This is a genomic window from Kiloniella sp. (assembly GCF_048270245.1).
In the GTDB taxonomy this organism is placed as follows: domain Bacteria; phylum Pseudomonadota; class Alphaproteobacteria; order Kiloniellales; family Kiloniellaceae; genus Kiloniella.
This window is the reverse complement of the sequence record NZ_JBLWTH010000007.1, coordinates 115,344-173,014: the sequence shown is the minus strand read 5'-3', so window position 1 is coordinate 173,014 and position 57,671 is coordinate 115,344. Positions and strand designations below refer to the sequence as shown.

Sequence of the window (57,671 nt, the reverse complement as noted above, 5' to 3'; positions counted from 1 at the left end):
GCCTGAGCCTGAGCCGAGAGGCCGCCCACAGTCGCCGACGGGTTGTCCATGCCAATGGAGATTCGACGGGCCGGGAAGTCATGCGCGTTCTGCAGATCCGGGTAAAAGAGGCCACTCACATTACCGTTCTTGAAAATGCGGAAGCAGTAGATTTACTTTCTCATAACGAGAGTGATCAGGGCCGGCATAATAGCGTCCAGAACATTCCGATTTGCGGCGCAACCCTTCTGAAAGACAATGAACTACAGGCGGTCAATGCTCATGCTACGATTATTGCGACAGGCGGTATCGGGCAGATCTACAGCGCAACCACCAATCCCTTTGCTGCGTGTGGGGACGGGCTTGCCATGGCCGCCCGCGCTGGTGCCAGATTAAAAGATCTCGAATTTGTTCAATTCCACCCTACATCCATAGATGTAGAGGCCACACCTCGCCCTTTAGCAACAGAAGCTCTACGCGGCGATGGTGCTTGGTTGGTGAATGAAACCGGTAACCGCTTTATGCTCGATGAACATCCCCTCGCCGAATTGGCACCACGGGATGTCGTCGCCAGAGGTATATGGCAGCAGATACAAAAGGGGCATCGCTGTTACCTAGATTGTCGCAGATCTATTGGCGATGCCTTTCCCAAGCACTTTCCCACCGTCTATGCCCACTGTGAAAATCACGATATTGATCCGACAAAAGATCTGATCCCCGTTGTCCCGGCAGCGCACTATCATATGGGGGGCATTGAAACCGACAATCGCGGACGAACTAATCTTAACGGCCTCTGGGCTTGTGGCGAAGCTGCTTGTACTGGCCTACACGGCGCAAACAGACTCGCCAGTAACTCCCTGCTCGAAGCTTTAGTGTTTGCACCTCTTGTCAGTAACGATGTCTGTGATTTCCTCAGCAACAAAACAATAAGCGCGTCCGCCAAAGTTAAAACTTCAGAACAATCGCAAACCCTAACCAGCGTCGTAAAAGATCAGGATGTCATAGGTGAACTACAAACTTTGAACTATCGCTATATCGGACTTTGCCGGGATGAAGCAGGGCTAACGACACTTTTGAAAGAACTGGATCGTATCGAGACAAACAATCCACATGCATCAACCCGACTAAGAAATATCATGACCACCAGTCGTTTGATTGCAACCATGGCACTTGAACGGAAAGAAAGCAGAGGTGGGCATTATCGCCTTGATTATCCCAATAGCGACCCACGATACCAGCGCCACAGCATTGTAGAACTGAGCCACCTCAAAAAAGACATCGTCAACGATACGATCAAACTGGCTTCATAGATTGCCTCGAAAACATATAGACGACAAAAAGTATAGATGATGAAAATAACGCCCCTGCCATCCCCCCTGATCAAACAGGCCGTACAGGCCGCGCTTATGGAAGATCTTGGATCAACCGGAGACCTCACCAGCCAGTCAATGATTCCGGAAGATGCCCAGCTCACAGCATCAATTGTAAGCAGACAGAGTGGCACTCTCTCGGGTACCGGATTTCTGCAAGCTGCAATGGCAGAGCTATCGGAACAGGTGGACGTCAAAATTTTACTCGGGGATGGAACGCGCCTCTCTCCCGGATCTATCGTTGCCACAATAACAGGTCCAGCTCGCGCGATCCTGAGCGGGGAGCGTGTTGGCCTGAACTACATGGGGCATCTATCTGGAATTGCCACCGCGACCCGTAATATCGTTGATCTGGTTGATGATCTGCCTGTGCGCGTTACCTGCACCAGAAAGACCACCCCAGGCTTGCGCGCCTTTGAAAAATACGCGGTGCGCTGCGGCGGCGGTCACAATCATCGCTTTGGTCTTTATGATGGCGTCATGATCAAGGACAATCACATTGCTGCAGTTGGCGGTGATATAGGGAAAGCCATTGCTACCGCCCGATCCCAAATCGGACACATGGTAAAAATCGAAGTCGAAGTTGATCGGCTTGATCAACTTCAACAAGCGCTCCCCCATAAGCCCGATATCATCCTGCTGGATAATATGGACTTACCAACCTTACGTGAAGCCGTTGCCATGATTGATGGAAAGGCCATCGCAGAAGCATCCGGTAGCATCACCCATAAAACGGCACGCGCCATTGCAGAAACCGGGATCGATGTAATTTCGATGGGATGGCTAACCCACAGCGCTCCTTGCCTTGATTTGGGGTTGGATATTCTCTAACCAATTACTCTGGAAAAATATTTCGGGCAAAACCTCATGACAATCCGAGCCAAGCACGTATAGCATAACCAACAACACCCAATGCGCAAACACCGCCAAACCACAACCCAGCAAACCAAGTTAGTCGGCACCTGAGGCTCTTTGCCTCTGGTTGGTTCGACATCTTATCTGCAAGGCTCTCCCTAGCCATCAATGGTACCCCTCTTCCGGGTCAACTTTTCCTCGGAAGACCCAATAGGCATAAGCTGTATAACCTAGGATTAAAGGCACGAGCACTGCGGTGCCAACAAGCAAAAACTCTAGGCTTACATCCGGCGCCGCCACTTGCCAGATTGTCAGGCTCGGGGGCACCATGTAAGGAAAAAAGCTGATCCCCAAACCAATATAAGTCAGAATAAATAAACCCAAACTGGCAAAGAAAGGCCAAACGTCATTCTTTTGCTTAAGACCACGCAGCAAGACCAGCGCCGAGGTCAAGACAAGAAGCGGAACCGGGGCCGTATAGATAATCTGTGGCATGGTAAACCAGCGTGCTAGAAACTCTGGATTAAGAAACGGCGTCCAAATACTGACAACCCCGATTAAACTCAGGAGTCCAAACAACGCAGGTTTCGCATAACGATAAGCTTTCTCTTGAACTGGTCCGACAGTCTTTAGAATCAGCCATGTCGACCCCAATAGAATATAACCGACAACAACAGCAACACCTGTGAGCAGTGAGAAGGGCGTCAACCAATTCCACCATCCCCCCGCATAGGCGCGATCAACCACGTCGATGCCCTGGACCAAAGCCCCTAAGGCAATCCCCTGGCAAAAGGCTGCGGCAAGTGAACCGCCAAAAAAGGCGAGATCCCAAAACCCTTGAGAGTTCACACTTCGCCATCTGTATTCAAAGGCAACACCCCGAAAAATCAGTCCTAACAACATAATGGTCAAAGGCGCATAAAGTGCAGGCAAGACAACAGAATAAGCCAGGGGAAAAACAGCAAAGAGCCCACCCCCACCGAGAACGAGCCAGGTCTCATTTCCATCCCATACCGGGGCAATCGTGTTCATGGCATAGTCACGTTCACTTCCCCTGTTAAAGAGAAGAAACAAAATACCAATCCCCAAATCGAAACCATCCAGCAAAACATACGCAAGAACAGCAAAAGCAATCAGCAAAGACCAAATAAGTGCGAGATCAATTTCCATTTGTCTTACTTCCTGTTTCTTGCGTTAAAGCCTGATCATCTGAAGAAAGTGTTTTGGTCGGAAACATACTCGTCGCACGTGTTGGAACGCCATCAGGCCTGTAATCATCGGGTATATCCGTGTCGGGCGTTCGCTTCATCAGACGAAGGATATAAACCACCCCCACACCAAACACAGCAAAGTACACAATCACAAAAGCAAGTAGAGATAATGCGACAGCAGGTGCATCAATTGGTGAGATGGAATCAGATGTACGTAGCAAACCATAAACCGTATAGGGCTGCCTTCCGACCTCTGTCGTGATCCAACCAGCCAAAAGGGCGACAAAACCGGATGGCGCCATCCATGTTGCAAACTGTAGCATTAAAGGCGTTTCATACAGCTTTTTCTGCATGCGCCGAAGAAAACTCCACGCCCCCAAACCAGCCATCAGGAATCCCAAACCGACCATGATGCGAAATGACCAAAAAACAATGGGAACATTCGGCCTGTCTTCCGGGGCCCATTCTTTCAAGCCTTTGATTTCGCCATTAAGATCGTGAGTTAAAATCAAGCTGCCCAACTTCGGAATTTCCAGCGCATAATACACGGTCTCATCCTGCATGGACGGTAAACCAAAGAGAATAAGTGGCGCCCCTTTTTTTGTATCAAAGTGTCCTTCCATTGCCGCAATTTTAGCTGGCTGATGTTCCAATGTGTTTAAGCCATGGAAATCACCAGCGATAATTTGGATCGGCGCAACAATAACGGCCATCCACATCGCCATTGAGAACATGATTTGTGCAGATTGATTGGTTTTGTCGCGTAGCAGATGCCATGCCGCAACACCACCGACAACAAACGCCGTCGTCAGATAGGCCGCCAAAACCATGTGAACCAACCGATAGGGGAATGAAGGATTGAAAACCGCTGCCCACCAATCTACGGGGATAAACTGCCCAACGTCGTTCACACCGTAGCCTGCTGGCGTCTGCATCCAGGAATTTACCGACAGTATCCAAAAAGCAGAGAAAAGAGTGCCAATCGCCACCATTAGCGTGGCAAAGAAATGTAACCTTTTTCCAACCTTGTTCATGCCAAAAAGCATGACACCCAAAAACCCAGCTTCTAGAAAAAAGGCAGACAGGACTTCATAGCCCATCAGCGGACCAAGTATTGGACCCGTTTTGTCAGAAAATACACTCCAGTTCGTCCCAAACTGATAGCTCATGACAATACCGGAAACCACGCCCATCCCGAAGACAACGGCAAAGATCTTTATCCAGTATTTGAAAATACGCAAAAAAACATCACGCCCAGTCCAGAGCCAAAGACCTTCGAGAACAGCGAGGTAACTCGCTAACCCGATAGAAAAGGCCGGAAAGACGATGTGAAACGAAATCGTAAAGGCAAATTGTACACGCGCGAGAAACGCAGCATCCAGAAACTCAACCATATCCAATCGCACTCAGATCAGAGCGCCCTCAGTTGTTGATCTGAATCTATAGTCACGCCAAATGAGTCCGAACGCAAGACACCCGATACGTGCGTATTGTCTCACACAAAAAGTAAGGTTTTAGCTCATACTCTAGTCACAAAACAAAAAGAGGGTACATCTGTTAAAACGTACCCTCTGATATCCATCTCGTAATCAGGATCTTTACCCGTACTGTACCTATTAACTGTTAGCAACCGCCGAATAATCATTCCAGCTGGAAACAGGAACTGTAGCCTCACGCGGAGAGACATTCGGGCGCGTGACCGGACGATAACCATCTGCAGCTTTTTTACGCAAAGCCTGATCAAGTTGTGCGGTTTCTCCTGGAGAACGGCCACCGTGCACAAGGATTTTTTGACCAACCTGATGCACAGGGAATCCAGCCTTGATTGTATCGCCATTTTCAACATAGCAAACACCATCTACCAAATCACCGACAGTATCATCGGTAAAATCGAGATCTTCGGAATAATCCAGAAGCAATGGCACAGAAGATCCCAGCTCTAAAAGAGCCTGTCTAGCAGATGCCAACTGTGCACGTGCCTGTTCCAAATCAGACACAGGCTTGAACGTCAGCGCATCAACGCCGCCAGACACAAGTCCTTGCACCTGAATATAAGCGCCGTAGCGTAGCTCATTGTCAGTACCTGTTGCATTGGATTGGTCAGCAACACCAAGCACAAATCTACGACGATCACCACCCGGCAATGAATCAACAGCCAAGCAAGCCGCTTCAGCAGCCAGGTGATTTATAATAAAGGCTTCGTCCTGCATATTGAACTTCGCCAAAGCATCCAAAGAGGCTTCTTTTGTATGGGTTCGAATAACATCGGCCCCTGCCTCTAAAAAGTCTTTATGAGCCGCCGTTACCAAATCCGGACGGGAAATATTCAAAGCGGCGAGGCAGTCTTCGTTTCCAAAGGTAGCGCGCTTGAGATCAATTGCAGCTTCACGCAGGGCGGGTTTCAAATCACCATCAGTTAATAAAACACGACTGTTTAGCGCATCAATAAAGTTTCTCATTATGCAGCTTCCTTCTCTTCAGCTTGAATAGATAGAAGCCGGCACACAGCTTCTGTTAACGGCGAGCGGTTTAGAGTGTAGAAATGGAACGCGTCAACACCGCCATCTATCAAATCACGGCAAAGATCCAGACAAAGCGAAACAGCAACAGCTGCTGCCGTTTCAGGATTATCTTCCAATCCCTCAAAAGCATTACTGACCCAATCCGGAATTGTCGCGCCGCAACGATCGGCAAAACGCTGTAATTGAGCGATATTATTGATTGGTAAAATCCCAGGAATAATCGGAATTGTAATACCTGCTTTCCTCGCTTCCTCAACAAAACGAAAATAGCTCTCCGCTTCAAAGAAAAATTGCGTGATCGCTGTTGTCGCACCCGCGTCCTGTTTTTGCTTTAAGAAAGCCAGATCATCAGCCAGTGACTTGCTATCAGGATGGGGATCTGGGTAGGCCGCAACCGCAATATCAAAATCACCAAGCTCTCTCAGACTTGCAATAAACTCGACAGAATCCTGAAAGCCATCTTCATGAGGTTCAAAGGCCGCACCGGGTTCTTCTGCATCGCCACGCAGGACAACCAAACGGGTCACACCCAGGTCACGCCAAGCTTTGACTGTTTTCAGGATATCTGTTTTTGACGCCCCTGCCATCGTAATATGGGCTGCAAGCGTCAGGTCTTTATCCTGCGAAAGCTTATTCAGTAAATCTTTTGACTTTTGCTGCCCAGAACCACCCGCTCCGTAGGTAATAGAGTAGTACTTTGGCTCAAAAGCTTTCAACCGCGTTACGGTCTTTGTTAGATTATCAAGACCGTTTGCCGAAGCAGGCGGAAACAGTTCAAAACTGATATCTGGTCTTTTCATTCCTATTACTCCGTATTGGGATCGCGACGTGCTGTCCAAATGCAGACCGTCAGCGGATCGCCAGGAAGATGTTCAGGATCAGAAAGGGTTAACCCCGCATCATCGCAGAACTCTTCAATTTGTTTATCATCAAAACCCAACCAATGGTGCGCATGATCATCACGTAGGCTGTCCATACGGTGGGGCGCGAAATCCACCAAAATCAATCGACCTCCGGGCTTGAGAACCCTTGCGGCCTCGCGCAAACACATTCGTGGATCGAGCGCATAATGGAGCACCATGTTCAAACACACAGCATCAAAGCGGGCATTTGCAAATGGAACTTGGTACATATCACCTTGGCGTACCTGGCAGTTCGTTAACCCCGCACGATCAATGTTATTTCTGGCAATCGCCAGCATCTCACGGGAAATATCCAACCCGACAATCGAGCCAACTTCGCCTGAAACTAGCTCTAGAACACGCCCTGTCCCTGTACCGATATCCAGCAATTCCTTTACGGGTTCCTTTAGCAAGCTTTCCTGAAATGCTGCTTCTATAGAAGCGGTATCGATGTGAAGGGATCTTATTTCATGCCAGTCGGATGCATTTTTGCTGAAATATTCATGCGCTTTGCGGGCTCGCTCTGCTTTGATATCTTCTAGGCGTTGAAAATCCAAAGCAAGTTTGGGATCCTCCGCCGGGATCAAATCAATAATTAATCGAGCCAACTCTGAACAAGGTTGATTATCGGACAACCTGAAATAAGCCCAGTTACCTTCTTGATGACGTTCCAGAAGACCTGCTTCCATCAACAGCTTTAAATGCCTGGAAACGCGCGGTTGGCTTTGCCCAAGAATTTGAACAAGCTCGCTAACAGTCAATTCCGCATGAGCACAAAGACCCAAAACACGTAACCGTGTTGGCTCGGCAATAGACTGTAATCCTTTTAGTAGTACTTCCACGTAACGTCTCCTTAAGGCGTAAGCTCTGCGCCACAATCAATATAACAATATCTTTATATCGTAATTTATCAAGAAAAAAAATAACCCAATAGCGATCATTTTTTATTTTTATGCGACACACTTTTATTTATCTATTTGTTTTCACTCCGTTTTGTATGAAAAATCATACGCCTTTACAAAGAAATGAAGAATCCTTGGCTTTGAAATAAATCACCGTTTTGCCACATTTAGGGCTAAGTCCCTTCAAAATTGGGTCCTACATTCAAGACCGTAGAGAGCTTCCCCTCTCTACTAGAGATCCTGAAGATCTCCATATTACCCCAAAGCTGGACTCTAGCGGCTGCCGGATACCCGACTGGCAGCCGCATCCCGTTTTAAGACTCCCGGTCCCCTTCCGTCATAAGGAAACACCTTATTGGCGAGAGGGGATTTTTTTTGCTATACGCTTTTTAGTTATACGCAAGAGAGGCGATCAGGCATGATCGATCTTTCGCATCTTAGTTCCGATAAAAAATAAGGGTTTAGATATTGGGCAGCAGCCTTTTTCAAGGGGAAGACCTTACCTGTATACGAGGCGGGCGCACTGTCTTTCTTGGATTGAACTTCAATCTTGCACAGGGACAAGCCCTTATTCTCAAAGGACCTAACGGTAGTGGAAAATCAAGCCTGATACGCATGTTATCCGGCCTTGTGCGACCAAAGTTTGGAAAACTCGTCTGGCAGGATCAGGACGCGACGAGAGAGCCTGAAGTTTTCCAACGACATATTCACTACATCGGGCACCGAAACGCGATTAAACCTGTTTTGACGGTTTTGGAAAATTTGGCCTATTGGTCAGGCAAGACAAAAGACGATTCAAGCTTGGATGACGCTTTAGATCATTTCAGAATGCTTCCCCTCAAACATACGCCAGCGAATCTACTCTCATCCGGACAAAGCAGACGCCTGACCCTGTCACGTTTACTAGCCTCAGAGCGATCTGTTTGGCTATTAGATGAACCCTCTGTCGGTCTGGACGTTGCGTCGGTGGCGCTACTTGAAGACGTCATAAAAACACATCGATCAAATGGTGGGGCCGTTATTTTTGCAACACACAGCCCCATTAATGTCGAGAACCCGAACAAACTTAATCTGCAAGATTACAGCCCGTTATATAACAAGGAACTTCTGGCGGTTGAAAACGAAGAGGATTCCTGGATATGAAGACTTTCCTCAATATCGTTTCCAGAGACTTGCGTCTGGCATTCCGCCAAAAATCAGATTTAACCATGGCTGTTCTGTTTTTTATTCTCACCGCCATGCTGTTCCCTTTTGGACTGGGTCCCGAACCAAACTTGCTGGCCCGTATTGCCCCCGGTATTATTTGGGTCACAGCTCTTTTAGCCGTTCTGCTCTCCCTTGAGCGCCTGTTTCTGGCTGATTACGAAGACGGCAGTCTGGAGCAACTTATTCTGTCATCAACATCGTTAGAAGTTGCCGTTCTCGCCAAGGTCTTTGCCCACTGGTTAACAACAGGTCTTCCCCTAATTCTCGCCGCGCCCTTAATCGCATTGCTGTTTAATATGGATTCTGATGCCATGACGATTCTTCTTATCGCCATGATATTAGGGACACCAAGCCTCAGCTTAATCGGGGCCATCGCAGCAACACTAACCCTTGGCGCAAGGCGCGGGGGCGTCTTGATTCCCCTGCTTGTTCTCCCACTTTATATACCAACACTGATTTTTGGTGTCGGGGCTATTGATGCGGCTATGAACAGTCTGGAAGCTGGCGCGGTTATCGCTAATGCGCGACCTCACCTTTTGTTGCTTGGCGCGATATTGCTTGTTTCGTTATTAATAACCCCGCTAGCCGGGGCCGCTGCCTTACGGCAATCAGTAGAATAGAATACGTCGAATAGAACGTTCAAAATATGAGAAGTTGAGTACGGCCAGATTGAAGGATATCGCTGAATCCGTTGAAATCCCAAAATTGATTGATATCAAGGCAGGGTATATACCTTTGTTCTAGTGTCTGCTCACCGTTAAATGAACCTGTGCCTGATGCACAAGAATGTTAATTGAAGGGATAAGGACAATGTCGGTCTTTCACCGATTTGCCAATCCAAACAGATTTTTGAAGCTGACCAATCAGGTGCTTCCATGGGTTTCCGGCCTGACAGTACTTTCACTGGCCGCCGGCCTCTATATGTCATTTTTCACATCACCCCCTGATTATCAACAAGGTGAAAGTGTCCGGATTATGTACATCCATGTGCCATCAGCCTGGATGGCCATGTTCGTGTACACATCAATCGCTATTGCGTCCGTCTGCTCTTTGATCTGGCGTCACCCCCTTGCCGATCTTGCCGCCAAAGCCTCTGCACCTATCGGGGCCGGCTTTACCTTCTTGGCACTTGCAACAGGATCGCTATGGGGTAAGCCAATGTGGGGGGCTTGGTGGGTTTGGGATGCACGTCTGACATCTGTGCTGATCCTCTTCTTCCTTTACCTAGGGCACATGGCCTTGATGCACGCATTTGAAGAACAGGAACGCGGCAACAAGGCTGCGGCCGTTCTTGCCATTGTCGGCTTTGTGAATATTCCAATCATCAAGTTCTCCGTCGATTGGTGGAATACCCTTCATCAACCCGCTTCTGTCATGCGTGCTGATGGCCCGTCAATTGATCCATCGATGCTCTGGCCGCTCATGATTATGGGGATTGCCTTCAAGCTTTTTTATATTGTTATTTTATTGATACGAATCAAAAGCGAACTCATAGAGGCCAAACTACGCAAATATCGCCGCGCTGTTGTCGATAAAGCTCATTAAGGTCAAGGTTAAAAAATGTAGATAAACCAGCAAGAGATCAACAAATATTGATCATGATGTGAATCAAAGTCTTAGGATTTTAGTGTGACATAATGCGCTAGTGTTTAAACGATAGAATTATGTCTATCTACAGAATAAGAGAAGAAGCCGGGAAGGTATTATAATTAATCCCGGCACAACTCAGGTTACGCAGGACAGTATGGAACAGATTACGAACTTTCTCTCTATGGGAAACTATGGTGCCTACATCTGGACGGCCTATCTTTTGACGGCTGCTGTGATGTCAGGATTACTTGTCACGACCTTACAACGCCTGCGAAAAAATAAGACTGAGTTGGAAGAATTCCAAAGCCTTCAAAATTCAACCGAACAGTCTGGTCAAAAGGAAGAGGCAACCCGCCCATGACACGGAAAAGCCGTAGAATGTATGTACTCGTGGTCGCCATTGCTTTACTGGCCTCTGCAACAGCGCTCGTGTTAACTGCTCTGGACGATAATATTACCTATTTTTACAGCCCCTCTGACCTCAAAACCAAACAGGTCACTGTTGGCCGGGCGATTAGGCTGGGAGGTCTTGTCGAAGATGGTACATTCGAAAAGCTAGGCGGAGGCCTCAAGGTTCAGTTTTCAATTACGGATGGCGCAGAAACTGTCTCGGTAACCTACGAAGGCATTCTTCCTGATCTCTTTCGCGAAGGGCAAGGTGTTATCACCGAAGGTAGCCTGAATGAAAAGGGTGAGTTTATTGCCCATGAAGTACTGGCAAAACACGATGAGAATTACATGCCTGCCGAAGTTACCGAAGCTTTAAAAGCGGCTGGCGAATGGCGCGGAGATGAGGAGCAAGCAACAGAATGATTGCTGAACTTGGACAGTTTGCCATTATCATGGCCCTACTTGCCGCGATTGCTCAATCAATCTTGCCGCTGATCGGCGCGGAACGGCTTGATAGTCGTTTGATGGCGTTTGGTAGTCAGGCATCATTGGTTCAATTGCTTTTTGTTATTCTTGCTTTTGGCTGTCTGACCCAAGCTTATATCGTTTCAGATTTTACACTTGTGAATGTTGCTGAGAACTCTCATTCAACAAAGCCATTGCTTTATAAGATCAGCGGTGTTTGGGGAAATCACGAAGGATCCATGTTACTATGGATCCTTATTCTCGCCGTTTTTGGTGCAGCTGTTGCGGCTTTCGGGCGTAACTTGCCCGTAACGCTCAAGGCCCGGGTATTGGCGGTTCAAGCCATGATAGGCGTTGGCTTTCTGACCTTCCTGATCTTTACATCAAATCCCTTCACACGCCTTTTGGTACCGCCGGAAAATGGTCGCGATCTCAACCCGCTATTACAAGATCCGGGCTTGGCCTTTCATCCTCCGATGCTTTATGTCGGATATGTCGGTTTTTCCGTAGCCTTTTCCTTTGCGATCGCCGCCCTTATCGAAGGCAAGGTTGATGCAGCATGGGCACGCTGGGTTCGCCCCTGGACACTGACCGCATGGACCTTCCTCACTGGTGGTATCGCATTGGGTAGCTGGTGGGCTTATTATGAGCTTGGCTGGGGTGGCTGGTGGTTTTGGGACCCCGTTGAAAATGTTTCCTTTATGCCATGGCTGATGGGAACTGCGTTGTTGCATTCCGCTATTGTTGTAGAGAAAAGAAACTCTCTCAAAGTCTGGACCATTCTTCTTGCAATCCTGACGTTCTCTCTCTCCCTTATCGGAACCTTTATTGTACGTTCAGGACTGCTGACGTCGGTTCACGCTTTTGCTGTTAACCCAGAACGCGGTATTTTTATCCTCTTCCTTCTGGCAATTGCTATTGGCGGATCGCTGGCGCTTTTTGCTTTCCGCGCTCCATCCCTCAAAGCTGGTGGTATTTTCTCACCAATCAGTCGCGAAGGCGGGCTATTGTTAAATAACCTTTTGCTCAGCACAGCATGTGCCACTGTTTTTCTTGGCACACTCTATCCCCTGTTTATGGAAGCATTGGGCGGCGGCCGTGTTTCGATCGGCCCCCCTTTCTATAACAATACCTTTGTTCCTGTTATGGTTCCCTTGCTTTTACTTGTTTGTGTCGGGCCACTTCTTCCATGGAAGCGGGCTGATTTGATCGGCGTCTTAGGTCGTTTGAAGTACGCAGGCCTCGCAACCATTCTGGCGATTCTACTTGCTTGGTATGTCACAGAAGGCGGACCTCTTCTGGCAATTCTAGGCCTTGGAATGGCCGCTTGGCTTCTATTAGGTACCCTTAGCGAATGGGCAGATAAAATAAAACTATTCCGCGCACCTCTCGCCACAAGCTGGCAACGCATGATCAAGCTACCCGGCTCTGCCTGGGGCATGACACTTGCCCATGGCGGTCTAGCCATTGCCGTGGCGGGTATGATTTCCACATCCGCATGGAAGGTCGAAGACGTTGCCGTTCTCAAGCCGGGCGAAACCATTACAGTTGCCGGAACAAATTATCGCTTTGATGGTGTTCGCGAACTGGTTGGCCCGAACTATCAGGCTGTAGAAGGCACCTTCACGGTCAGCCAAAACGGTGAGTTCATGGCAACATTGAAGCCGGAAAAACGTCTCTATAACGTCCAAAAAATGCCAACAACAGAGGCCGCGATCCACTCCACTTTTGTCGGTGACTACTATGCCGTTATCGGGGATCAGGTTGAAGACGGCGGCTGGACTGTTCGCATTTACCGCGAACCGATGGTCACGTGGATATGGTTCGGCTGTACTTTAATGGTATTGGCCGGGTTGCTCTCACTGGCAGACCGACGCTTGAGAGTTGGTGCACCTGCCGGAAAACGTAAACAAGAAAAACGAGAACAAAAATCTCAGCGGAATGCCGCAGCATGAACAAGAAAATACTCTTTACCCTTCCGCTTCTGATTACGTTGGTTCTGTTTGGTTATTTTTTCTGGGCACTGACCAAACCCGGAAGAGATCCTAAAATTTTACCCTCAGTATTAATCGACAAACCCGCACCAGAATTCAACCTGACGGCATTGGACAATCTTGGCGTACCCGGCTTTTCCAGAACGGATCTGACGACCAATGGCAAGGTTTCTGTTGTAAACATTTTTGCCTCTTGGTGTGTCCCCTGTCTTGCCGAGCATCCTGACATGGTCAAACTTGGCAAACGCAACGATATCAATCTTTACGGCATTAATTACCGTGACAAACCAGACGATGCTCTTAATTGGCTAAAGCGTAACGGAAACCCCTATCACAGAGTTGGTAGAGATCCCAAAAGCAGAACGGGGATTGATTGGGGCGTTTATGGTGTCCCGGAAACCTTTATCGTCGATGCTACAGGCACTATACGTTATAAACATGTCGGCCCTTTAAACCCGGGTGATCTCGAAAACAAGATTTTACCGATTATCGACAATCTTCAGACACAAAAATAGTCTGATATTCGTTTTTATATCTGGCTTTATATCTGGGAAAATATTTACCTATGCGTGGCTTACTTCTTTTTACAGCCGTCCTCTTCCTCTTCACAGTCAACAGTGACCCTGTGCAAGCTTTCGAGCCTGACGAAGTTCTTGATGATCCGGCATTAGAGGCTCGTGCCCGCGAGATCTCAAAAGAGGTCAGGTGCTTAGTGTGTCAGAATGAACCCATCGATTCTTCAAATGCAGATCTGGCAAAAGAACTACGGATTGTTGTCAGGGAAAGGCTGGTTGCCGGGGATAGTGATGACGACGTGAAAAGCTATCTTTCGGATCGCTATGGCGATTTCGTTTTGTTTCGCCCGCCTTTCAACACAGCCACCTTTTTACTTTGGTTCGGGCCTCTACTTGTTTTTGGTATCGGCGGCATCGGCCTGATCCTTTTTTACAGAGGAAGCAAAAATCTAAAAGTTGCTAAGCCGCTCAGCGAAGAAGAAGAAGCACGATTAAATGAGCTTCTGGACAATGAAAACAAGACTAAAAGCTCAAATTCAGGAGAAGCCTCATGATTTTTTGGGCAATCATCGGAGCACTGACAGCACTTTCTCTTGTCGTTCTCATCAAGCCTCTGGCCAGAAAAGCAGATTCTGCGCCTGCCGATACGGCTGAATCAGACCTAGCCGTTTATAAAGACCAACTGAACGAAATAGACAAAGACCTCAAAGCAGGAAATATCGTCGAAGCGCAGGCTGAAATTGCGCGCATTGAAATTCAGCGCCGCATCCTGAACACCGGACAAGAACAGTCTGGATCAACCAAAGGGCACCCCTTATCACCAAAGGCAATGAAAGGATTACTAGGAAGTCTGATCATTACATTCCCAATCGCGGCGTTAGCACTATACATGTATCTCGGACAACCCGGCGTTTCAGGGATGCCCCTTGCCGAGCGTGACATCGCCGCTGAACGCATGGCAATTGCTCAACAACAAAACAATGAACGCAATACAGAAATGATGGGGCTTGCGGAAAAGCTCCAGGCACGTCTCGAAAATGAACCTAAAAACTTAGAAGGCTGGATGTTACTAGGTAGCACCTATGCAGAAATAGGGGATTTTCCTCTTGCAGAGAGAGCCTTTCGCCATGCAATGGAAAATAACCCGCCGAACCCGATGATATATGGCGCGGTTGGCGAAATGCTAGTCGCACAAGCCGAAGGGCAAGTTTCATCTGATGCGCTTGAACTCTTTAGAAAAACACTTGAACTCAACCCTCGTGATCCTCGTGGTTTGTTCTATAGTGGCTTGGCTTTAACACAAGCTGACGCGAACGAAGATGCCCTTAAAATCTGGCTAACGTTACGCACCTATACGTCTGCTGCAGACCCTTGGTTACCAATACTGGATGCACAAATTGTCGAACTCGCCAATCTGGAAAAGATGAACCCGGAAAAGCTACTCGCATCTTATCCTGCAGAAGAACCAGAAGAAACGGCAGAGCAACAGGGCGATGATCAATCAGGACCTTCAGCTGAAGACATGGCCGCCGCGGCAGAGTTAAGTGCAGAAGAAAGAACCGAGATGATCAACGGCATGGTCGAAAGGCTTGCAGATCGTTTGATAGAAACACCAGATGATCTTCAAGGCTGGGTACAATTGGCAAGATCCTACCATACACTTGGTAGATCATCAGATGTACTCGAAGCGATAAAAGGGGCTGAAATGGCTGCCGAAAACCAACCAGATGCTGAAGAAGCCCAAGAACAAATTCAAAAACTAAAGCAAGAACTTGGGCTTTAAAGTAAGGCCAGAAGAGCAATCTCGAGAGTTGTATATATTTTTTTTGCTTTTCATTATGAAAAAACCACACTAATTTCATTAGGAAGTAAAAGTACAAGACATTTAAACAATGGGGACATAACCTATGGCGTCAAACGCCGCGGCTATGGTGGATAGAACACCTGCTCTTGTCTGTGAAGACATTCATAAATCATTCGGTAATATCGAGGTTTTAAAAGGTGTTTCGTTAACTGCACACGAAGGTGATGTTATCTCGATGCTCGGTTCCAGTGGTTCCGGGAAGAGTACATTTCTACGATGCATCAATCTTTTAGAAACCCCGAATTCAGGTAAAGTAACCGTTGGCGGTGAGCTCATTAACATGAAAGCCACCAAGTCAGGTGAACCTGTACCCGCAGACAACAAGCAAATCGAACGCATTCGTTCCAAGTTGTCCATGGTGTTCCAAGGTTTTAATCTTTGGTCTCATATGACAACACTGGAAAACATCATCGAAGCCCCAATCCACGTTCTTGGCCTCAGCAAAGCAGAAGCTACCGAACGTGCGAACGAAATGATGGATAAAGTCGGCATCTACGAACGCAAAGATTATTATCCTGCACATATGTCCGGCGGGCAGCAACAGCGCGTAGCAATTGCCCGTGCACTAGCAATGAACCCATCCGTTATGTTATTCGATGAGCCAACGTCAGCTTTGGACCCAGAGCTCGTCGGTGAAGTGTTGAAAGTTATCCGCGATCTTGCCGAAGAAGGCCGTACAATGATTGTGGTAACCCACGAAATGGGCTTTGCCCGGGAAGTATCAAATCAAACACTTTTCCTTCACAAGGGTCATATTCTGGAACAGGGAAATCCAAAAGAGATTTTCGCCAATCCACAATCAGAGCGTTTCAAACAGTTTATCGCTGGAAATCTAAAATAATAAAACAAACACAAGTATAACAATTAAATTTAGGGAGCCATTAAATGAAAAAATTTCTTGTAACTGCTGTAGCCGCAGCAATGACATTCACAGTTGGCACCGTCGCAGCGGAAGATCTGCGTATCGGTGTAGAGGGCGCTTACCCTCCGTTCAGTAGCATCGACACCAATGGTAATGTTGTTGGTTTCGACATCGACATCGCCAATGCGCTTTGTGAAGAAATGAAAGTAAAATGTACTCTGGTCGTTCAAGACTGGGACGGTATCATTCCTGCGCTTAATGCAAAAAAATATGATGCAATCATCGCGTCCATGTCCATCACCGAAGACCGTAAGAAGAAAGTTGATTTCTCTGAGAAATATTACAACTCTCCGGCACGTTTTCTTCGTAAAAAAGGTTCTGGCATCGAAATCTCTGCTGAAGGTATGAAGGGTAAAACTGTTGGTGTACAACGCGGTACAATTCACGACACCTTCCTCACGGCTGAATTTCCAGACACCGAAATCAAACGTTATGGGACACAGGACGAAGCATATCTAGATATCGCAGCCGGTCGTGTTGATATGTTGATCGCAGATTCCATTGCAATGGATGATGGCTTTGTGAAAACTGATGCTGGCAAAGATTATGAACTTTTCGGCCCATCTTACAGTGAGCCTAAATATTTCGGCGACGGTGCAGGTATTGCTGTACGTAAATCAGACACTGAACTACGTGATCGTTTCTCTGCAGCAATCAAAGCTATTCGTGCAAATGGCGTTTACAAAGCAATTAACGACAAATACTTCGACTTTGATATCTACTAAGAACAAAGATGGAATAACCATCTTGTATTCTGGTTAAATAGTAAAACAGCACCCTCAGAACCCAGAACATAGTACTTGGGTTCTGGGGTGCTTTTTTAAAAGCCTTAAAGAACTGGCTTAAAATCGGAAGATTTAAAATGATTAACCTTGATGGCTACGGATATAGTATCCTCGTTAGTGGCGGCATAATTACCGTCTCCATCTCTTTGGCGTCTCTGCTGGTTGCTTGTGTATTAGGGATGTTCGCAGCACTTGCACGCCTGTCAAACAACAAAATCAGCAGCTCAATCGCCTTTGGCTATACGACTATCATCCGCGGCGTACCTGATCTTGTTCTCATGTTGCTGATCTTTTTTGGTGGTCAGGTTTTTGTTAACAACCTGCCAGAAAATCTGCTCAACTTCACAGCATGGTTTGGGGAAGTCATCGGGGCGGGGGATTCCCTGAAAGTAGCTGCTGAACCTTATCTTGATTGGGGTTACATAGATATCAACCCCTTTATCGCAGGTGTTCTAACCATTGGTTTTATCTTTGGCGCCTATATGGGCGAGACATTCCGTGGGGCTATTATGGCTGTGGATAGAGGAATGCTAGAGGCCGGAACAGCCTACGGCATGACTAAATTTCAAATCAACCGACGCATCCTCTTTCCCCAGATGGTACGCCACGCTCTGCCCGGAATTGGAAACAACTGGCTTGTCCTGATGAAAGCCAGCGCGATTACCTCTATCATTGGTCTGGAAGATATGGTTCGAAAAGCTGGACTAGCAGCCGGAGCAACACGCCAACCCTTCAAATTTTACCTTACCGCAGCGATTGCATTCCTTATTCTAACAACGCTGTCGATCTGGATACTCAAAATCATAGAAAAACGCTACTCCGCTGGTGTAAGGAGCGCACTCTGATGGATTTTCAAATAATACAAGATGAGCTGCCTTTATATTTCGAAGGACTGCTCCTTACCATCAAGCTTGTACCGCTTTCACTTTTGATCGGTTTTATTTGTGCGATTCCTTTGGCAGTCATGCGATTGTCCAAAAATCCGCTAATAAATTATCCTGTTTTTACTTTTACTTATGCATTCCGTGGAACACCACTAATTGTACAGCTGTTTATTCTTTACTACGGCGTAGGACAATTCGAAGGCTACAGCGCACTTACCAAGGAATTTGATTTCCTAAAGGGCGCTTACTTCTTTGCTTTACTTGGCTTCACGTTAAACACCGCGGCTTACACAACTGAAATCTTCCGTGGTGCTATGGCACAGACTTCCTTTGGGGAAGTCGAAGCAGCAAAAGCCTGTGGCATGTCTCAATTCTTGATCTTCAGACGAATAATCATCCCCAGTGCTTTAAGGCGTGCCCTGCCAGCATACTCCAACGAAGTGATCTTTATGCTTCACGGCAGTGCATTGGCCAGCACCATTACACTAGTCGACTTAACCGGCGCAGCACGTATTGTGCAATCCCGCTACTACGCCCCATATGAAGCCTTCATTACTGCAGCAGTCTTCTATTTTGTCCTCACCTTCTTGTTTATCTGGCTCTTCCGTCTAGTTGAAAACCATTTCAACAAGCACTTAAAACGGCGGGAAGAAACCATTCAGGTTGTCACCTGATTTCAAGATTTCTTCTTATTAGCAAAGGCCGGATGTTTATTCATTCGGCCTTTTTCACTATAAAAAACTGTTTAAAATACACAAACAGAATATCTGGAATTCCATGTCTTTATGCGAGAAATACGGGCACCCGCAGCCTATAGCAATAAGAGAACCAATGCTTATTACTCATGCGTGAGAAAACCATCAATAATTGGTGATTATACGATAAGTCATACCCTCAATTAAGATATTCTTTACCTAGTACTATGTTAAAATCAGATACTGCTTTTCTGATGTAAAAATTTATCTTCTCGGAATTAAAGGTAAATTTATTTAGTTCGCAGATGATAGGGAACTAGCACTTAATGAAGCTAGAAGACTATGAAATAATAATAGAAAAGGTGAGAACTACGTGGATAGTGAAGGTATCAAGGCACAATTACCAGGCTCAAACATTGATGAGACCAGCTTCCTAGCGACTGATTATTTAAATCATCTCAACGAAGCCGTAATGATGCTTGAAATGGTGCCGGATATGCCAGATCTATTTGAAGAAGTTCAAGCCTGGCAACCCAAAAGTTATCAACAACACTTCCTAGACAGTAGCTTTCAGGCAAAAGAACTCGCCGTTGCAGCTTACGAAGCGGCCCCGAAAGAGTTCCGAGAACCTTTTGATAAAGCGGTTGAACTGGCCGACAAAGGCATCAAGGACAGTAAAGACGCCATCGAACAGGCATTGGCTGCTGGTGATCATGTATCTATTGCTGCACTTGTACCCGATGCGTCCACACATATCCGCCACATGATCGACATCGCCAGTGCCGTCATCCACGGCAATCACAATGTGCTTCCCGCGGACAAGATCATTGAAATAGAAATGGACTGGCAAGCCACGCTATCCGGTAACATGATGGCTGGCGGCATGACGGAAGAAGAAAAAATTGATTTGGAGGCCATGGGGCAAGACGATATCGATGCATTGTTCGACTAAATCAATCCGGCCCCTTGTTCAAAGCAAACTTTTGAAGCTCAAATAACATCTGCTTTCACTCTTGACGACCTCGGCCTCCCTGAGCAAACTCCCCTCGCGCATAAACGAGGAGATATCATGGAAGACTTATCAACTTTCTGGGAAATAACACTGGACGTCTGGAATCAGGGTGTTTTTGGTCTCAGTATTGGTCACATTGTAACATCCATAGTTATTTTCTTTGCCTTTCTCGTTATTCGCGGATTGTTCTCAAGGCTGGTGATCAACCGCCTCAAGGTATTAACGCTCAAAACCAAAAACTCCGTGGATGATCATGCGCTCGAAGCTCTGGAAGGTCCGATAAGGATGATTCCGATTGCCCTTGGCGTGTTCTTCTCGCTCGATCATTTAAACCTTGACGGAGAAGCCGCCGTACTGGGCAATAACCTTGTACGCTCTCTGATTGCCTACACACTTTTTTATGCCGTCTTTAAACTGATAGATCCGCTAGACTTTCTGCTACATCGCTTCACAACGATCCTTACCAGCATCATGGTAGACTGGATCATCAAAGCCCTCAAAATTTGCGTGGTCTTACTCGGCGCAGCCAGTATTCTTGAACTCTGGGGAATCAATGTTGGCGCAATCATCGCAGGTCTTGGCCTATTTGGTGTTGCCGTTGCTCTGGGTGCTCAGGATCTGTTCAAAAATCTGATTGCTGGAATTCTCATCATTGCAGAAAAACGTTTTAGCCGGGGTGACTGGGTCAGGATCGAGGGAATTGTCGAAGGAACAGTCGAAGACATCGGCTTCCGGTCCACCCGGATCAGACGCTTTGATAAAGCACCTGTTTATGTGCCGAATGCTAAGCTGGCAGACAATGCCGTTATCAACTTTTCCAAAATGACCAATCGACGTATTTACTGGAAAATCGGCGTTGAATACGACACAACAAGCGAGCAGCTTCGCAAGATTGTTCAAGAGATCAAAGATCACCTTTATGGCACAGAAGCTTTTGAAACTGATGATGCCCGTGCAACAACCCTCGTCAATGTTGATTCTTTCAACAGCTCATCAATCGACATCATGATCTATTGTTTCACCAAGACAACAAATTGGGGGGATTGGATGAATATTAAAGAAGATTTCGCCCTGAAATTAAAAGAGATTGTCGAAGGTAACGACAGTGCATTTGCCTTCGCGACGTCAACCTTACATGTGGCCAGCCTACCGGAATCATCGGCCCAGATCCAAAGCCTTCCTGGGCTTGAACCAGAGACACCGCTCAATAAGGGTTAAAACGAAAGGGGCTCTTATGGGCCCCTTTCGTTATCAGTACAGGTCTAATTTTTATTACCCTTCATTCCTTTATTACCCTTCATTCCAGGGCATAATCGGTACAGACGTAAGCGAGTTCTTCGGGCTACCCTCGATCACTCTGTCACTATAGACGAGATAAATCAGCACATTACGTTTCTCATCAAAGAAGCGAACCACCTGCATGGTTTTGAATACAAGAGATGTGCGTTTGGTGAAAACTTCTTCGCCATCCTTTAGCTCTTCTCGGAATTTAATAGGCCCAATCTGGCGGCAGGCAATTGATGCATCAGTTGTATCTTCGGCCAATCCGACCGCACCCGATATGCCCCCCGTTTTCGCACGGCTGAGATGACAGGCAACGCCTTCGACCTTTGGGTCGTCAAACGCTTCAATTACAATTTTATGGTTCGGGCCTAACCACTTAAAAACGGTATCAACCTCGCCAATCTCTTCCGCCTTGACAGCCGAAGAGAAAAGCAACAGTCCAGCGCCAAAACATAAAGACATCTGTTTGGTAATATAAGATAAATTCAAATTCATTTTTACAGCTCACTAAGTTCTAGGTGCGTGTTTTTTATAACAAAAGCAGTCAACAGTATGGTCGTTAACCATGCCGCACGCCTGCATAAAAGCGTAACAAATTGTCGGCCCGACAAAACGAAATCCATTTTTTTTCAACAGCTTGGAAAGCTTTTCAGATTCAGCTGTTGAAGCTGGTACCTGTGACAAGTCTTTCCAGGCATTCACATGGGTTTTATTATCAACAACCGACCAGACCAGATCGCGAAAAGACCCTTCACCCGCTTTCATAATTTCCAACCAGGCCTGCGCATTACTGATAACCGAATTAATTTTCAAACGGTTGCGTACCAAGCCTGTATCCTGCATCAATCGTTCAACATCATCCCCATTAAAGTGGGCAACCTTTTGCGGATCAAAACCAGCAAAGGCTTTTCTATAATTCTCTCGCTTTCTCAACACAGTAATCCAAGACAGTCCAGCCTGTGCGCCTTCGAGGATAAGCATCTCAAAGAGTTCGCGATCATCTGTGACCGGAACGCCCCACTCTTTATCATGGTACTCAAGATACAAGGCTTCATCACTGACCCAGCCGCAACGATTCTTGCTCTGATTATTACTCAAGACCATCCCTCACCTTAACTTTCAAACACTTACCTTCCTTTGCGCATCAAAATTTGTAAAGCAGTTGCGAAAATGTTTACAACATATTGATAACGGGATACTCAATCCCCACTTGGGGATACAATTAACGACTATATAGGATGCCAAATGAGCGAAATCAATTCACTGATCAAAGGCTATCATGCTTATCACACAGTAGATTATCGCAGAGATGAAGCACTATTGCAGTCTCTTGCCGAAAAAGGCCAATCCCCCAAAGCAATGGTCATTAGTTGTTGTGATTCCCGTGTGGAACCTTCATCAATACTTGGTACCTTACCCGGTGATCTTTTCATGGTTCGTAATGTCGCTAATCTTGTCCCCCCTTGTGCTGCAGATGACCGCCACCACGGGACATCAGCCGCTCTTGAGTATGCGATAACGCAACTGCACATCCCGAATATCATTATTATGGGCCATGCAATGTGCGGCGGTATCAAAGCCCTTGTTGACGGGATTCTCGACGACTCCAATGACAGCTCATTTATTTCCAACTGGATCGAAATTGCAAAAGACGCAAAAGAAAACGTCAGCTGTTGTGGGAAAGATGGGGAAGAATTACAGCGTGCAGTCGAACAAGCTTCTATCCTTAACTCATTGGAAAATTTGATGACTTTCCCCTTCATTGAGGAACGGGTTGCTGATGGAAGAGTGCAGTTACATGGTTGGTATTTTGACTTTTCGACTGGTGAATTATTTAGCTACGACAAAGAAAAAGGCACCTTTATCAACCTTTAGAGCCTAACTGATTCAAATCGTTAACTTTTAATCAAATGAATCGAGTCACACTACCCTCACAAGGTAAATTTTTGGGGGTAGTGCGCGCCTGCGCATTACAGGGGACATGGCATTGGTTGAGTTTGACGAAAGAACGCCCAACAAAAAAGTACAGGGCAAGAACATTGAAAAAAGTATAGATAGAAAAACTGACTCTTCTGAAGACCCCTTTATCAAGCATTACTTTAGTCGCATTGATCCCGATATTGCCGCCAGTTTCTCTAATGATCAAAAACACGCCATCAAACAGATGTTTGGTGCACGCGGCTATGCTAAACATCCCGTTGAAGTCAGAAGATCTATCCCCTTTGGCAAGCACAGGTTCTATCTAATCTTTTTGCTTGGCCGTGAAAGAAGGGCATATGAACGCTTGAAGTCAGAAGGGCAAGCTGCAGGCTATATTACCTATGCCCTTGCCAGTGCTTTTTGGTTGGCACCGGCCATTATGATTGCCGCACTCGTACATTTTTTCGCATAGCATTACTTCTTTAAAGAGCACTCATTTCAACCAATGAACACCGATTAAAAAACCGTCTTACGATGACTTGCTTTTATCAATTTTTGCGATTGTACTCGTTGTCGAAAAGCCGTCTTTTAGGTCCGCGAGAATGACCTGACCTCCGTTTTGGATCACGATATCTCCACCAACAACTTGATCCAAGGTGTAATCAGCACCTTTGACCAAGACATCTGGAACAATAGCTTCGATCAACTTCAAAGGCGTGTCGTCATCAAACAGGACAACCTGATCTACGATTTCCAAAGCTGCCAATACCGTTGCCCGTGCACTCTGATCCTGAATTGGACGGCTTTCACCTTTGTAGCGTTTTACAGACGCATCCGTGTTTAACCCTACAATCAGGCGGTCGCATGCCGATCTCGATTGCTGTAGCGACGCAATATGGCCGGGATGCAGAAGATCAAAGCTACCGTTGGTAAATCCAATTTTATACCCCGCCTTACGCCATTGATCGACGCGGTGCAGTACCGCATCAAGCTCAGAAACTTTCTCTTGGGACGAATGCCCATTTCTCGCCAACAAAGCCTGTCGGATTTCACTGCCATAAGCAACAGCCGTGCCTGTCTTACCGACCACGATGCCCGCCGCAACATTCGCGAGGCACGATGCCTCCAAAATATTTAAGCCCGAGGCAAGAGCAGCCCCAAGCACAGCAACAACGGTGTCGCCAGCACCTGAAACATCAAAAACTTCCCGTGCCTCTGCCCCAAGGTGCTCAACCACACCATCTGATGTGACCAAGGTCATTCCTTCTTCGCTACGCGTAGCAAGAACGCCCTTAATTCCGCAGGTTTCAATCAAGTGACGACAGGCCGCGACAACCGCTGCATCTCCGTCAACGGACATGCCAGTGGCTTCATGTAGCTCTCTACGATTTGGCGTCACGATGCTCACGCCTTTATAGATGCTATAATCCCGGCCTTTCGGATCGGCAATTATTTGGCAGCCTGCCTTAAGAGCAGAACTAATAATCGTACTCAAAGTCTTTTGATTCAAAACCCCTTTGTCATAGTCTGACAGAATCAGGACAGGGACTGAAGAAAGGTTCTCTTGAACCCGATCTATTATCTGGGCACAGGTCTCGTGCGCGAGAGGGCGATCCATCTCTCGGTCAGCCCGCAAGAGCTGCTGATTACTTGCGACAAAACGTTCTTTAATTGTTGTCTGACGTTTTGGCTCAACAACAAGGTTCAGAGGTTCTGTACCGATTTCCTTTTGCACAAGACCACTAACTTCCTGTCCAACCGCATCATCCCCTATAACCGCAACAAAATTCGTTGAAGCACCAATCGCCGCCAAATTACGAAGGACATTTCCTGATCCGCCCAGCATTGAAACCTGGCGATTGATCTTTAGGACCGGAATTGGCCCTTCGGGGGAGATACGATCTACACTGCCATAGATAAAACGATCGAGCATCAAATCACCCACGGTACGCACACGAGCACCAGCAAGGTCATCAACCCGTGCAACTAAATCCAATAAATCAATAGAAGGAAGAGTTTCCGCAGTCATTCGAATTTGAACCATGTATCCATAAAGTTTCTTGCCTCTCTTTTGCAATCAATTCAAACGACGAGCAAGTTTTTTAAGGGAAAGTCTTATTCCACAACTATATTTTAATTGTAAAAGACATAAATATAGGCCATTCCAGTAAGGTTAACGAACTTTGAAGACTCTCAAGGTTAATAATGTTACACAAGCTGATGCAATCTGGATGTAATGTAGTCTACCCTTATGGATAACTCGACCTCAACTAAACAGCCCGAGGGCCAATTCAGTCAAGAAAAGGTCTTTTTGGATTATGTTAAGCGGATCGGAAAACAAACCGAGAACCGCCGCGCAGTTCATGTACATCTATCGCGTCTGCGCCCCTATCATCAGCGAGACCACCATCTACGCATTGCACAAAATGCCTGTGAAGATCTGGTTGCAAAATTTTCTGGAACTGTTTTCAGGCTACATAATAACGATTTGGTTGTTGTTACTTCTGGTGCATCCGTTGCCCAAATAGACGAAACGATCCTAAGGCTCCGCTATCTTTTTAGTGATGACCCTATGCTTGCCGGTGACTATGACCTTCAGACAGATCAATTCTGTAGTTGGTTTGATCTCGACCACGAATATACTGATCTGATCGCGCTTGCTGTTAAGATGAATGAAGATCTTGATACGCAATTACGCCGAGAAAAAGCAGAAGCAATAGCAGCAATACACGGAAAACCACCAGCAAAGCCCAAAATTCCGCTAATGCCTTCGCATCTAGCTGCAGTGTCAAAAGCAATCAATCAAGCCGATTTATCAAGCCTAATGAAACGGCAATCCATTTTTTTGGTTAACAAAGATAAAAAGCCTGAAGCCCTATTCAAAGAACTTTTCTTTTCCATTGATCAGCTTCAACAGACACTACTACCAACACACGACTTACTATCAAACCGTTGGCTTTTTCAGGACCTAACGCGTTATCTCGATAAGCGAATGTTAGTCATTCTTCGGCAAAATGATGATTCTAGCCTCAGTCGATCCTATAGTTTGAATCTCAATATTTCGACAGCATTATCCGACGAATTCTTGAAGCTGGATCATACCCTAGGCGAATCTGTTCGTCGGTCAATTGTCATAGAATTCCAGCTTCTAGATGTTTTTGCTGATATCGGGAGCTTTACCTTTGCGCGTGATTTTCTAAGAGAGCGCGGCTACAAGATCTGTCTTGACGGTATAACCCATCTTTCTTTGCCAATGATTGACCGCCGAACGATGGGTTTTGACCTAATTAAGTTGCAATGGAATCAAGATCTGACAAAATTCCTGACAACACCACGCGGTGATGAAATCAGAAATACAGTCAAAAAAGTTGATCCCAACAGAATGATCCTCTGTCATTGTGGTGCTGAAGATGCCATCGCAACTTCGCATGAGCTTGGCATTAAACTTATGCAGGGCTTCTACATCGATAAATTTGTCAGAAACTGGGCTGCGTCGAAAAAAGAAGAGTCTAAAAACCTTGCTGACGCCATGGGTCGCCATCGCGCCGAAGCCGATCACGACGCCTAAGCCTTACAGACATAATAAACGATAAATTTAACGTGGCAGTTTTCCCATTACAGCTAACGTCTAAGCGTGCGGGGCATACTTTGCCAGAATACGTTGTAGCGTACGGCGGTGCATCCTCAAACGTCGAGCTGTTTCAGAAACATTACGATCACATTGCTCATAAACCCGTTGAATGTGTTCCCAGCGGACACGATCTGCCGTCATGGGGAGTTCAGGCGGGGGCGGCATATCCCCATCGACACTTGACTGCAGAAGAGTTGCAGCGACCTGGTCAGGGTCTGCAGGCTTTGGCAGATAATCTAATGCACCGACCTTCACAGCAGCCACAGCGGTTGCGATGTTTCCATAGCCCGTGAGAACAACGACACGGGCATCTTTAGATGTTTCGTGAATGGCCTTTACAACATCAAGGCCGGACCCATCCTGAAGTCTTAAATCGACGACAGCATATTCTTGAGCATCAGAATGCGCTAGACGAATGCCATCGGCAACGGAATTGGCAATAACTGATTCAAATCCGCGCCGATCCATCGCTCGCGACAAGCGCTCTGCAAAACGCTCATCATCATCAACAATCAGCAGCTTCTTTTTTTCCGCATCTTGCGACTCTGGCATTACTTGTTACCCCTAGATTAATTCTATTCTTTGTTATCTCTAACCATTCTAAGCTTCCAGATACAGGTGGTCAAAGATGTATTAAGCTCGTCTGTCTTGCAAAATATTCATACGACAAGCTGATCACCAAAATCCAAGAGTATGTCACTTACACTGGCTGAGTCGCAACTTCCAAACGGTTTCTTGGCCAAATAATCTCAACGACGGCACCACCAGCCTCATGATTGGCATAAGTCACCTTCCCCCCCGTATGGGACAGCAAAGTTGTTGCGATAAACACACCCAAGCCCATATGATCTCCGTCCTCTTCCTTACGACTTTCCTGGTTTTTTGGGGCTTGATTTTGTGGGGTTTGGTTTTTTGGGCTTTGATTTTTTTGGGCCTGAGCTTTTTGAGCGTGTTCTCGATTAGAAAGCAAGGGATCTCCTAAGCGCCCCAGAACTTGTGGATCAAAGCCTGGTCCATCATCATGTATTGTCAGGGAAATTGTTCTGTTATCCCAAACCAGCGTTATATCCACTTTCTCTTTTGCGAACTGGATAGCGTTTTGCGCAAAAAGCCCCAAAGAGTGTAAAATTTCAGGACTGCGTTCTACCATTGGATGCTCTAATGAGTGCTCACCATCATCTTCACACGAAGATGCTTGTATAACGGTTTTAATATCCAACTTCTCATAGGGAGCAATGGCAGCTTCAACCAAGGTTTGAACTGGTATAAAATTATATGGATCTCCACCATCTTCTTCCGGCCAAGCAGCAAGATTTTGCAGAATTTCCCGACACCTGAGAATCTCACTAATCAGAAGTTCTACGTCCGGCAGATAAATATCATCAGGCGGTAATTCTTCTTTCATTTCTTTTGCAACAACCAGCATCGTTCCCAAGGGACTGCCCAGTTCATGGGCCGCCGCCGCCGCCAAGCCCCCCAACGCAGACAACTTTTGTTCCCGCGCTAAAGCCATTTGCGACGCCACAAGAGCCATCCCCATCGACCGCGCCTCTTCTGTTAGGGAAGAAACATAAACGGCCAAAAAAATCGCCGTAAATACCAACGCAGCCCACAAGCCATAGAGATAAAGCGAATGAAGGAAAAAGCTACCTTCAGGCCAAGGTAGTGGTAAATAAAAGAAAACATCTGCTGTCACCGCGACAATCGCCAAGATACCTAAACAGATTGTACTCCGTCTGGTAAGAATCGATGCGGACACCGTTACCGGGCCCAAAATCAGGATTGAAAAGGGATTTGTCAGCCCCCCTGTCAGAGACAGCAGCACTGATATTTGAATCAGATCAAACGCCAATGCCATAGTTGCTTCTTTGTTGCGTAACCAGGATGATGCCGGGCGCGTCGCAACCTGTGCTACATTCAAAACACCAGATGTAAGAACGACCAAGAACGCTGCAATCAAAGGAAGTTCTAACCCAAGACCGAAATGAGCGATCAACAACGCAGCTGTTTGGCCACAGATTGCCATCCACCTGATAAAAACCAGTGTCCTCAAACGGACCCGGCCCTGTTCAGGGTGTAACCCTACTTCGGGCTCTAATCGGAATGCACTACTCACTGCCTTGTTCCATTCGCTTATCTTTGCTTTCCCGATAGAAATTTAGGTTGTAGATTAGGAAACTGTTACAATTCATAAGATTTTATAGCGTGATATTCTAGTAGATATCATTCTATTACAAAACAGAACAAGATCCCTTTCCCAATCATGTTATATTAAACCTATGATCCAGCACGCTATTCATGTCGAGAACCTCAACAAAAGTTATGATGATGTTCTTGCCGTCAAATCAATTTCATTTACAGTGAACCCTGGCGAAACCGTCGCGCTTCTGGGTGGGAACGGCGCAGGAAAAACCACAACAATATCTATGCTTCTTGGCATTCTATTGCCATCATCAGGAACGATTCAAGTCCTTGGTGAAGATATGGTCAAAGACCGTTTCAAAGTCATGCACCGCCTGAACTTTTCATCACCCTACGTAGATCTGCCCAGACGGCTGACCGTTCGACAAAACCTTATGTTTTTCAGCAAGCTCTACGGCATTATCAACGCCCGTGAACGTTTGATGCATCTGGCCGAAGAACTTAACCTTCTCGAGTTATTAAACCGTCCAACGGGAAGCTTATCCGCGGGTCAAAAAACCCGAGTTTCAGTCGCCAAAGCCCTCATCAACGAACCTGAAATTCTCTTGTTGGATGAACCAACCGCCTCTCTCGATCCAGACACTGCTGACTGGGTCAGAAGCTATATAAAAGAATATCAAAAAAGAACCAGCGCTGCGATCTTGCTGGCCTCTCATAATATGACAGAGGTAGAGCGAATTTGTGACAACGTTCTGATGATGAAATATGGAAAAATTGTTGATCAGGGTACACCTGCAGATCTACTGCATCGTTATAGTCGGACAAACTTGGAAGAGGTCTTTCTTGATATCGCCCGTGATCGGAAAAACGCTCCAAAGCAAAAAGACACTGGTACATCCGGCGAAAACATCCCCAGAAAGCCGCCTCATGATGATTTAGAGTACGGGGATATTTAAGATGTCAAATTCATCAAGCCAAACACGCCAAACCACATCCCCTATTCCCAAAATAAGGCATAATCCATCCGCCTTGATCCGTATCCAGTCGGTCATGATGCGGCATCTTTATCTGATGCGTGCTTCCTGGCCTCGTATTTTTGAAATGATGTACTGGCCATCAATTCAGATAGTACTTTGGGGCTTCATTACACAGTTTTTGTTAACAAACAGCAGCTATGTCGCTCAAGCAGCAGGGGTTTTGGTTTCTGCAGTACTTCTGTGGGATATTCTTTTTCGTGCACAGCTTGGATTCAGCCTTTCTTTTCTGGAGGAGCTTTGGTCCCGTAACATTGGCAATTTGGCTGTCAGTCCTCTACGTCCCCACGAGTTCCTCACTGCCCTGATGGTCATGAGTATGATCAGAACACTCATCGGCATTCTTCCCGCTACATTCCTCGCCATTCTTTTTTACGAGGTATCCATCTATGATCTGGGGCTTCCCTTATTACTTTTTTTCAGCAACTTGATGATGATGGGATGGACCATTGGCCTTTTAGTCTGTGCTCTCATTCTCAGGGTCGGGCTAGGCGCAGAATCCATGGCCTGGTTGACCATCTTTTTGATTGCGCCAATTTCAGCAGTCTACTACCCCGTAGACATCTTGCCGGAATGGCTACAGGCACTTGCTTGGGCATTGCCAACAGCGCCGGTGTTTGAAGGCATGCGTGCTATTCTTTTTAATCAAGGTTTTCAGCTTAACCTCTTTATCCACTCCCTGCTTTTGAATATCCTCTATTTCTCTATCGCAATCGGGATTTTTTTGTGGGCTTATCACGTTGCACGGAAACGCGGCCTCTTATTACAAATGGGGGAATAGCGTCGCTACTCCCCCAATAAAATTATTTGTGATACCAACCAGAAATCGGAATTAAGCCGGACCACTAACCCCGGCTTCAGCAAATGTTGCCATGCCATTATGGCAAGCACAGGCCGCTTTCAGAATTTGCATTGCAAGAACAGCCCCGGAACCTTCACCCAGACGCATATTGAAATCCAACAAAGGTTCTTTACCAATATTTGTCATTAGAGACTGGTGTCCAGGTTCTACAGACTGATGTCCGACAACACAGTGATCAAGAAGCCTGTCATCAATAGCATACAGAATAGCCGCCGCTGCCGTACAAGTATAACCGTCCAAAACAACAGGTGTACGGGCAAGGCGTGCCGCAATAATAGCCCCGACAATAGCCGCGAGTTCAAAACCGCCAACACAGCGTAGAATCTGAAAAGGATCATCAGCAAAGATTGGCTTATGCAATTCAATCGCTTGATTGATCAGCTTGGTTTTCAGGGCAAGTGTTTCGTCATCAACACCTGTACCACGACCAACCCAATCAGCAGCATCCCCACCATAAAGCGCCAGACAAATCGCAGCCGCTGACGTGGTATTACCAATGCCCATCTCGCCAACAGCCAAAACATCGACGCCTTCTTCAACCGCCATCATTCCATAAGCGATCGCCCTTACGAAGTCTTCTTCTTCCATTGCCGGTTGTTCGCTAAAATCAGCCGTCGGCTCATCAAGGGCGAGTTCATACACACGGAGATCGGAATCGGCCAACCCGCAAAGCTGATTAACTGCCGCACCACCATGGATGAAGTTCGCAACCATTTGCTTGGTAACTTCGGTCGGATAGGCAGAAACCCCCTTTGCTGCAATGCCGTGATTTCCAGCAAAAACAGCGGTAAAGGGCCGTTCGACCTGTGGCTTCTTTTTCCCCTGCCATGCAGCAAGCCAGATTGCCAGTTCTTCTAAGCGCCCTAAAGCCCCCAAGGGTTTTGTAAGCTGTGCCTGCCTTTCCTCAGCAACTTTTGCTGCCTCTCGGCTTGGCCCCGGTAATTCCTTGAGCAGAACATGAATTTCATCCAGCGTCGAAATAGATGCCGCGTCTGACATAGTTTATTATCTCCCTTGCCCCTGATTTAACACAGGATTGCGATGCCTTCAGGCTATCAAATACCTTTACAGAACCGCTTTGGGGCGGCATTTGTTTCTTTGTGCGTTGATAACCCGATTTAATCGGTTTTAAAGCTCTGGCCAAAGCCATACCATAGCAACAAGCCATTGTCTTTACCTCAGAACCACTCACTTTGTCGCATATACACCGGATAAGGCAACATGACAGCTCAACAGAATGACAAACCACACCAATGGCTGAACATGATAAAGCAGTTTGAACCGGATATACGTATTGCTCTTGCCTTTATGACACGCATCCCGGTGCCCTATCCAATGGATAACGAAGGCAACCCGACAAGTCGAAGTCTTGCCGAAGCATCCTGGTCTTTTCCTCTTATTGGCATTCTGGTTGGATTTCTTAGCTCTACCATTCTAGTTTTAAGCTTCTATCTATCGCTTCCGCTTTATGTCTGTGCCCTTCTGGCAATTGTCGCCAGTATTTTAATCACAGGCGCCCTTCACGAAGACGGTCTGGCCGATGTTGCCGATGGCTTCGGCGGCAGTCACGATCCGGAACGCAAGCTTGAGATCATGAAAGATAGCCGCGTTGGGAGTTATGGTGTCCTAGCCCTTGGTATCTCTGTTCTAATGCGCACCCTGTTGTTAGGTAGTCTGCTCTCTTTTGCACAACTAAGCCCAATAAGTGCAGACAACTATCAATGGGCAATCCTGACCCAAATCTTTGCTATTTACATTTCGGCACATATGATTGGGAGAGGCCTTGCCCCCTTGATAATGAGCCACCTTCCCCTAGCGAAAAAAAGCGGAATGGCCGCAACCGCCGCAAAACCTAAATTACGAAGCAGTTATGGCAGTCTGCTTTTGACTTTGTTCTTCCTTTTTATTTTTCTCCCCCCGCTATCCGTCTTGATTGTTCTTGTTTCCAATGTCCTAATGATTCTGTTTTTATCATGGCTAACAATGCGACAAGTTGGCGGGTATACTGGTGATGTCCTTGGCACTGCGGTTCAACTGTGTGAAATCATGACCTATCTTGTCTTATTAAGCTATATCGCCTAGGAGGCACAGGTGACACAAACCAGATGGTGGTGGATCAGGCACGCGCCTGTAACCGAAAACAACGGTACGATATACGGGAATCTGGACCTTAACTGTGACTGCCATGACAAAGAAAGCTTTCACGCACTCGCGGGCATCTTGCCCGATGACGCCATCTGGGTGACAACTCCCCTAAAACGTACGCACCAAACGGCCAACGCTATTCGCGCAGAAATGCAAAAAACAAGTTTTCCGGACTACGATGTAATCGACGATTTTCAGGAACAGTCTTTTGGCGATTGGCATGGTATGACGCATCAAGAACTCGGCGAAATTCGTGGTGATGCATGGCATCGTTTTTGGCATGCGCCTGCATCCGAAGCCCCTCCGGGTGGTGAAAGTTTCGAAGACCTTATTTCTAGAACAGCAAGAACTATTGATGTCCTTAATCAAAAATACAGCGGCAAAGATATTATTGCAGTAACCCATGGCGGAACAATTCGGGCCGCGGTCGCCCATGCGCTGGACCTAAAACCCGAAAAAGCCCTTGGTCTGTCCATTGGAAATTCGTCTTTGACGAAGCTTAATTACTACGCGACCAAAGACGACACCAAATTAGATCAGTCATCTTGGGGAGTTGTTTGTATAAATACAGAACCTCTAAGCTTCAAAAGTAAAAAAGCCCCGGAACCGGAGCTTTTTTCGCAATCCCAGAAAATTAAGTTATAATACAAACGTTATCGCAAAGAAGATTAAAGCAGACAACAATGCTGCGGCGGGAACGGTAATCACCCAAGCTGCTATAATTGTCGTGAAGTGGGACCGACGAACCAGTTTACGCCGCCCAATTTCTTCACGATCAGAAATGGTTCCTTCGTGTTTGCTTTCGGGGTGACGTTCATGCTGTCGAACATACTGACGGCGACGTTTGCTTTTCTTGGTGTAGTATTCACGAAAGAAGCCAACACCAAATACCGCGCCAACAGCAATATGCGTTGAGCTAACGGGTAATCCTAAAGCTGATGCCATGATCACGGTAATAGCAGCAGAAAGTGCCACACAGTAAGCCCGCATCGGGTTCATCTTGGTAATCTGTTCCCCAACCATACGGATGAGTTTGGGGCCATAGAGAAAAAGACCTAGGCTGATGCCAACCGCGCCAATAATCATCACCCAGACAGGAATAGAAACCTTCGCGGCTATGTCACCAGATTCCACAGCGTGTAGAACCGCCGCCAAAGGGCCAACCGCATTAGCCACATCATTCGCACCATGCGCAAAAGACAACAAAGCAGCAGAGAAAATCAGAGGAAGATGAAACAGTTCTCTAAGGGACTGGTTTCTGTTTTCCATACCTTCGGACTGTTTGCGAATAACGGGTTTTAGCAGAGCATAAGAACCAACAAAGATCGCAGCACCAATCATGGCAACAGTTGCATAATCTGGCTTCCAGATCTTCTTCAGCCCCTTCATCATCAAATAGCATGAGAAAGCCGTGGCCATAATCGCAAGTAACATCGGCACCCAACGACGAGCCGCTGCGATTTTGTCATCGCGATAAATGATATTACTTTTGATAAAGGCAAGGAAAAGCGCAGCAATAACCCCACCCAGAACGGGGGAAATTACCCAACTGGCCGCAATTTTACTCATGGTAAACCAGTTTACGGCGCCAAAACCAACGGCCGCAATACCAGCCCCCATAACGCCACCAACAACAGAGTGTGTCGTTGAAACTGGCGCCCCGATGTAAGTTGCAAGGTTCACCCATAGCGCAGACGACAAAAGCGCCGCCATCATTGCCCAAATAAAGGTCTGACTATCAGGAACAAGGGATGGATCAATAATCCCCTTGGAAATCGTGGAGACAACATCACCACCGGCCAACAGCGCCCCGGCACTTTCAAAAACGGCGGCAATAATCAACGCGCCGGTCATGGTCAAAGCCCGCGACCCAACAGCTGGCCCAACATTGTTTGCCACATCATTGGCACCAATGTTCAGCGCCATATAGCCGCCAAGAGTTGCCGCGACGATGATATAAACCGCGTTTGGCTGCGCCCCAATCAAGATACTGGCAAAGCCACCAGCAACAGCCAGGAAGAGAATAGCAAGGCCCGGCGCAAAAAGATGTTGCGAGATAGAGCGCGTGGCCTCTTCCATCGTAACGATTTTGCTTAAGTCTTTATCCAGGGATGGTTTTGCTAACTTCGTTTCGTCTGATGACGATGAATTCGTATTTCCTGACGGATCAGAAGATGCCATTTTTCAAACTTTCATACACCAAGATCGGGGTCATTTCCGATTTGTGATAGTTTCGTTGCAGTTAAATGACAAATTATCGTTTCGTGACTCTAATATGACACTTTGATGACACGCACCATTCCCCAAATAAATCAGTGAAGTACTCACCCTTGAAGATATATTTTTAACTAATAATTTCAGATTTGATTCGTTTGTACCAACTCTATGAGATGCCAGCCTTTGAATTTTTGAACGATACCATCCTGCTGAATACCTTTTTGTAGACAGTATCTCCTCAACTCCGGGAAGATTTAATAAACGCTTTGTTCCCGACCTCTTATCGAATCATAAAAGATGATAAAAAAATCACTCATAAGTCAGATTGATTTAGCTTGAGCAATTTGCCCCAAGAATCATATCACTCGCCTTTTCAGCGATCATAATAGTTGGCGCATTTGTATTGCCAGAGGTAATGGTCGGCATGATTGAGGCATCCGCAACCCGTAATCCCGTGATACCATGTACACGGAGTTCTTCATCAACCACCGCCATTGAATCAGACCCCATTTTACAAGTGCCCACGGGGTGAAAAATTGTTGTGCCAATATCCCCGACAGCTTTGAGGATATCTTCATCTGTTACAATATCAGAACCAGGTAGATACTCCCTCGGTGAGTGGCCCGATAATGCCGGACTCGCGCAGATTTTACGTGTCAGTTTAATCGCATTAATGGCCACCTGCCGATCCCCTTCTGTCGAAAGATAATTCGGAGCAATCCTTGGCATCTCCTCACCTTTGGGATCGTTCAGATACACAGAACCACGAGAGTCAGGTCGCAGGTTACAGACCGAAGCTGTAAAGCCCGGAAACTTGTGAAGCGGATCACCCAGTTTATCCGTTGAAAGCGGTTGTACATGATATTCAAGATCAGGTGTTTCCAGCCCCGGATTACTCTTTGCAAAGCATCCTAACTGGCTAGGCGCCATCGACAAGGGGCCTTTTCGAAACAAAGCATAATCCACCGCCATACCCGCTTTGGCGAAAAGGCTGTGCGACATTTCATTAAGCGTTTTTGTGCCCGAAACCTGAAATACGGTACGAATTTGCAAATGATCCTGCAAGTTTTCGCCAACACCAGCAAGCTCGTGCTGCACTTCAACACCATGCTGCGCCAAAAGCTCTCCCGCGCCGATGCCAGAGCTTTGTAACAATACAGGGGACGCCACGGCGCCCGCAGATAAAATAAGCTCTTTTCGAACCTTCACTTCTGTACGCACGCCCTGAAGATCAAGTTCTAGCCCCTTAACTATTTTATTCTCCAACACTATTTTTCGTGCTTGAGTTTGAGTGAGAATTGTCAGGTTTTTGCGATCTTTAACCGGATGAAGGAAAGCACGAGCTGCGCTGAAACGTACCCCTTTTTTTTGGGTTACTTCAAAATACCCAACTCCTTCATTATTCCCCTGATTGAAGTCTTTTGTAACTGGAATACCAGCTTCTGCTGCAGCTTCTTGGAAGCGATCAAGGATTGGCCAGGACAGGCGTTGTTCTTCAACCCGAAGCTCGCCACCATCACTGTGAAACTCAGAATCTCCTTTGTGGTAATTCTCTCCTCGTTTGAAAAGGGGAAGAACATCGTCCCACGCCCAACCGGTATTTCCCATCTGTCGCCATTGATCATAATCACGGGCCTGACCGCGCATATAGATCATGCCATTTATTGAAGAACAGCCACCCAAGACTTTACCGCGAGGATAACTTAAAGAGCGACCATTCAATCCCTTTTCCTTAACTGTTGAAAAACACCAATCGGTTCGAGGATTATTGATAGTATAGAGATAGCCAACAGGGATATGGATCCAGTGGTAATTATCTTTGCCACCGGCCTCTAGCAAAAGGACAGAATTATTTTGATCTTTTGACAACCGATTTGCCAGTACACAGCCTGCTGTTCCGGCACCGACAATCACATAATCATAAGATCCTAAACTCTGCATACTCAGACTCCCCAAACCAAAGCACTTAAAATGGGCTTGGCTTTTTATTTTGGATTAAAGGAAATTACTGATTTGCGTGACAACCGATAATGAATCAGCCTGTTTTATAAGTATTGTCGTAAAATCCTTTTCATAGAAGACAGTAAATTATGCTAATTGACACAAATTGTCTCTGCCTTTTCTGGTATTTTCCTGCGATACTGCTTTGCAGAATTAACCATATCCGTCCTTAACAACCGCTTTCGAGCGAGGAGAACGACATGATCAAAAGCCTCAGAAAGGCTTTCACTTCTGCCATTTCATCCAAATTGATATTCCTGACCGCCCTTTTTGCAGTATCTTTTTCTTATCAAGTGCAAGCCGCAAGCGATGCCGAAGAGCTGGTTGCAGAATCCCGCTACACTCTGGAAAAAATGCTTAGCAATCCTGACTATTCCAAATTACAGGAATTTGCTAAACAATCCAAAGGGATCATCATCATTCCCCAATTGGTCAAAGGCGGCTTTATTATTGGAGGCGAGGGAGGATCAGGTGTCCTTCTCGTCAGAGGAGCCGATGGCACTTGGAGCAACCCGTCCTTCTATACGCTGGCAGCAGGTAGCATTGGTTTACAGATCGGTGGCGAAGTTTCCGAAGTCGTCTTTACGCTTATGAATCAAGGCGCTGTCGATGCCATTTTGGATAGTGAAATCAAATTTGGTGGTGACCTTTCTCTTGCCGTTGGTCCCTTTGGTGCGGGAGTAGAAGCCTCAACAACAGCTAATCTTGACGTTGATGTTTATGCCTTCTCCAGCTCTGTCGGCCTTTTCGGAGGTGGTGCTTTCGAAGGTGCGAAACTTTTTACCCGGGAAAGTTATAACAGTAGTTACTACGGCGCAGGAGCCACCCCGAAAAAAATTACCATAGAACGCGCCTTCTCAAATCCGCATTCAGATAAACTGCGCGCTGCGATGCCCCAATAAAAACCGCCTAAAATAAATGATAACGACTTCCCCCTGTCAGGGTATGTAACCCTGACAGGGGTTTTAATTTTCCCTGAGTTTTAATTTAACAGGAAGGGGGGGGTTAAAAAGCAAAGCGTACCAAGATTGCACCTGCAATAAGGCCAACGGCCATAATACCCGCAATCAGCACAATCATGTTCCCTCGCTCCAGTTCCTGTCGCCAGTTCGTCGGACTTGGTTGGGACAAATCCAGTTGCAAAGCACCGCCAAGTGCGGCATCTGCCATATGCTTGCCCCGCCAACATCTGATGAATGATTGCGAAAAAGATGTTTTGGGAATGAACAGGGTAGAAACGATAAACATCAGCGCAGCAAGCGCATCAGGCACAACAATAAATATCCGCTCAAGGATAAAATACATCTGACTAAAGTGCTTTTCCTGCGGTGCCTGCAAATAGCGCTGTTTATAAAACAGTGCCCCCTGATAAACGGCTTGCTGCACAAAAAGTCCGGGTAGGCCCAATATGGCATACCAGAAAACGGGGGTAAGGAAACCTTCGACAAATCCACGTGCCATGCCCCCAACACAAGCAGCAGCCAATTGGCTTTCAGATAACTTTTCAAGATCTCTGACACGGAAAAGGGATGAAACTAAAGGATACAATTCGCCACGGACAGTAATATAGCTTTTTAAAGCCAAAGCTTTGCGTACTTTCCGCATTCGAACCTGTTGATTGCGATAATCCAGGCATAAAGCAATCATAAAAACTTCGATCAACCACAGAAAAGGTGCGTTTAAGCTAATCAAAGAAATCCCAAAGCCGACAAGAGCAGCAAGAAAAATCAACACAATGGCACTTAACCCACCGGTCACAACAGCTATGCTGGATGAAGACGTCGAATCATTAAGTAAACGGTCAAAGCGGACAATTATCCCGGCCAATAAACGGCGCGGTTTCGGCAACCATTTTTCAAGGAAAAATACTCCCCCGTACAATGCCTCGATACCCAAAGCAAAAAGTAAAAGAAACAGTGGCTCTGCGGAACCATAGACACCCGGCACGTATTATTCCTCTTGGTGTGTTACAACGAATTTTGTTTGATACGATTGAGCACTGAAATAAGTTTTCCCGCAAGTTCCTTTCGCTCCACAGGGGCAAGAAACCGTCCAAGAGATACAGATCGACCATGTGAGCTCAAAATTAGGGCGTTTTCCTCGTCCTGTTCTTCAAATGACACTTGCATCCAATACGGCTGGAAAGAGAAAGATGTCTTTTGCCCCCAGGGATTAACCCTAGTCACAAGCATCTCATTCTCTGTCATCTCAATCAATTCATACTGCCCACCAGATCGATAACTAAATCGAAAAGCAAAATAGATTAAGGCAACATCCAGTCCCAAAAAACCAAGAACAGGCCATGCCCCCGCAAGAAAGAAACCTAAACCACTAATGAGAATAATGCTCAGAATAAACCCCATCAAAAATCTAAAGCCCTTCTTACTCAGGCTTCGATTAGGGCGTAAAATAGCATTAAAAAGAAGATTTTCTGCGCTGGAAACTGAACCTTCTGAACTCAGCATAAGCCTTTATCCCTGATACAACAAAGCTATAGCCCTTAAAGCTTAATGCTTTTATCAGAAATATCCCACCAAAATTATTTGGTTGGACAAGAGCAGAATATCACTACTGTTTAGACAAAAGCAGCCGACGCAAACATTTACGGTTGGCCATAGGCCTCACCTGTTCATCCCGCGCCTCGACATAGGACGTAACAGAATCATAGAGGACCAAATCCAGAACACAATTTTCTGCATTGTATTGCCAAATCACAGCGGGACTTTCCTTGCGCACCAATGACGGTTTTCCAAGCAAGGCCTCTAACGCTTTTGTATCAATTCCTAATAACTGCTTGGGATCATCGTTGACCTCAGGCTCCAACGGAGCCGCATCATAGCTCAAAGCTGCCAGTTCTTCGGCTTGATCCGCAGTATCACCACGACTTGGTTCAGCGTTCTTTTCTTCAGTATTGCCCGTGTTATCTTGGGAAGACTGCGGTTCCGAGCCAACAATGACCACTTTACGCTTGGCAGCATTACCGCAAGCACTGAGGGTCATTGTCAGAACGACAAGAAGGAGAAATTTTTTATAGTTGCGCATTCTTTTACTATCTACGCAACGTCCCGCCGAATTCGCTCAAACCGATGAAGCATAAAAGCCGTCGCCCAAATTGGCATCGCAATATTCAAAATTGGAACTGTCAGCAAAAATGCAAGAAAGAAACCTGCTATAATGACGCGGCCACTAAACTGCTTACGCAGCAACTTTGCTTCTCTTAAAACCAAGCGACGCTGCGCAACCATTTCAAAATACTCACGCCCAAGTAGGTAGCCGTTGATTAAATAGAAGGCGAAAAGGTTTACAAGCGGAATAAAATACAGTGGCAAAGCGATAATATTTACCAGCAACGTCACACCAACAAACTGTATTGATCCTAAAATCGTTTCGCCCACTGGCGGTTGGCGCCCTTCCTCTAGTTCAGGATAAAATTTAGTCTCAACAGCCTTTGCAATATCTTCCAGAAAAAAAGGAATGATAATCAGCATAACTGAAGGGAAGAGCATGATGCTCAAAAAGGCGACACCTATCCAGGAGATCGCTTCGGCAGCTGTGACTAACACATTGGTTATCCAGCCATCAGATTCAGCCCAACTTGCGATCATCCCATCCAAAAAACTAACGCCATATCCTGCCAAGCCCCAAAGAAGAGCAAAGATTACCAGCGAAATAGCCGTTGAGATAAAAAACACTTTTCTGAAAGCCGGATCACCTGTTTGACCAAATGCTTTTGAAAGATCGCTGAACATAAGTTTAGATTCCGTCGCTTAACCCAATGGAAGAAAATCATAAGCAAAACCCAGCCATAACAAGACTGAACCCTACTTCTGAAAATAGATCTATTTCTTAAGGGGGAAACGTGCCTTTTTCAAGGCGAGAAAGAATTTTGTCGCGACGTAACGCCTACTTTGTCCAACATCATAATTCCATAAATGGGCGCAAATGCCGCAACCTTTCTCTTAATTGTGATCAGATAGGGTTATTGTCTTCCCCTTCTATTCACTTTAAACATAGGGATGATTATTAATCTTCTTCTCGTGAGCCAAATCTGATGCCGAAAAGTTTTATTGCACGTTCAATTTTTATTCTCTGTATTGCCTTGATTGTTGCAGCTGCGGCTTTTATCGGCATGAGAGTTTTCGATCAAAAATCAACTTCTAATCAATCTGGCTCCCTAATTGGTGGACCTTTCAACTTGGTCGACCACACAGGTAAGGCTGTTACAGAAAAAGATTTCCTGGGTAAATATATGCTTATTTACTTCGGGTATACCTATTGCCCTGATGTTTGTCCTACGTCTTTAACTCTACTATCCGGTGCAATGGATATCGTGGAAGAAAAAGACCCCGAACTCGCCAAGCAGATAACCCCGGTTTTTATCACTGTTGATCCTGAACGAGACACAGTGTCTGCAATTCACGATTATGTAGAAAACTTTTACCCCACCATGGTTGGCTTGACAGGAACAACTGAACAGGTTGCCGCAGCGGCGAAAGCCTATCGTGTTTTTTACCAAAAAGCAGAAACGGAAGAATCAAGTGAATACTTGATGGATCATTCATCCATTACCTACCTGATTGGTCCAGATGGTCTTTATGCGAAGCACTATGGTCACGGTACTGAATCAGACAAAATGGCCGCTTCTTTGATTGAAATCCTATCCAAGTAACGACAAGAAATTTGCGGCTTCTGATTTAAACCAAACAGAAGCCGCAGACTAAAAATGCCCCCAAGAGAACGACGATATCTAGGTGCTAATAGGCGCATTGAGTGACTGCTAATGCCGAATTCAATCTTCAAGCTTGCGGCTATTAAAGCTGGCAGATAATCTACGCCAATGATCCAGAAAAATAGTTATCTTGATATTCAGGGACAAAAAATTGAGGTCATTATCCAGCCTCATCCGACCTCTAAAAAATTGTCCCTCCGACTGGTTACAGGCAAGACAGCTGTTAAAGTTGTTTGCCCCCCCAATTACCCTGTTGCAGATATTCTGGATTTTGTTGAGCGGCAAAAGGGATGGATTTCAGACCGCTTAGACAGACAAACTGGCCCGATACCCATTAAAGAGGGAATTGATATACCCATCCTCGGGCTTCCCCATAAAATTGTTAGAATTGCACCCGACACACAAACTCAACGTCAAAAGGGCGCGGCTTGGTTGGAAGCAAACCAGCTTTACATCAAATCACATTCAGAACATTTGCCGCGCAGGGTCCGGGATTTTTTGAAAAAACAAATACGTTTTGAAATTGACTTAAGAGCACAGGAAAAAGCGGCACGGATTAACAAAAAAATTGCCGCGATTCGTATTAAGGACACCACAAGTCGATGGGGAAGCTGTTCAACAAAAGGTAACCTGAACTTTTCCTGGCGTCTGATATTCTCGCCAGAAGAAGTTCTAGATTACGTTGTCGCCCACGAAGTAGCCCATTTAGAACATATGAACCACAGTTCGGAATTTTGGGCGCTTGTCGATCAATTAACCGATACCCGAAAAACTTCTCAACAGTGGCTTAAAATGAATGGTAATCAGCTTCTTTCTTACAACTAAATATATAAGCTAGGGTATCTATTTTTCAGAGTAAATCTCTACCTCGTAAATGCGAAAATCCCCCCCTTGATTACCAAAGATAAGGCCATCAAAATCACCTTTCAAGGTCGTATCATTAGCCTCAATAATAAGTTTATCATCAAGCAAAACATCCATTTCACCCCGCCCATTACGGCGTAGTTCTACATTATGGATATCACCACTTAACGATTGGTCTAAATTAGCCGTTCCCAAGACAACCTGCCCATCCTGAGACGTTCGTGTCAGCTTAATCTCACTTTCCTTTGTACCTGTAATGTAGGCTAGGGAATAACCGTTGATTCGAGAAGACCCTTGATAAACACCAAAGTTCGCCCGCCCATTATTCAACAAGCCATTCAAATTCACTCTCACAGAGAAACTGTTCGTGATATTTGTCGCACTATAAATCTCGGCATAACCTTTATATTGCGTACGCTTTTGAGGCTGATCTTTGTTTTTAAGGAATATATCCGAAAAAATACCAACAATTTCCTGAGCACTATTTTTGTCGTTTTCTTTTGCTTTGATTTCCGCAACGGGGACAGAGCTATATAGGTATTCTCTGTTGACCACATCAAAATCACCTGATTCAACAAACCAACGTGGATTAAGCAAGAAATCACCATCACGGAATGAATCAAATAAAACACGGGTCGACCAAGGACGATCATAATCAGCCAGTATCGCCGAAATTCGTTGTTTATACTGATCACCGGAAAGGGGGGATTTATGTCCCTCGTTATTGAGGTCTCTCAACTGTTTGACCAAGACCTCAGAGCGCGAATCAATCACTGTCTCTAATTCTGTATCCGCAAAGTTCCGAGTTCTTAAATCTTCCAGAATTTCTCGGCTGACCAAACCATCAACGATTAATCCAAAATCAGACTGATAAGACCTGATCGCTCTCAAAGTTCGCTGGCCAGGCAACCCATCGATTGGCCCGGGGTCATACCCGGCATCACGCAACCTTCGCTGTAACTCTCTCTTTTCATCACGGGTAAGATCTATTTCCGGACTTGTTGCCGAGGGATTGGGATCAGACCACGTGATTGACGGCTTATTGTTAGCATCGCCAGTATCAATTTCTTCAGATTGGATCTCTTCCGCACCTTTTTTTGCTTCAGCGGACCCTGGCTGCCAATTTGCAGCTTCTTCTTGTGCCTGTGAGATTTGTTGCGCAGACATAAAAGGGGTCAGCTTGTCCCGTGCTCTACGGGCCTCTCTATCCCCTTGTGAAGCGGCAATGTTAAACCACTTATGGGCCTGTACATAATCTTGGGTTGTTCCATAACCTTTGGAATAAACATATCCCAACATAAATTGAGCATCGCGGTTTCCAGACGTTGCAGCTTTGGAAAAATCACGAAATGCAACAGCATAATCCTGGCGATCAAAAGCCACCATGGCATCATCATATGTGGCCGATACAGCAACCGTGCTCATAGCCAAATTCAATCCCAAAATTCCTGCCCGAATTAACTGCTGAAGCTTCCTCATATCCGCTCTTTCCCGACGACATAGTGATCTGTTGTCCTAACTTAGAGTATAAGCATCGGAATTTGACCAAAATATGCTGCAACTTATGATTGCTCATCAAGGAAGGTTAAAAACAAAATCCGTTAAAAAGATTACTTAAATTTCCCAGTACCATTATTGGACGGCAGGTAATCTAAATCATTCTTATCGCGAGGCTTATTATCTTTTTTGTCATTAGAGTCACTACCGGACTTTAATCGTCCAAAAAGGCTTTCCAAAAAACCGGATGCTTCCTCTACAGTATCTTCCAGCAGTGTCGGAGATTCTTTTGGCAACTCTGCTACCGGTTTATTTTGTTCGATTTCACGAACAAGGCTTCCCCAAACTTTGGCAGGAAGCGTGCCACCAGTGACAGATTTCATCGGACTGCCATTATCGTTCCCAAACCACACACCGGCTACTGTATAGGGAGTGTACCCCACAAAAAGAGCATCTCTTGAATCCTGGGTTGTTCCTGTTTTCCCTGCCGCCGCACGACCTGTTTGCGCCGCTTTCCCGGTTCCCCAGGCAACCGTTGCACTCATCATGTCATTCATCATGGCAACGTCACGTGTTTTCACAACGCGGCCAAGGCCACTTCCTGTTCGCTGATAGAGCTTGTTACCGTTACGATCCTGAATTTCTTTAATACCATACGCAGAAACCGCATTCCCTCCATTAGAAAAAACGGAATAAGCAGCGGTTAGCTCTAATAACGTCACCTCAGACGCGCCCAACGCAATTGAAGGGGATGTATCCAGATCGGTTTCAATACCAAGCCTATGCGCCACTCCTGCCACTTGCTTGCGACCGACTTTTTCCGACACCTGTACAGCAACTGAATTCATAGATCGGGCAAAAGCATCCCGTAGAGTAACGTCGCCATAATACTTGCCCTTATAATTTCCAGGTTTCCATTTACCCACCTTGATGGGCTTATCAACAAACCGACTATCAGGTCGCAAGCCGCTTTCGATGCCCGCAAGAAAAACAAATGGCTTAAAAGCCGATCCAGGCTGGCGCAAAGCCTGCGTCACACGATTGAATTGACTGGCCCGATAGTCACGCCCCCCAACCATTGCCGTTACAGATCCGTAGTTTGACATCACAACAACGGCCGCTTGCTCAACATTATGCTTTTTACGATTGTCTTTCAGTATCTTAAGAAGATTTTTCTCTGCCAAACGTTGATGTCGGGTATTCAAGGTCGTGTGAACCACGATATCACCCCGATAACCACCGATATATTCATCAACCTGCCGTAAGACCCAGTCTGTGAAATATTTACCCTGTCCATTTGTATCCCGCTTTAAGGATGGACGGTTTTTCTTCGCCTTTGCCGCTTCTTCACTGGTGATAAATCTGGCATCAACCATTGCCTGTAGAACAAGATTGGTTCTGTTTTCTGCCTTAGAGGCACTGCTGGTTGGGTTATAGCGTGACGGTGCTTTCAATAGCCCTGCGATAAGAGCTGATTCATACAACCCCACCTTTCGGGCAGACAAGCCAAAATAAATACGGGATGCGGCATCAACACCATAGGTTCCAGCCCCAAAATATACTCTGTTCATATAAAGGGTAAGAATTTGCTTTTTGGTAAACTTTTGCTCTAACCAAATCGCAAGCAGAGCTTCTTGAACTTTTCGTTTTAAACTGCGTTCTGAGCTTAAAAAGAGGTTTTTCGCCAATTGTTGGGTAATTGTTGACCCACCGTGTGCCATACGACCAGCACGAATATTGACGAGCATTGCCCGGGCAATCCCCAATAGATCAATACCAAAATGATCATAAAAGCGACGATCTTCAATTGCGATAATAGCTTGTGACAAATAAGGTGACATCTCATCAACATCGAGAACGTCACCATAGACATCGCCATAACTGGCAAGGCGAATACCATCGTCAGACATCAAAGTAACAGAGGGCCGTCTGGATACCTGATCCAATCCGCCCACGTCGGGCAAATCCCATGCGTAGTATGCAACAAGACCACCTAGGAGTATGGTGCCCCAAATAGCCAAAACTGAACACCATAAAACCATTGTTTTAAGAAATCCACGCTTAACCGATCGTTTCTTGCTGGTCCCTTTGGTTCTTTTTTTTGCCTGTCCAGTCTTACGCGGTTTTGTTGGTCGTTTACTCGCGCTCGTGACTCTTTTTCTCGAATCAGCCTTCAGCCCCTTCGATCCCTTAGAACCAGATCCCTTTTTTGATGTCTTTTTTGTCGTCGCCATAATTTCACTGATAAACTATTCGTATTTGGCAAGCTAGTGGCAGGCCGGTGTCAAGAAGATGACCTCTTAAAAATAAAAGGCCGGAACTCTGAAAGCGCCGGCCTTTTATTGTTACAAACAATGAGCTTTAAACGTCGAGGTTAGCAACTTCCAACGCATTAGTCTGGATAAAGTCACGACGTGGCTCAACCACATCGCCCATAAGGGTCGAGAAAATATCAGAAGCCTCGTCACTGTGACCAACCTTCACTTGTAAAAGGGTTCGTGCGTTTGCATCCAGCGTGGTTTCCCAAAGCTGATCAGGGTTCATTTCCCCCAGACCTTTATAGCGAGACACGTTAATGCCTTTTCGGCCAAGATCAAACACAAGATTTGCCAAAGCATTCGGCCCAGTGATTGTTGTTTCCTTGTCTTTCACGCGATAGGTCGAGCTGGAAGCATAGAATTCCTGCATCTCATCAGCAAGACTATTTAGACGACGCGCTTCGCCAGTCCGGACAAGCGTCAGATCGATCACACGACGTTCAGTCAGGCCGCGTAAGGTACGGGTCAGCGTCATTTCACCGTCCACCGTGTTCGTTTCAGCGGTCCATCCCCGTTGTAATTCAGGCAGATTTTCATTCATCCGCTTAACAATTTTTTCTGCGACAACAGGTGCACGATTTTCATCCAGCAACAATGGTTCGCTTAATGCACCCAGAATTGTTGCCTGTTCAACCAGTTCAACGGACCCAACTTTGCGGATAAGGGGGATCATCAGATTACGGGCAGTGACCGCGTTGGAAACAACCTCAATCAAGTCTTCTCCGGCGACCTGGACACCTTCTTTGGTTTCAAGAAGAGCATCCTTAACACCATTGCTGATCAGATATGATTCCATCATGCTGTCATCTTTAAGATAGCGAATCGAATCGCCTCTTTTTGCCCGATAAAGCGGTGGCTGAGCAATGTAGAGATAGCCGCGTTCAATAATTTCCGGCATCTGGCGATAGAAAAACGTCAGCAACAGTGTACGGATATGGCTTCCATCCACATCCGCATCGGTCATGATGATGATCTTATGATATCGAAGCTTTTCGATATTAAACTCATCACGCCCGATCCCCGTACCCAATGCTGTAATGAGAGTTCCGATTTCAGTGGAAGAAAGCATTTTGTCAAAACGGGCACGCTCAACGTTTAGAATTTTACCACGCAACGGCAAAATAGCCTGAGTTGCACGATCGCGTCCCTGTTTGGCAGATCCCCCCGCAGAATCACCCTCGACGATAAAGATTTCTGAAAGAGCAGGATCTCGTTCCTGACAATCTGCCAGTTTTCCTGGTAGCGAAGAAATATCCAAGGCCCCTTTACGTCGGGTCAGCTCACGTGCTTTACGCGCAGCTTCACGTGCCGCAGCCGCTTCAACGACTTTCCCGACAATCCGTTTCGCTTCATTGGGATGCTCTTCAAAGAACTGTCCAAGACGATCGTTAACAATATTCTCAACAACGGGACGAACCTCGGATGAAACCAGTTTGTCTTTTGTCTGGCTAGAGAATTTCGGATCAGGCACTTTAACGGAAAGAACACAGGTCAAACCTTCACGCGCATCATCGCCTGTCAGGCTGACTTTTTCTTTCTTCATCAAGCCAGAGGACGTCGCATAGGAATTAATCTGACGCGTTAAGGCCGCTCTGAAACCCGCCATATGGGTTCCGCCATCACGCTGAGGAATGTTATTGGTAAAACACAGAGTATTTTCGTGATAACTGTCTGTCCATTGCATCGCAACTTCGACAGTGATCCCATCTTTTTCGGACTCCATATGAACAACGTCTTCGAAAAGAGATGTTTTGGTCCGGTCAAGATATTGTACGTAGGCCTTAAGACCACCTTCGTACATGAATACAGTTTCTTTTGGCTCAGCATGACGATCATCACGAAGTGTAATGCGCACCCCTGAGTTCAGGAATGCCAATTCACGCAGTCGATGTTCCAATGTGTTAAAATCAAATTCAACCATCGTGAAAGTTTCTTGCGACGGCAAGAAGGTCACATGAGACCCTTTTTTACCATTCGCAGGTCCCTTTTCGATCAAACGACCATCAGCTTCACCATGCGTAAAAGAGATATAGTGCTCTTTATCATTACGATAGATATGAAGCTCCAACTTCACAGACAGTGCGTTCACAACAGAGACACCAACACCGTGCAAGCCACCGGAAACCTTATAGGAATTCTGGTCAAACTTACCGCCTGCATGAAGTTGTGTCATAATAACTTCGGCAGCAGAAATTCCCTCTTCGGTGTGAATATCAACCGGAATACCACGGCCATTATCGTGAACCGTCACAGATCCATCGCCGTTCAGAATAACACCAACCGTATCACAATGCCCGGCGAGGGCTTCGTCAATCGCGTTATCAACAACCTCATAAACCATATGGTGAAGACCGGAACCGTCATCGGTATCACCGATATACATACCGGGACGTTTCCGAACAGCTTCGAGGCCACGCAGCACCTTAATAGAATCAGCGCCATAATCGCCGTTCTGGCTGCTGTTTTCTTGGTCTTGCATATCGCCGTTTTCGGTCATTTTTACCACTTTCTTCCAAGTTTGACGTTCACGAAGTTATTCCCCCGTGTGGGCCAAAAATACAGCCCCGTCCTTAATCGTTAAATACTGCGCTTTTTCGCCCATGTCTGTGAAGACATTCGCATCAGTTCCTGTCATCCAGGCCTGACAACGCAAGTGTAGTATTTCATCAAAGAGGCTCTTGCGCCGTTTTTCATCAAGATGCGCAACAACTTCGTCCAGCAACATTAAGGGTGCTGCCCCCCGTTCCAACATCACCAATCGCGCATGAGCCAGAACAATAGATAACAAAAGTGCCTTTTGCTCACCTGTTGAACACAGAGAAGCCGGCATATCTTTTTCAAGATGGTGAACCACTAGATCACTTCGATGTGGTCCCCACGAGGCCCCGCCTGTAACAGCGTCTTTTGATCGACTGTCAGCCAAACAGGATCTCAGGTCTTCTTCTACCAACAAGGCAGGTTTGTCTTTTAACCAACCTTCAACAGATCCCTCCAAAGCCAAGCCAGCAATGGGAAAATCACCAATAGTTTGCGCACAAGCATCTATCAGTTTTTCAGTCATCTCACGACGCGCAACAGCAATTGCCACACCGTGTCTTGCCATTCTATCTTCCAACGTGGACAGCCATGCCTTGTCCGTATTTCCTGCTTTGAGTAAACGTGATCGTTCTCTCAACGCATGATCATAGGCATTGGTATTGCCTGCATGTGCAGGGTCAAAGCCAAGAACCAATCGATCTAAAAACTTGCGACGCCCAGCGGCCCCATCCCTAAGCAAACCATCCATTTGCGGCGTTAGCCAAATCGTAGAAAAGACCTCTGCCAACGCTTGTTGGCTTTTACAGGTCTCTCCGTCGACACGGACAATACGACGCTCTCGGGATGTTCCGTTCATATTCAAAGGATCACGACCGGTTCCCACATCTCGTGGTCCATCTTCGGTCATGACTTCTGCGGCAACGGCCCAAGCTTCTGGTTTTTCAGGTCTCGACCTTCTCGCAATTTCCGGCAAGGACGCACTCCGTAAACCCCGCCCAGGATTCATGAGTGAAATCGCCTCTAACAAATTGGTTTTACCGACACCATTTGCCCCCGTTAAAATCACTGGTCGCGCATCTACCGTAACTTCCGCGCGTTCGTAATTACGGAACTGGGTAAGAACAACCCGACGCAACCAAAGGTTTTCTGACAAGGTTTCGTCAGTCACAAATGACGTTCCATTCTGGGCGGCAGCCTGCATAAGACTGTTTGATCCAGATCCGATTAAACACGCATCGGCATCAGCACATAAAGCGCAGATGTATCAGCAGAATCCCGGACAATCGTTGGGGAAGCAGCATCAGCCATTAAAAACTCTGCAGAATCACCTTCGATTTGTTGCGCAATATCCAGAAGGTATCTGGAATTAAATCCTATATCGAGGGACGTTCCCTCGTAATTCACTTCCAGAACTTCGACCGCGCTACCATTTTCTGCCGACGTCGCAGAAAGCGTCAGTGACGATCCGTCTAGCGTGATTTTAACCGCACGGCTCTTTTCTGTAGAAATCGTGGAAACACGATCAACAGCGGCAGAGAAAGTCTTGCAATCCAGAACCAAGCTCTTGTCGTTACCGCTTGGGATAACACGCTGATAATCAGGGAATGTGCCGTCAATCAACTTAGAACTCAGAACCGTTGAATCAAAACGGAACATGATTTTTGTTTCAGAGAGAGAAACTTCAATCGGATCATTGGTTTCATCAATCAGCTTGCGAAGTTCATTGACCGTTTTACGCGGCACAATCACACCGGGAAGGTTTTCTGCACCCTGAGGTAATGGCATTTCAAACCGTGCCAGACGATGGCCATCTGTGGCAACAGCGCGTAACACAGGGATGCCCTCGGCTTCTGTCGCATGAACGTATATACCGTTCAGATAATATCTGGTTTCTTCAGTTGATATCGCAAAGCGGGTTCTATCAATCAGGTTCTTTAATTCACCTGCTTGAATACCAAAAACCTGAGGCAGATCAGCAACGCCAGCAGCGGGAAAATCTTCGCGCGGCAGTGTCTGAAGCGTAAAGGTAGAACGACCGGCTTTAAGGGTCATCTGTGCGGTTTCAGCGTTGGACGTCAGTTCGACTTCGGAACCATCGGGAAGCTTTCTCACAATGTCATAGAAAGTATGCGCAGGGGCAGTCGTTACACCCGCATCAACAACTGTTGCCTCAACCTGATCAACAATGGTCAGATCCATGTCTGTTGCCGTCAAGGACAACTTCCCGTCTTTCGCTTCCATTAAAACATTGGAGAGAATTGGAATAGTATTCCTGCGTTCGACGACACTTTGAACATGTGCCAGGGATTTCAACAATGCAGAGCGTTCGATTGTCAACTTCATGATGCTATGACTCAGTCCGTATCTTTCATCAGTACCAGTTCAAACCCCTTCTGAGTAACACCGCAGAACAAGGTCACGATTAGCCCGCATCCCATCATTGACAGCCCTAGGACTTTCAGGGTGGGACTCGGGCAGAAAGTATAGCGGGTTAGTTCACAGAAGGAAAACAATTATAACATCTTATCTACTTATGAGGTGAATTTCCAAAATCTTGGAATCACATCAAGGAGATATGAGTAAAATGATGAAGACTATCCTCGATTGCCAGTGTCGTTAAGCCTAAAAAATGGCGTTTGGCTGACTTAGCTTTCGAGCATCCGGCTGAGAAGCTCAATATCCTCTGCAAACTCTAGGTCTGTGGACTTTAATTCTTCAACTTTCTTCACAGCATGCATAACAGTTGTATGGTCACGACCGCCAAATTTGCGCCCAATTTCAGGTAGCGAACGCGATGTCAGCTGTTTTGAAAGGTACATTGCAACCTGTCGAGGCCGGGCAACTGCTCTGGCACGACGGGCAGAGTGCATATCCGAGACACGTACATTAAAATGTTCAGCGACTTTCTTTTGAATCTCTTCAATTGTCACCCGGCGATCATTTGCCCTTAGAAGGTCGTGCAACACTTCCTGGGTAGTTTCCAGAGTAACCGAACGCCCAACAAGTGTTGCATGAGCAACAATGCGGTTCAGCGCTCCTTCCAGCTCCCGGATATTAGATGTTATTTTATGCGCAAGAAATTCGACAACCTTTTGTGGGATCTTCACATCCAACTGTTCGGCTTTTGATTCGAGAATACCCAATCTAAGCTCGTATGTTGTCGGATGGATGTCAGCAACCAACCCCCACCCAAGGCGAGATTTCATACGTTCTTCAACACCTTCCAGATCAGAAGGACTTTTATCCGCAGAAATAATAACCTGGCGATTCTGATCAACCAACGCGTTGAAAGTATGGAAAAATTCTTCCTGTGTTGCTTCCCGCCCACCGATAAACTGAACGTCGTCGATCATTAACACATCAACTGAACGGAACTGTTCTTTAAAGGACATCGTATCCTTTGTCCGTAAAGCACGAACAAACTGATACATAAACTTCTCAGCAGAAAGATAAATAACCTTTTTTTCAGGGTGTGCTTTACGAATTTGATGCGCAATAGCATGCATCAAATGCGTTTTACCAAGACCAACGCCCCCATAAAGAAAAAGAGGGTTAAAGGGCACTGCCTCGGCGTCAGCAACACGTTGAGCTGCCGCATAGGCAAGTTCGTTCGGCTTCCCAACCACAAAATTTTCAAAGGTAAACCGAGGATCTAAAGACCCCGTAATTTGCTGAACTTCGCTTTCCTGCACAGCCTCTATAGGCACACCAGAAGCAACAGGTAAAACCGGTGCCCCTCTCTCTTGGGCGCGCAACACCTCGGGTTCACCCTTAACGTCTACGATAGCAGGTTTTGGTACCGGACGGGATGGAGATAGAACAACAATCTCAACACCAATAGGAGCCCCGATCTCTTCGAGCCAAAGCGCTTGAATTCGATCCTGATAGTTGCTCGCAACCCAATCGCGCATAAAACGTGTCGGCACAGCCATACGAATAAAGGATTCACCACCAGACAACAATGACAGTGGCTTTAGCCAGCTGCGATAAGCGGCCTCGCCAACTTCTGTACGCAGTTTTCCAAGCACACGATCCCATTGCTCCTGAAAAGATAAAACCACCTCACTCTGAGCCATATGCCTCCCCGCCCGTACACACTAACAAATATAAATAACACATTAATCATCACGATTAAGTTCAAATATGAACAAATCAACAAATGAACCAAAGATTCCCGTGTAAAGACAAAATAAAAACAACCCCAAAATCAATAAAATTTTAGGTTTTACTTACACTCTAATTATCAAGGACGGAATAATCTAAACTCGCAGAAATATTATGCAGAGCAAACCATATTTTAATTATGAATTTCCCTTCCCGAGAGGATGTAATGTACTCGGCAATGACATTTCATGCAATACGATCAGATCAAGAACATGACATTTTTTCTACAAAATTCAGCCCTTGGGTATCATCTAAAAGCCGACCCACTAAATCTAGTATGACCCGACCTGCAAGCAATAAAATTACACCCGGAACACCAGAGAATCCAAGCGACTCCACATAAAAAAAGTCGCACTCAAAAAGAGTACGACTTTCTTTCAACCCATCCTATAAATGGGAAGAATAACTTAACCCAGTGCTTTAATGCGTCCGTTTAAACGGGACAGCTTACGAGACACTGTGTTTTTGCGTAAGATACCAGCACGAACACCGCGATGCATTTCAGGTTGAGCAGCTTTAAAAGCTTCCTGAGCAGCAGTTTTATCGCCGTCGCCAATCGCAGCTTCAACACTCTTAACAAAAGTGCGAATGCGACCGAGACGTGATGCGTTCAGTTCATAACGACGAGCGTTACGACGGATCCGGGTCTTCGCAGAAAGATGATTAGCCATCGATAGGCGCCTATTCTTCAGTAATAATGAATCTCGAAAGTTGCGGCGTTATAACGGTGCCTTGTGTGTTCGTCAAGCGTGATGAGTCAGTTTTGTGAACATACAATGACGTAATGTATCACTTTAAGGCCCTCGCTTGCCTATTCGCTATCCCGTTTTCAACAGTAGAACCAACAGACAAACATTGCTAAACCAGCCCTATTAACGGTGTTTCCACTCGGGTTTACGCTTTTCAACAAAAGCCGTCATGCCTTCGCGCCTATCGTCCAAAGCAAAGGTTGAATGAAAAACCCGTCTCTCGAAACGGAGTCCTTCGGTAAGAGTTGTTTCATAGGCTCTATCAACGGATTCTTTAGCGATCATGGTTACCGGCAAAGAGAAACCTGCAATCTTTTTTGCCGCAGCCAAAGCTTCTTCCATCAAGTCCGCGGCAGGAACAACACGACTTACCAGACCACTACGTTCTGCTTCTTCAGCATCCATCATGCGACCAGTTAGACACATATCCATTGCTTTTGCCTTGCCAATTAAATGCGTAAGGCGTTGTGTCCCCCCCGCACCAGGAATGGTCCCAATAGTGATTTCAGGCTGACCAAATTTGGCTGTATCTGCCGCGATGATAAAATCACACATCATAGCGACTTCGCACCCACCGCCCAATGCATAGCCGGCTACAGCGGCGATTACAGGCTTTCTTGTTTTTGCTAGAACCTCCCAATCATCGGTGATAAAATCTTCCCGATAGGCCGATTGAAAATCCTTACCAACCATCTCTTTAATATCCGCGCCTGCCGCAAAAGCCTTTTCAGATCCCGTGACAACCATACAGCCAATCGCATCATCCGCTTCAAATTCTGAAACGGCTTTACCCAATTCGTCAATCAAACCGACACACAGGGCATTCAGAGCTTCTGGACGATTGAGTTTGATAAGACCAACGCGGTCATGCCTTTCAACGGCGATATATTCATATGTCATTTTAAGCTCGGCTCCTGATTTCATATTTGCTTGGTTTCAGTTTTGCTGTGCGCAGTATCGTAATTTCTTTAGTAAATATTTCTAACTTTACAGCTTCAGAACGTATTGCTGGTTCTAGTGATATTTCTGGTTCTGGCTGCACAATTTTCGATTAGCAGAGTGCCGTATGTTTATTGTGAGGGCGCGAGAATAATTCGCAGAATCGATCTGCTGTTTTCCACACCTTCGAGGATCTCAATTTTCAAAACTTCACCTTCACGAACAAACAATCCTTCACCAACAACTTCCCAACCCAACTGCGGCAATGCCCGACCATAAAACTCTCTCACATCACCCTGCGACAAATGCCCCGAAGCAAAGGCCTCAACAATACGGCCCTCTGGCTTGTCAAAGACAACCCCGAGCTCTTCCATCTCTTCCATACCCGGAACGATTGGTACACCTCCACTACCCGTGAAGAAGCCCCCTTCTGATGCAAGAACAGGACTTGCTAACATTAGCGCACAACCCAGAACCAATCCGCAAAGCGCTTTTGAGGTAATTGGAACAATTCGTAGCATTAGATTAATCATCTTCATCACAACCTTAGCCCTGACAAACGGGACAATAAAAAGTAGAGCGTCCGTTCTGCTGAATACGCTCTATGAGAAACTGGGCATCATCTTTATCATTGCACTTTCGACAAGCTTCTCCTTCGCGCCCGTATACTGTCCAGGAATGCTGAAAATACCCCAGCTCGCCTGAAGCCTGAACATAGTCACGCAAACTGGACCCACCAGCCTCAATCGCTTTGTTCAAGACATCGCGGATGGTTATCACCAAAAGATCGGCCTCTTCGGCGGTCAGGCTCTGCGCCTGTCTTTCCGGTGATATTCCAGATAGGTGCAAAGCTTCACAGGCATAGATATTCCCAATCCCGGCGACAACACGTTGATCCAGTATCGTCGCCTTGATATTGGTTTTCTTGTTCTTGATTCGTGCAAAAAAGTCTGGCCCGTTAAACGTATTCCCTAGGGGCTCCGGCCCCAGATCCTTAAAAGCCTTATGGGTTTCAAGATCATTAATATGAACAAGGTCCATCATACCAAAACGACGCGGGTCGCAATATCTAATTTCGTCCCCCCCATCAGTTTCAAAAATAATATGATCATGGGCCCCAAGAGGTGGACGCTTATCCCCTTGCAAAATTGTCACCCGACCAGACATCCCGAGGTGAAAAAACAAAACCATTTCATCATCAAGATGCGCAAGCACATACTTTGCGCGACGCTTTAACCGCTCAACTTTACGACCAGTTAGTCGCGCTGCCATATTTTCAGGCAAAGGAAAGCGGAGATCATTTCGCCTTTGTGTGACTTTTTTGAGTATACTCCCTTCAAGACTAGGGCGTAAGCCACGCATAACAGTCTCGACCTCGGGCAGTTCTGGCATAACCTTGTTTTCCTTTGCGTTCGACAAGCAGCAGTACTATATCATTCAAGCAGAAACACTAAAGTGCTTTACACAAGCCACAGCAATATAACTGCTCCAGAGCTTCGCAGTTGGAACTTTCTAATGGCAAATAAAACAAACAAACAATCTTCAGCAGAAACAACTCACTTCGGGTTTGAAGAGGTTTCCGTAACCGACAAAAAAAATCGTGTCCGTGGCGTTTTTGAAAGCGTTGCAAGCAAATACGATATCATGAATGACCTCATGAGTGGGGGGGTTCATCGATTATGGAAAGCATCTCTGATCGACTGGATTAACCCACAACCAGGCGAAGCCCATTTGGATGTTGCTGGCGGGACAGGCGACATTGCCATGCAGATTATTGACCGTGTCGGACGCGATAAGGCCGGCCCCGTGACGGTTTGTGACCTGACACCGGATATGATGCTTGTCGGCAGAGACAGAGCCATTGATCAGGGCATTTTGAAGGGACTTAGCTGGACCTGCGGTAATGCCGAGAGCCTTCCCTTTCCAAGCCGGAGTATGGATTCCTACACCATTGCCTTTGGTCTTCGGAACGTGACCCATATTGACCGGGCCTTGGCAGAGGCCAGACGCGTTTTAAAACCAGGGGGACGTTTTTTCTGTCTTGAGTTCAGCCAAGTTGTCATGCCAATTCTGGATCAGATTTACGACCAGTATTCCTTTAAAATCCTACCAAATATGGGACAGTTGGTCGCGAATGACCGCGAATCGTACCAATATCTCGCCGAATCAATTCGCCGCTTCCCACCGCAGGACGATTTGATTTCCATGATGCAGACGGCCGGTTTCGAAAAATGCAGCTATAGAAACCACACAGGTGGGGTTGCCGCTATACATTGCGGATGGCGTATCTAGATATTTCAATGAAGTACATTTAATGTTCAAAAATATAGCGACCCTTCTTCGTCTTTTCCAAATTGCCCGTGTTTTTGCCCGTCACGATGCCTTAGCTGTGCTCGAAGAAAGACGCCTTGTCCCCGGCAAGCTTGCCGCTATTGCTGTGTGGATTGCCCGCAAAGCATCCAAAAAGAATACCGAACTTCGGCCCGGACAAAAGTTAGCCGCAGCGTTAACTGAACTTGGTCCCAGCCACATAAAGCTCGGACAATTCCTTTCTACCCGTGCAGATATTCTTGG

The 57,671-nt window shown here is 46.3% G+C and carries 57 protein-coding genes (2 of these 57 cut by a window edge); 29 read left to right on the top strand and 28 right to left on the bottom strand.

Annotated elements, in window-relative coordinates:
• Together ACN0W5_RS16030 and nadC are read left to right on the top strand one after the other, a co-directional pair.
• On the top strand, positions 1-1,289 hold the 3' portion of the coding sequence (locus ACN0W5_RS16030) for an L-aspartate oxidase (protein ID WP_417455086.1). The gene continues 340 nt to the left of window position 1, outside the view; the window shows 1,289 of its 1,629 coding nt (coding positions 341-1,629); the start codon falls outside the window, past its left edge; it ends in the stop codon at positions 1,287-1,289.
• A 36-nt stretch (positions 1,290-1,325) separates the two neighbouring features.
• Complete coding sequence (gene nadC, locus ACN0W5_RS16025; RefSeq protein ID WP_417455085.1) at positions 1,326-2,180, top strand: carboxylating nicotinate-nucleotide diphosphorylase; 855 nt, start codon at positions 1,326-1,328, stop codon at positions 2,178-2,180.
• A gap of 34 nt (positions 2,181-2,214) precedes the next feature.
• On the opposite strand, the gene ACN0W5_RS16020 is transcribed toward nadC, so the two are convergent.
• The 6 genes from ACN0W5_RS16020 to ACN0W5_RS15995 all read right to left on the bottom strand — a co-directional run bounded on the left by ACN0W5_RS16020 (position 2,215) and on the right by ACN0W5_RS15995 (position 7,681).
• On the bottom strand, positions 2,215-2,370 hold the full coding sequence (locus ACN0W5_RS16020) for a hypothetical protein (RefSeq protein WP_417455084.1): 156 nt from the start codon (positions 2,368-2,370) through the stop codon (positions 2,215-2,217).
• Entirely contained in the window at positions 2,370-3,374 is a 1,005-nt protein-coding gene (gene cydB, locus ACN0W5_RS16015; RefSeq protein ID WP_417455083.1) for a cytochrome d ubiquinol oxidase subunit II, read from the bottom strand. Before cydB ends, ACN0W5_RS16020 begins: the two co-directional genes overlap by 1 nt.
• Complete coding sequence (locus ACN0W5_RS16010; RefSeq protein WP_417455095.1) at positions 3,364-4,809, bottom strand: cytochrome ubiquinol oxidase subunit I; 1,446 nt, start codon at positions 4,807-4,809, stop codon at positions 3,364-3,366. The genes cydB and ACN0W5_RS16010 overlap by 11 nt, the downstream gene beginning before the upstream one ends.
• Before the next feature lie 222 nt (positions 4,810-5,031).
• A complete protein-coding gene (locus ACN0W5_RS16005; RefSeq protein WP_417455082.1) occupies positions 5,032-5,874 on the bottom strand; it encodes a homocysteine S-methyltransferase family protein in 843 nt (280 codons plus the stop codon).
• Positions 5,874-6,737 carry a methylenetetrahydrofolate reductase [NAD(P)H] gene (gene metF / locus ACN0W5_RS16000; protein WP_417455081.1) on the bottom strand — a complete coding sequence of 288 codons (864 nt, stop codon included), beginning with the start codon at positions 6,735-6,737 and terminating at the stop codon, positions 5,874-5,876. The genes ACN0W5_RS16005 and metF overlap by 1 nt, the downstream gene beginning before the upstream one ends.
• Positions 6,738-6,742: 5 nt before the next feature.
• Complete coding sequence (locus ACN0W5_RS15995) at positions 6,743-7,681, bottom strand: ArsR/SmtB family transcription factor (RefSeq protein WP_417455080.1); 939 nt, start codon at positions 7,679-7,681, stop codon at positions 6,743-6,745.
• Between the two features lie 528 nt (positions 7,682-8,209).
• Here ACN0W5_RS15995 and ccmA point away from each other — a divergent pair.
• The 15 genes from ccmA to ACN0W5_RS15920 all read left to right on the top strand — a co-directional run bounded on the left by ccmA (position 8,210) and on the right by ACN0W5_RS15920 (position 21,281).
• Positions 8,210-8,884 (top strand): heme ABC exporter ATP-binding protein CcmA, encoded by a 675-nt coding sequence (ccmA, locus tag ACN0W5_RS15990; RefSeq protein ID WP_417455079.1) that lies wholly within the window; start codon positions 8,210-8,212, stop codon positions 8,882-8,884.
• On the top strand, positions 8,881-9,567 hold the full coding sequence (gene ccmB / locus ACN0W5_RS15985; RefSeq protein ID WP_417455078.1) for a heme exporter protein CcmB: 687 nt from the start codon (positions 8,881-8,883) through the stop codon (positions 9,565-9,567). The genes ccmA and ccmB overlap by 4 nt, the downstream gene beginning before the upstream one ends.
• A gap of 190 nt (positions 9,568-9,757) precedes the next feature.
• On the top strand, positions 9,758-10,492 hold the full coding sequence (locus tag ACN0W5_RS15980) for a heme ABC transporter permease (RefSeq protein ID WP_417455077.1): 735 nt from the start codon (positions 9,758-9,760) through the stop codon (positions 10,490-10,492).
• A gap of 199 nt (positions 10,493-10,691) precedes the next feature.
• Complete coding sequence (ccmD, locus tag ACN0W5_RS15975) at positions 10,692-10,898, top strand: heme exporter protein CcmD (protein ID WP_417455076.1); 207 nt, start codon at positions 10,692-10,694, stop codon at positions 10,896-10,898.
• The gene (gene ccmE, locus ACN0W5_RS15970; RefSeq protein WP_417455075.1) at positions 10,895-11,350 is read left to right on the top strand and encodes a cytochrome c maturation protein CcmE; all 456 of its coding nucleotides are present in this window, start codon (positions 10,895-10,897) and stop codon (positions 11,348-11,350) included. The genes ccmD and ccmE overlap by 4 nt, the downstream gene beginning before the upstream one ends.
• Complete coding sequence (locus ACN0W5_RS15965) at positions 11,347-13,347, top strand: heme lyase CcmF/NrfE family subunit (RefSeq protein ID WP_417455074.1); 2,001 nt, start codon at positions 11,347-11,349, stop codon at positions 13,345-13,347. Before ccmE ends, ACN0W5_RS15965 begins: the two co-directional genes overlap by 4 nt.
• Positions 13,344-13,901: a DsbE family thiol:disulfide interchange protein gene (locus ACN0W5_RS15960; RefSeq protein ID WP_417455073.1), complete on the top strand. Its 558-nt coding sequence runs from the start codon at positions 13,344-13,346 to the stop codon at positions 13,899-13,901. Before ACN0W5_RS15965 ends, ACN0W5_RS15960 begins: the two co-directional genes overlap by 4 nt.
• 50 nt (positions 13,902-13,951) lie before the next feature.
• Positions 13,952-14,455, top strand: coding sequence for a cytochrome c-type biogenesis protein CcmH (locus tag ACN0W5_RS15955; RefSeq protein ID WP_417455072.1), 504 nt, complete (start codon positions 13,952-13,954; stop codon positions 14,453-14,455).
• Positions 14,452-15,684 carry a c-type cytochrome biogenesis protein CcmI gene (ccmI, locus tag ACN0W5_RS15950; protein ID WP_417455071.1) on the top strand — a complete coding sequence of 411 codons (1,233 nt, stop codon included), beginning with the start codon at positions 14,452-14,454 and terminating at the stop codon, positions 15,682-15,684. Before ACN0W5_RS15955 ends, ccmI begins: the two co-directional genes overlap by 4 nt.
• A 145-nt stretch (positions 15,685-15,829) precedes the next feature.
• Positions 15,830-16,606: an ABC transporter ATP-binding protein gene (locus tag ACN0W5_RS15945; RefSeq protein WP_417430935.1), complete on the top strand. Its 777-nt coding sequence runs from the start codon at positions 15,830-15,832 to the stop codon at positions 16,604-16,606.
• Between the two features lie 44 nt (positions 16,607-16,650).
• A complete protein-coding gene (locus ACN0W5_RS15940; RefSeq protein ID WP_417455070.1) occupies positions 16,651-17,412 on the top strand; it encodes an ABC transporter substrate-binding protein in 762 nt (253 codons plus the stop codon).
• A gap of 137 nt (positions 17,413-17,549) precedes the next feature.
• A complete protein-coding gene (locus ACN0W5_RS15935; RefSeq protein ID WP_417455069.1) occupies positions 17,550-18,317 on the top strand; it encodes an ABC transporter permease in 768 nt (255 codons plus the stop codon).
• Positions 18,317-19,030, top strand: coding sequence for an ABC transporter permease (locus ACN0W5_RS15930; RefSeq protein WP_417455068.1), 714 nt, complete (start codon positions 18,317-18,319; stop codon positions 19,028-19,030). The genes ACN0W5_RS15935 and ACN0W5_RS15930 overlap by 1 nt, the downstream gene beginning before the upstream one ends.
• Positions 19,031-19,424: 394 nt before the next feature.
• Positions 19,425-20,003: a hypothetical protein gene (locus ACN0W5_RS15925; RefSeq protein ID WP_417455067.1), complete on the top strand. Its 579-nt coding sequence runs from the start codon at positions 19,425-19,427 to the stop codon at positions 20,001-20,003.
• A 117-nt stretch (positions 20,004-20,120) separates the two neighbouring features.
• Positions 20,121-21,281 (top strand): mechanosensitive ion channel family protein, encoded by a 1,161-nt coding sequence (locus ACN0W5_RS15920; protein WP_417455066.1) that lies wholly within the window; start codon positions 20,121-20,123, stop codon positions 21,279-21,281.
• Between the two features lie 72 nt (positions 21,282-21,353).
• Here the strand turns inward: ACN0W5_RS15920 and ACN0W5_RS15915 are convergent, their stop codons facing one another.
• Together ACN0W5_RS15915 and ACN0W5_RS15910 are read right to left on the bottom strand one after the other, a co-directional pair.
• Complete coding sequence (locus tag ACN0W5_RS15915) at positions 21,354-21,809, bottom strand: CreA family protein (protein WP_417455094.1); 456 nt, start codon at positions 21,807-21,809, stop codon at positions 21,354-21,356.
• 45 nt (positions 21,810-21,854) lie between these two features.
• On the bottom strand, positions 21,855-22,445 hold the full coding sequence (locus ACN0W5_RS15910; protein ID WP_417455065.1) for a DNA-3-methyladenine glycosylase I: 591 nt from the start codon (positions 22,443-22,445) through the stop codon (positions 21,855-21,857).
• 147 nt (positions 22,446-22,592) lie between these two features.
• Here ACN0W5_RS15910 and ACN0W5_RS15905 point away from each other — a divergent pair, with 147 nt between their 5' ends.
• On the top strand, positions 22,593-23,222 hold the full coding sequence (locus ACN0W5_RS15905) for a carbonic anhydrase (protein ID WP_417455064.1): 630 nt from the start codon (positions 22,593-22,595) through the stop codon (positions 23,220-23,222).
• A gap of 106 nt (positions 23,223-23,328) precedes the next feature.
• On the top strand, positions 23,329-23,739 hold the full coding sequence (locus tag ACN0W5_RS15900; protein WP_417455063.1) for a hypothetical protein: 411 nt from the start codon (positions 23,329-23,331) through the stop codon (positions 23,737-23,739).
• A 57-nt stretch (positions 23,740-23,796) separates the two neighbouring features.
• Here ACN0W5_RS15900 and rfaE1 read toward each other — a convergent pair whose 3' ends face one another.
• Positions 23,797-25,296, bottom strand: coding sequence for a D-glycero-beta-D-manno-heptose-7-phosphate kinase (rfaE1, locus tag ACN0W5_RS15895; protein WP_417455062.1), 1,500 nt, complete (start codon positions 25,294-25,296; stop codon positions 23,797-23,799).
• A gap of 282 nt (positions 25,297-25,578) precedes the next feature.
• Between rfaE1 and ACN0W5_RS15890 the strand changes: the two genes are divergently transcribed.
• Entirely contained in the window at positions 25,579-26,835 is a 1,257-nt protein-coding gene (locus ACN0W5_RS15890) for a hypothetical protein (protein WP_417455061.1), read from the top strand.
• Between the two features lie 60 nt (positions 26,836-26,895).
• On the opposite strand, the gene ACN0W5_RS15885 is transcribed toward ACN0W5_RS15890, so the two are convergent.
• Both ACN0W5_RS15885 and ACN0W5_RS15880 read right to left on the bottom strand, forming a co-directional pair.
• Positions 26,896-27,450: an ActR/PrrA/RegA family redox response regulator transcription factor gene (locus ACN0W5_RS15885; RefSeq protein WP_417455060.1), complete on the bottom strand. Its 555-nt coding sequence runs from the start codon at positions 27,448-27,450 to the stop codon at positions 26,896-26,898.
• Between the two features lie 148 nt (positions 27,451-27,598).
• Entirely contained in the window at positions 27,599-29,014 is a 1,416-nt protein-coding gene (locus ACN0W5_RS15880) for an ActS/PrrB/RegB family redox-sensitive histidine kinase (RefSeq protein WP_417455059.1), read from the bottom strand.
• Positions 29,015-29,177: 163 nt separating this feature from the next.
• Between ACN0W5_RS15880 and ACN0W5_RS15875 the strand changes: the two genes are divergently transcribed.
• Both ACN0W5_RS15875 and ACN0W5_RS15870 read left to right on the top strand, forming a co-directional pair.
• The gene (locus ACN0W5_RS15875; RefSeq protein ID WP_417455058.1) at positions 29,178-29,996 is read left to right on the top strand and encodes an ABC transporter ATP-binding protein; all 819 of its coding nucleotides are present in this window, start codon (positions 29,178-29,180) and stop codon (positions 29,994-29,996) included.
• Between the two features lie 94 nt (positions 29,997-30,090).
• Positions 30,091-30,855 (top strand): ABC transporter permease, encoded by a 765-nt coding sequence (locus ACN0W5_RS15870; RefSeq protein WP_417455093.1) that lies wholly within the window; start codon positions 30,091-30,093, stop codon positions 30,853-30,855.
• A gap of 51 nt (positions 30,856-30,906) precedes the next feature.
• Here the strand turns inward: ACN0W5_RS15870 and cobT are convergent, their stop codons facing one another.
• On the bottom strand, positions 30,907-31,935 hold the full coding sequence (gene cobT / locus ACN0W5_RS15865; protein ID WP_417455057.1) for a nicotinate-nucleotide--dimethylbenzimidazole phosphoribosyltransferase: 1,029 nt from the start codon (positions 31,933-31,935) through the stop codon (positions 30,907-30,909).
• 222 nt (positions 31,936-32,157) lie between these two features.
• Here cobT and cobS point away from each other — a divergent pair, with 222 nt between their 5' ends.
• Together cobS and ACN0W5_RS15855 are read left to right on the top strand one after the other, a co-directional pair.
• On the top strand, positions 32,158-33,018 hold the full coding sequence (cobS, locus tag ACN0W5_RS15860) for an adenosylcobinamide-GDP ribazoletransferase (RefSeq protein ID WP_417455056.1): 861 nt from the start codon (positions 32,158-32,160) through the stop codon (positions 33,016-33,018).
• 9 nt (positions 33,019-33,027) lie between these two features.
• The gene (locus tag ACN0W5_RS15855) at positions 33,028-33,726 is read left to right on the top strand and encodes a histidine phosphatase family protein (protein WP_417455055.1); all 699 of its coding nucleotides are present in this window, start codon (positions 33,028-33,030) and stop codon (positions 33,724-33,726) included.
• On the opposite strand, the gene ACN0W5_RS15850 is transcribed toward ACN0W5_RS15855, so the two are convergent.
• Both ACN0W5_RS15850 and ACN0W5_RS15845 read right to left on the bottom strand, forming a co-directional pair.
• Positions 33,721-35,262, bottom strand: coding sequence for an inorganic phosphate transporter (locus ACN0W5_RS15850; protein WP_417455054.1), 1,542 nt, complete (start codon positions 35,260-35,262; stop codon positions 33,721-33,723). The genes ACN0W5_RS15855 and ACN0W5_RS15850 overlap by 6 nt on opposite strands.
• A gap of 366 nt (positions 35,263-35,628) precedes the next feature.
• Positions 35,629-37,239, bottom strand: coding sequence for a GMC family oxidoreductase (locus tag ACN0W5_RS15845; RefSeq protein WP_417455053.1), 1,611 nt, complete (start codon positions 37,237-37,239; stop codon positions 35,629-35,631).
• A 260-nt stretch (positions 37,240-37,499) separates the two neighbouring features.
• On the opposite strand from ACN0W5_RS15845, the gene ACN0W5_RS15840 reads away from it, so the two are divergent.
• A complete protein-coding gene (locus tag ACN0W5_RS15840; RefSeq protein ID WP_417455052.1) occupies positions 37,500-38,201 on the top strand; it encodes a lipid-binding SYLF domain-containing protein in 702 nt (233 codons plus the stop codon).
• Between the two features lie 103 nt (positions 38,202-38,304).
• Here the strand turns inward: ACN0W5_RS15840 and ACN0W5_RS15835 are convergent, their stop codons facing one another.
• From ACN0W5_RS15835 to ACN0W5_RS15820, 4 genes are all read right to left on the bottom strand, one after another.
• On the bottom strand, positions 38,305-39,246 hold the full coding sequence (locus ACN0W5_RS15835; protein ID WP_417455051.1) for a cobalamin biosynthesis protein: 942 nt from the start codon (positions 39,244-39,246) through the stop codon (positions 38,305-38,307).
• Positions 39,247-39,266: 20 nt separating this feature from the next.
• Positions 39,267-39,764, bottom strand: a complete 498-nt coding sequence (locus tag ACN0W5_RS15830) for a DUF2244 domain-containing protein (RefSeq protein WP_417455050.1) — start codon at positions 39,762-39,764, stop codon at positions 39,267-39,269.
• A 103-nt stretch (positions 39,765-39,867) separates the two neighbouring features.
• Complete coding sequence (locus tag ACN0W5_RS15825) at positions 39,868-40,341, bottom strand: hypothetical protein (protein WP_417455049.1); 474 nt, start codon at positions 40,339-40,341, stop codon at positions 39,868-39,870.
• A gap of 11 nt (positions 40,342-40,352) precedes the next feature.
• Entirely contained in the window at positions 40,353-41,048 is a 696-nt protein-coding gene (locus tag ACN0W5_RS15820; protein WP_417455048.1) for an EI24 domain-containing protein, read from the bottom strand.
• 302 nt (positions 41,049-41,350) lie between these two features.
• Between ACN0W5_RS15820 and ACN0W5_RS15815 the strand changes: the two genes are divergently transcribed.
• Complete coding sequence (locus ACN0W5_RS15815) at positions 41,351-41,968, top strand: SCO family protein (RefSeq protein WP_299371435.1); 618 nt, start codon at positions 41,351-41,353, stop codon at positions 41,966-41,968.
• Between the two features lie 168 nt (positions 41,969-42,136).
• Positions 42,137-42,853 (top strand): M48 family metallopeptidase, encoded by a 717-nt coding sequence (locus tag ACN0W5_RS15810; protein ID WP_417455047.1) that lies wholly within the window; start codon positions 42,137-42,139, stop codon positions 42,851-42,853.
• A gap of 18 nt (positions 42,854-42,871) precedes the next feature.
• Here ACN0W5_RS15810 and ACN0W5_RS15805 read toward each other — a convergent pair whose 3' ends face one another.
• The 10 genes from ACN0W5_RS15805 to mutM form a co-directional block, all read right to left on the bottom strand.
• Entirely contained in the window at positions 42,872-44,371 is a 1,500-nt protein-coding gene (locus ACN0W5_RS15805) for a peptidoglycan-binding protein (protein ID WP_417455046.1), read from the bottom strand.
• Between the two features lie 131 nt (positions 44,372-44,502).
• Complete coding sequence (locus ACN0W5_RS15800; RefSeq protein ID WP_417455045.1) at positions 44,503-46,623, bottom strand: transglycosylase domain-containing protein; 2,121 nt, start codon at positions 46,621-46,623, stop codon at positions 44,503-44,505.
• A gap of 127 nt (positions 46,624-46,750) precedes the next feature.
• Entirely contained in the window at positions 46,751-49,204 is a 2,454-nt protein-coding gene (gyrB, locus tag ACN0W5_RS15795) for a DNA topoisomerase (ATP-hydrolyzing) subunit B (RefSeq protein ID WP_417455044.1), read from the bottom strand.
• A gap of 36 nt (positions 49,205-49,240) precedes the next feature.
• Positions 49,241-50,413 carry a DNA replication/repair protein RecF gene (gene recF / locus ACN0W5_RS15790; RefSeq protein ID WP_417455043.1) on the bottom strand — a complete coding sequence of 391 codons (1,173 nt, stop codon included), beginning with the start codon at positions 50,411-50,413 and terminating at the stop codon, positions 49,241-49,243.
• A gap of 56 nt (positions 50,414-50,469) precedes the next feature.
• Positions 50,470-51,588: a DNA polymerase III subunit beta gene (gene dnaN, locus ACN0W5_RS15785; RefSeq protein ID WP_417455042.1), complete on the bottom strand. Its 1,119-nt coding sequence runs from the start codon at positions 51,586-51,588 to the stop codon at positions 50,470-50,472.
• Positions 51,589-51,890: 302 nt separating this feature from the next.
• Positions 51,891-53,321, bottom strand: a complete 1,431-nt coding sequence (gene dnaA / locus ACN0W5_RS15780) for a chromosomal replication initiator protein DnaA (protein WP_417455041.1) — start codon at positions 53,319-53,321, stop codon at positions 51,891-51,893.
• A gap of 495 nt (positions 53,322-53,816) precedes the next feature.
• Positions 53,817-54,080 (bottom strand): 30S ribosomal protein S20, encoded by a 264-nt coding sequence (rpsT, locus tag ACN0W5_RS15775; RefSeq protein ID WP_299378107.1) that lies wholly within the window; start codon positions 54,078-54,080, stop codon positions 53,817-53,819.
• A 201-nt stretch (positions 54,081-54,281) separates the two neighbouring features.
• On the bottom strand, positions 54,282-55,058 hold the full coding sequence (locus tag ACN0W5_RS15770) for an enoyl-CoA hydratase (protein ID WP_417455040.1): 777 nt from the start codon (positions 55,056-55,058) through the stop codon (positions 54,282-54,284).
• 170 nt (positions 55,059-55,228) lie between these two features.
• A complete protein-coding gene (locus ACN0W5_RS15765; protein WP_417455039.1) occupies positions 55,229-55,636 on the bottom strand; it encodes a hypothetical protein in 408 nt (135 codons plus the stop codon).
• A 7-nt stretch (positions 55,637-55,643) separates the two neighbouring features.
• Positions 55,644-56,489 (bottom strand): bifunctional DNA-formamidopyrimidine glycosylase/DNA-(apurinic or apyrimidinic site) lyase, encoded by an 846-nt coding sequence (mutM, locus tag ACN0W5_RS15760; protein WP_417455038.1) that lies wholly within the window; start codon positions 56,487-56,489, stop codon positions 55,644-55,646.
• Between the two features lie 123 nt (positions 56,490-56,612).
• Here mutM and ubiE point away from each other — a divergent pair, with 123 nt between their 5' ends.
• Positions 56,613-57,389, top strand: a complete 777-nt coding sequence (gene ubiE, locus ACN0W5_RS15755) for a bifunctional demethylmenaquinone methyltransferase/2-methoxy-6-polyprenyl-1,4-benzoquinol methylase UbiE (protein WP_417455037.1) — start codon at positions 56,613-56,615, stop codon at positions 57,387-57,389.
• A 22-nt stretch (positions 57,390-57,411) separates the two neighbouring features.
• Positions 57,412-57,671 carry the 5' end (the start) of a 2-polyprenylphenol 6-hydroxylase gene (ubiB, locus tag ACN0W5_RS15750; protein WP_417455036.1) on the top strand. 1,309 nt of this gene lie beyond the right edge of the window, so only the first 260 of its 1,569 coding nucleotides appear in the window; it begins with the start codon at positions 57,412-57,414; its stop codon lies off the right edge, out of view.

Excerpts from the sequence above, each read along its gene's own strand:
- ACN0W5_RS15875 (WP_417455058.1), top strand. The coding sequence starts at position 29,178 with ATGATCCAGCACGCTATTCATGTCGAGAACCTCAACAAAAGTTATGAT.
- ubiE (WP_417455037.1), top strand. The coding sequence starts at position 56,613 with ATGGCAAATAAAACAAACAAACAATCTTCAGCAGAAACAACTCACTTC.
- ACN0W5_RS15850 (WP_417455054.1), bottom strand. The coding sequence starts at position 35,262 with ATGGCATCTTCTGATCCGTCAGGAAATACGAATTCATCGTCATCAGAC.
- metF (WP_417455081.1), bottom strand. The coding sequence starts at position 6,737 with ATGAAAAGACCAGATATCAGTTTTGAACTGTTTCCGCCTGCTTCGGCA.
- rpsT (WP_299378107.1), bottom strand. The coding sequence starts at position 54,080 with ATGGCTAATCATCTTTCTGCGAAGACCCGGATCCGTCGTAACGCTCGT.
- ACN0W5_RS15830 (WP_417455050.1), bottom strand. The coding sequence starts at position 39,764 with ATGCTGAGTTCAGAAGGTTCAGTTTCCAGCGCAGAAAATCTTCTTTTT.
- ACN0W5_RS15820 (WP_417455048.1), bottom strand. The coding sequence starts at position 41,048 with ATGTTCAGCGATCTTTCAAAAGCATTTGGTCAAACAGGTGATCCGGCT.
- cobS (WP_417455056.1), top strand. The coding sequence starts at position 32,158 with ATGACAGCTCAACAGAATGACAAACCACACCAATGGCTGAACATGATA.
- ACN0W5_RS15980 (WP_417455077.1), top strand. The coding sequence starts at position 9,758 with ATGTCGGTCTTTCACCGATTTGCCAATCCAAACAGATTTTTGAAGCTG.
- ccmB (WP_417455078.1), top strand. The coding sequence starts at position 8,881 with ATGAAGACTTTCCTCAATATCGTTTCCAGAGACTTGCGTCTGGCATTC.
- ccmI (WP_417455071.1), top strand. The coding sequence starts at position 14,452 with ATGATTTTTTGGGCAATCATCGGAGCACTGACAGCACTTTCTCTTGTC.
- ccmE (WP_417455075.1), top strand. The coding sequence starts at position 10,895 with ATGACACGGAAAAGCCGTAGAATGTATGTACTCGTGGTCGCCATTGCT.
- ACN0W5_RS15915 (WP_417455094.1), bottom strand. The coding sequence starts at position 21,809 with ATGTCTTTATGTTTTGGCGCTGGACTGTTGCTTTTCTCTTCGGCTGTC.
- ACN0W5_RS15960 (WP_417455073.1), top strand. The coding sequence starts at position 13,344 with ATGAACAAGAAAATACTCTTTACCCTTCCGCTTCTGATTACGTTGGTT.
- ACN0W5_RS15930 (WP_417455068.1), top strand. The coding sequence starts at position 18,317 with ATGGATTTTCAAATAATACAAGATGAGCTGCCTTTATATTTCGAAGGA.
- ACN0W5_RS16010 (WP_417455095.1), bottom strand. The coding sequence starts at position 4,809 with ATGGTTGAGTTTCTGGATGCTGCGTTTCTCGCGCGTGTACAATTTGCC.
- ACN0W5_RS15765 (WP_417455039.1), bottom strand. The coding sequence starts at position 55,636 with ATGAAGATGATTAATCTAATGCTACGAATTGTTCCAATTACCTCAAAA.
- dnaA (WP_417455041.1), bottom strand. The coding sequence starts at position 53,321 with ATGGCTCAGAGTGAGGTGGTTTTATCTTTTCAGGAGCAATGGGATCGT.
- ACN0W5_RS15945 (WP_417430935.1), top strand. The coding sequence starts at position 15,830 with ATGGTGGATAGAACACCTGCTCTTGTCTGTGAAGACATTCATAAATCA.
- ACN0W5_RS15805 (WP_417455046.1), bottom strand. The coding sequence starts at position 44,371 with ATGAGGAAGCTTCAGCAGTTAATTCGGGCAGGAATTTTGGGATTGAAT.
- ccmD (WP_417455076.1), top strand. The coding sequence starts at position 10,692 with ATGGAACAGATTACGAACTTTCTCTCTATGGGAAACTATGGTGCCTAC.
- cydB (WP_417455083.1), bottom strand. The coding sequence starts at position 3,374 with ATGGAAATTGATCTCGCACTTATTTGGTCTTTGCTGATTGCTTTTGCT.
- mutM (WP_417455038.1), bottom strand. The coding sequence starts at position 56,489 with ATGCCAGAACTGCCCGAGGTCGAGACTGTTATGCGTGGCTTACGCCCT.
- ACN0W5_RS15810 (WP_417455047.1), top strand. The coding sequence starts at position 42,137 with ATGATCCAGAAAAATAGTTATCTTGATATTCAGGGACAAAAAATTGAG.
- ACN0W5_RS16005 (WP_417455082.1), bottom strand. The coding sequence starts at position 5,874 with ATGAGAAACTTTATTGATGCGCTAAACAGTCGTGTTTTATTAACTGAT.
- ACN0W5_RS15840 (WP_417455052.1), top strand. The coding sequence starts at position 37,500 with ATGATCAAAAGCCTCAGAAAGGCTTTCACTTCTGCCATTTCATCCAAA.
- ACN0W5_RS15940 (WP_417455070.1), top strand. The coding sequence starts at position 16,651 with ATGAAAAAATTTCTTGTAACTGCTGTAGCCGCAGCAATGACATTCACA.
- ACN0W5_RS15965 (WP_417455074.1), top strand. The coding sequence starts at position 11,347 with ATGATTGCTGAACTTGGACAGTTTGCCATTATCATGGCCCTACTTGCC.
- ACN0W5_RS15770 (WP_417455040.1), bottom strand. The coding sequence starts at position 55,058 with ATGACATATGAATATATCGCCGTTGAAAGGCATGACCGCGTTGGTCTT.
- ACN0W5_RS15885 (WP_417455060.1), bottom strand. The coding sequence starts at position 27,450 with ATGCCAGAGTCGCAAGATGCGGAAAAAAAGAAGCTGCTGATTGTTGAT.
- ACN0W5_RS15920 (WP_417455066.1), top strand. The coding sequence starts at position 20,121 with ATGGAAGACTTATCAACTTTCTGGGAAATAACACTGGACGTCTGGAAT.
- ACN0W5_RS15955 (WP_417455072.1), top strand. The coding sequence starts at position 13,952 with ATGCGTGGCTTACTTCTTTTTACAGCCGTCCTCTTCCTCTTCACAGTC.
- ACN0W5_RS15900 (WP_417455063.1), top strand. The coding sequence starts at position 23,329 with ATGGCATTGGTTGAGTTTGACGAAAGAACGCCCAACAAAAAAGTACAG.
- ACN0W5_RS15870 (WP_417455093.1), top strand. The coding sequence starts at position 30,091 with ATGATGCGGCATCTTTATCTGATGCGTGCTTCCTGGCCTCGTATTTTT.
- ACN0W5_RS15845 (WP_417455053.1), bottom strand. The coding sequence starts at position 37,239 with ATGCAGAGTTTAGGATCTTATGATTATGTGATTGTCGGTGCCGGAACA.
- cobT (WP_417455057.1), bottom strand. The coding sequence starts at position 31,935 with ATGTCAGACGCGGCATCTATTTCGACGCTGGATGAAATTCATGTTCTG.
- ACN0W5_RS15815 (WP_299371435.1), top strand. The coding sequence starts at position 41,351 with ATGCCGAAAAGTTTTATTGCACGTTCAATTTTTATTCTCTGTATTGCC.
- gyrB (WP_417455044.1), bottom strand. The coding sequence starts at position 49,204 with ATGACCGAAAACGGCGATATGCAAGACCAAGAAAACAGCAGCCAGAAC.
- rfaE1 (WP_417455062.1), bottom strand. The coding sequence starts at position 25,296 with ATGACTGCGGAAACTCTTCCTTCTATTGATTTATTGGATTTAGTTGCA.
- ACN0W5_RS15825 (WP_417455049.1), bottom strand. The coding sequence starts at position 40,341 with ATGCGCAACTATAAAAAATTTCTCCTTCTTGTCGTTCTGACAATGACC.
- nadC (WP_417455085.1), top strand. The coding sequence starts at position 1,326 with ATGATGAAAATAACGCCCCTGCCATCCCCCCTGATCAAACAGGCCGTA.
- ACN0W5_RS16020 (WP_417455084.1), bottom strand. The coding sequence starts at position 2,370 with ATGGCTAGGGAGAGCCTTGCAGATAAGATGTCGAACCAACCAGAGGCA.
- dnaN (WP_417455042.1), bottom strand. The coding sequence starts at position 51,588 with ATGAAGTTGACAATCGAACGCTCTGCATTGTTGAAATCCCTGGCACAT.
- ACN0W5_RS15800 (WP_417455045.1), bottom strand. The coding sequence starts at position 46,623 with ATGGCGACGACAAAAAAGACATCAAAAAAGGGATCTGGTTCTAAGGGA.
- ACN0W5_RS15905 (WP_417455064.1), top strand. The coding sequence starts at position 22,593 with ATGAGCGAAATCAATTCACTGATCAAAGGCTATCATGCTTATCACACA.
- ACN0W5_RS15935 (WP_417455069.1), top strand. The coding sequence starts at position 17,550 with ATGATTAACCTTGATGGCTACGGATATAGTATCCTCGTTAGTGGCGGC.